This window comes from Ensifer sp. Root423, assembly GCF_001426275.1.
Lineage (GTDB): Bacteria > Pseudomonadota > Alphaproteobacteria > Rhizobiales > Rhizobiaceae > Ensifer > Ensifer adhaerens.
In genome coordinates this window covers 1-55,661 of record NZ_LMEG01000002.1, presented here as the reverse complement: position 1 = coordinate 55,661, position 55,661 = coordinate 1, and the positions used below count along the sequence as shown (strand labels likewise).

Annotated in this window: 58 protein-coding genes and 4 pseudogenes; 26 read left to right on the top strand and 36 right to left on the bottom strand. The window is 58.7% G+C overall.

Going from position 1 to position 55,661, the window contains the following annotated elements:
• Nucleotides 1–515: 515 nt before the first annotated feature.
• The 4 genes from ASD01_RS04210 (at nt 516) to ASD01_RS04195 (ending at nt 6,873) form a co-directional block, all read left to right on the top strand.
• Nucleotides 516–1,196, top strand: a complete 681-nt coding sequence (locus ASD01_RS04210; RefSeq protein ID WP_060643579.1) for a chemotaxis protein CheB — start codon at nt 516–518, stop codon at nt 1,194–1,196.
• A complete protein-coding gene (locus tag ASD01_RS04205) occupies nt 1,175–4,861 on the top strand; it encodes a PAS domain-containing protein (protein ID WP_060643578.1) in 3,687 nt (1,228 codons plus the stop codon). Before ASD01_RS04210 ends, ASD01_RS04205 begins: the two co-directional genes overlap by 22 nt.
• A gap of 722 nt (nt 4,862–5,583) precedes the next feature.
• Nucleotides 5,584–6,180 carry a cysteine hydrolase family protein gene (locus ASD01_RS04200; protein WP_034800483.1) on the top strand — a complete coding sequence of 199 codons (597 nt, stop codon included), beginning with the start codon at nt 5,584–5,586 and terminating at the stop codon, nt 6,178–6,180.
• A 75-nt stretch (nt 6,181–6,255) separates the two neighbouring features.
• Complete coding sequence (locus tag ASD01_RS04195) at nt 6,256–6,873, top strand: flavodoxin family protein (protein ID WP_034800481.1); 618 nt, start codon at nt 6,256–6,258, stop codon at nt 6,871–6,873.
• 926 nt (nt 6,874–7,799) lie between these two features.
• Here the strand turns inward: ASD01_RS04195 and ASD01_RS04185 are convergent.
• The 3 genes from ASD01_RS04185 to ASD01_RS04175 all read right to left on the bottom strand — a co-directional run bounded on the left by ASD01_RS04185 (nt 7,800) and on the right by ASD01_RS04175 (nt 9,414).
• Nucleotides 7,800–8,327 carry a DUF4142 domain-containing protein gene (locus ASD01_RS04185; RefSeq protein ID WP_034800479.1) on the bottom strand — a complete coding sequence of 176 codons (528 nt, stop codon included), beginning with the start codon at nt 8,325–8,327 and terminating at the stop codon, nt 7,800–7,802.
• A 135-nt stretch (nt 8,328–8,462) separates the two neighbouring features.
• Nucleotides 8,463–8,852, bottom strand: a complete 390-nt coding sequence (locus ASD01_RS04180; protein WP_060529266.1) for a hypothetical protein — start codon at nt 8,850–8,852, stop codon at nt 8,463–8,465.
• A 367-nt stretch (nt 8,853–9,219) separates the two neighbouring features.
• Nucleotides 9,220–9,414 carry a hypothetical protein gene (locus tag ASD01_RS04175; RefSeq protein WP_029742771.1) on the bottom strand — a complete coding sequence of 65 codons (195 nt, stop codon included), beginning with the start codon at nt 9,412–9,414 and terminating at the stop codon, nt 9,220–9,222.
• A gap of 386 nt (nt 9,415–9,800) precedes the next feature.
• Here ASD01_RS04175 and ASD01_RS36455 point away from each other — a divergent pair.
• Nucleotides 9,801–9,989: pseudogene (locus ASD01_RS36455) on the top strand (hypothetical protein); the annotation flags it as partial.
• 225 nt (nt 9,990–10,214) lie between these two features.
• Here ASD01_RS36455 and ASD01_RS37355 read toward each other — a convergent pair.
• From ASD01_RS37355 to ASD01_RS04155, 4 genes are all read right to left on the bottom strand, one after another.
• Complete coding sequence (locus ASD01_RS37355) at nt 10,215–10,421, bottom strand: DUF6766 family protein (RefSeq protein ID WP_320410589.1); 207 nt, start codon at nt 10,419–10,421, stop codon at nt 10,215–10,217.
• Nucleotides 10,422–10,672: 251 nt separating this feature from the next.
• Entirely contained in the window at nt 10,673–10,927 is a 255-nt protein-coding gene (locus tag ASD01_RS04170; protein WP_060643576.1) for a hypothetical protein, read from the bottom strand.
• Between the two features lie 777 nt (nt 10,928–11,704).
• Nucleotides 11,705–12,088 carry a hypothetical protein gene (locus ASD01_RS37350; protein WP_318267903.1) on the bottom strand — a complete coding sequence of 128 codons (384 nt, stop codon included), beginning with the start codon at nt 12,086–12,088 and terminating at the stop codon, nt 11,705–11,707.
• Nucleotides 12,089–12,357: 269 nt separating this feature from the next.
• Nucleotides 12,358–12,540: a hypothetical protein gene (locus ASD01_RS04155; RefSeq protein ID WP_034800470.1), complete on the bottom strand. Its 183-nt coding sequence runs from the start codon at nt 12,538–12,540 to the stop codon at nt 12,358–12,360.
• Nucleotides 12,541–13,727: 1,187 nt separating this feature from the next.
• Here ASD01_RS04155 and ASD01_RS35340 point away from each other — a divergent pair.
• Nucleotides 13,728–14,234: pseudogene (locus tag ASD01_RS35340) on the top strand (ATP-binding cassette domain-containing protein); the annotation flags it as partial.
• A gap of 113 nt (nt 14,235–14,347) precedes the next feature.
• On the opposite strand, the gene ASD01_RS04150 reads toward ASD01_RS35340, so the two are convergent.
• The gene (locus tag ASD01_RS04150) at nt 14,348–14,551 is read right to left on the bottom strand and encodes a CsbD family protein (RefSeq protein ID WP_029742764.1); all 204 of its coding nucleotides are present in this window, start codon (nt 14,549–14,551) and stop codon (nt 14,348–14,350) included.
• 905 nt (nt 14,552–15,456) lie between these two features.
• On the opposite strand from ASD01_RS04150, the gene ASD01_RS34390 reads away from it, so the two are divergent.
• Together ASD01_RS34390 and ASD01_RS04145 are read left to right on the top strand one after the other, a co-directional pair.
• Nucleotides 15,457–15,759, top strand: coding sequence for a DUF982 domain-containing protein (locus tag ASD01_RS34390; protein ID WP_156553151.1), 303 nt, complete (start codon nt 15,457–15,459; stop codon nt 15,757–15,759).
• 256 nt (nt 15,760–16,015) lie between these two features.
• A complete protein-coding gene (locus tag ASD01_RS04145) occupies nt 16,016–16,936 on the top strand; it encodes an adenylate/guanylate cyclase domain-containing protein (RefSeq protein WP_034800519.1) in 921 nt (306 codons plus the stop codon).
• Between the two features lie 231 nt (nt 16,937–17,167).
• Here ASD01_RS04145 and ASD01_RS04140 read toward each other — a convergent pair whose 3' ends face one another.
• Nucleotides 17,168–17,704 (bottom strand): YidB family protein, encoded by a 537-nt coding sequence (locus tag ASD01_RS04140; RefSeq protein ID WP_051659551.1) that lies wholly within the window; start codon nt 17,702–17,704, stop codon nt 17,168–17,170.
• Between the two features lie 826 nt (nt 17,705–18,530).
• Between ASD01_RS04140 and ASD01_RS37345 the strand changes: the two are divergent.
• Nucleotides 18,531–18,740: pseudogene (locus ASD01_RS37345) on the top strand (ACT domain-containing protein); the annotation flags it as partial.
• 53 nt (nt 18,741–18,793) lie between these two features.
• Here the strand turns inward: ASD01_RS37345 and ASD01_RS36450 are convergent.
• Nucleotides 18,794–18,910, bottom strand: a pseudogene (locus ASD01_RS36450) (C factor); the annotation flags it as partial.
• A gap of 238 nt (nt 18,911–19,148) precedes the next feature.
• Between ASD01_RS36450 and ASD01_RS04125 the strand changes: the two are divergent.
• Nucleotides 19,149–19,802 (top strand): hypothetical protein, encoded by a 654-nt coding sequence (locus ASD01_RS04125; protein WP_034800457.1) that lies wholly within the window; start codon nt 19,149–19,151, stop codon nt 19,800–19,802.
• Nucleotides 19,803–20,049: 247 nt separating this feature from the next.
• On the opposite strand, the gene ASD01_RS04120 is transcribed toward ASD01_RS04125, so the two are convergent.
• Nucleotides 20,050–20,406, bottom strand: coding sequence for a type II toxin-antitoxin system HicB family antitoxin (locus ASD01_RS04120; RefSeq protein WP_034800455.1), 357 nt, complete (start codon nt 20,404–20,406; stop codon nt 20,050–20,052).
• Nucleotides 20,403–20,657, bottom strand: coding sequence for a type II toxin-antitoxin system HicA family toxin (locus tag ASD01_RS04115; RefSeq protein ID WP_034800515.1), 255 nt, complete (start codon nt 20,655–20,657; stop codon nt 20,403–20,405). The genes ASD01_RS04120 and ASD01_RS04115 overlap by 4 nt, the downstream gene beginning before the upstream one ends.
• Nucleotides 20,658–21,091: 434 nt before the next feature.
• On the opposite strand from ASD01_RS04115, the gene ASD01_RS36445 reads away from it, so the two are divergent.
• Nucleotides 21,092–21,466, top strand: coding sequence for a response regulator (locus ASD01_RS36445; RefSeq protein ID WP_244495184.1), 375 nt, complete (start codon nt 21,092–21,094; stop codon nt 21,464–21,466).
• 541 nt (nt 21,467–22,007) lie between these two features.
• Nucleotides 22,008–22,775: a hypothetical protein gene (locus ASD01_RS04105; RefSeq protein ID WP_134888037.1), complete on the top strand. Its 768-nt coding sequence runs from the start codon at nt 22,008–22,010 to the stop codon at nt 22,773–22,775.
• A gap of 247 nt (nt 22,776–23,022) precedes the next feature.
• Here ASD01_RS04105 and ASD01_RS04100 read toward each other — a convergent pair whose 3' ends face one another.
• The 3 genes from ASD01_RS04100 to ASD01_RS04090 all read right to left on the bottom strand — a co-directional run bounded on the left by ASD01_RS04100 (nt 23,023) and on the right by ASD01_RS04090 (nt 26,640).
• Nucleotides 23,023–24,117, bottom strand: a complete 1,095-nt coding sequence (locus tag ASD01_RS04100) for an extracellular catalytic domain type 1 short-chain-length polyhydroxyalkanoate depolymerase (RefSeq protein WP_034800451.1) — start codon at nt 24,115–24,117, stop codon at nt 23,023–23,025.
• Between the two features lie 449 nt (nt 24,118–24,566).
• Complete coding sequence (locus tag ASD01_RS04095) at nt 24,567–25,346, bottom strand: COG3904 family protein (RefSeq protein WP_029742847.1); 780 nt, start codon at nt 25,344–25,346, stop codon at nt 24,567–24,569.
• Nucleotides 25,333–26,640 (bottom strand): hypothetical protein, encoded by a 1,308-nt coding sequence (locus ASD01_RS04090; protein ID WP_034800449.1) that lies wholly within the window; start codon nt 26,638–26,640, stop codon nt 25,333–25,335. The genes ASD01_RS04095 and ASD01_RS04090 overlap by 14 nt, the downstream gene beginning before the upstream one ends.
• A 232-nt stretch (nt 26,641–26,872) precedes the next feature.
• On the opposite strand from ASD01_RS04090, the gene ASD01_RS04085 reads away from it, so the two are divergent.
• Nucleotides 26,873–27,100 (top strand): hypothetical protein, encoded by a 228-nt coding sequence (locus tag ASD01_RS04085; protein ID WP_034800447.1) that lies wholly within the window; start codon nt 26,873–26,875, stop codon nt 27,098–27,100.
• Between the two features lie 594 nt (nt 27,101–27,694).
• On the opposite strand, the gene ASD01_RS04075 is transcribed toward ASD01_RS04085, so the two are convergent.
• Nucleotides 27,695–28,165: an NUDIX hydrolase gene (locus tag ASD01_RS04075; RefSeq protein ID WP_034800443.1), complete on the bottom strand. Its 471-nt coding sequence runs from the start codon at nt 28,163–28,165 to the stop codon at nt 27,695–27,697.
• Nucleotides 28,166–28,312: 147 nt separating this feature from the next.
• Here ASD01_RS04075 and ASD01_RS04070 point away from each other — a divergent pair, with 147 nt between their 5' ends.
• The gene (locus tag ASD01_RS04070; RefSeq protein ID WP_034800441.1) at nt 28,313–29,206 is read left to right on the top strand and encodes an SDR family oxidoreductase; all 894 of its coding nucleotides are present in this window, start codon (nt 28,313–28,315) and stop codon (nt 29,204–29,206) included.
• Nucleotides 29,207–29,695: 489 nt separating this feature from the next.
• Nucleotides 29,696–30,253 (top strand): DUF4334 domain-containing protein, encoded by a 558-nt coding sequence (locus tag ASD01_RS04065; RefSeq protein WP_060529260.1) that lies wholly within the window; start codon nt 29,696–29,698, stop codon nt 30,251–30,253.
• A gap of 46 nt (nt 30,254–30,299) precedes the next feature.
• Here the strand turns inward: ASD01_RS04065 and ku (ASD01_RS04060) are convergent, their stop codons facing one another.
• The 5 genes from ku (ASD01_RS04060) to ASD01_RS04040 all read right to left on the bottom strand — a co-directional run bounded on the left by ku (ASD01_RS04060) (nt 30,300) and on the right by ASD01_RS04040 (nt 33,940).
• On the bottom strand, nt 30,300–31,112 hold the full coding sequence (gene ku / locus ASD01_RS04060; protein ID WP_034804412.1) for a non-homologous end joining protein Ku: 813 nt from the start codon (nt 31,110–31,112) through the stop codon (nt 30,300–30,302).
• A gap of 14 nt (nt 31,113–31,126) precedes the next feature.
• The gene (gene ku, locus ASD01_RS04055) at nt 31,127–32,020 is read right to left on the bottom strand and encodes a non-homologous end joining protein Ku (protein ID WP_034804414.1); all 894 of its coding nucleotides are present in this window, start codon (nt 32,018–32,020) and stop codon (nt 31,127–31,129) included.
• Nucleotides 32,021–32,245: 225 nt separating this feature from the next.
• Nucleotides 32,246–32,851, bottom strand: coding sequence for a general stress protein (locus ASD01_RS04050; RefSeq protein ID WP_029742952.1), 606 nt, complete (start codon nt 32,849–32,851; stop codon nt 32,246–32,248).
• Nucleotides 32,852–32,873: 22 nt separating this feature from the next.
• A complete protein-coding gene (locus ASD01_RS04045; RefSeq protein WP_029742951.1) occupies nt 32,874–33,194 on the bottom strand; it encodes a PepSY domain-containing protein in 321 nt (106 codons plus the stop codon).
• A gap of 368 nt (nt 33,195–33,562) precedes the next feature.
• Nucleotides 33,563–33,940 carry a hypothetical protein gene (locus ASD01_RS04040; RefSeq protein ID WP_060643638.1) on the bottom strand — a complete coding sequence of 126 codons (378 nt, stop codon included), beginning with the start codon at nt 33,938–33,940 and terminating at the stop codon, nt 33,563–33,565.
• 670 nt (nt 33,941–34,610) lie between these two features.
• Here ASD01_RS04040 and ASD01_RS35335 point away from each other — a divergent pair.
• From ASD01_RS35335 to ASD01_RS03995, 9 genes are all read left to right on the top strand, one after another.
• Entirely contained in the window at nt 34,611–35,153 is a 543-nt protein-coding gene (locus tag ASD01_RS35335) for a nutrient deprivation-induced protein (RefSeq protein WP_143106284.1), read from the top strand.
• Entirely contained in the window at nt 35,146–35,565 is a 420-nt protein-coding gene (locus ASD01_RS04030) for a phage holin family protein (RefSeq protein ID WP_034800315.1), read from the top strand. Before ASD01_RS35335 ends, ASD01_RS04030 begins: the two co-directional genes overlap by 8 nt.
• A complete protein-coding gene (locus tag ASD01_RS04025; RefSeq protein WP_034800319.1) occupies nt 35,562–36,497 on the top strand; it encodes a DUF3618 domain-containing protein in 936 nt (311 codons plus the stop codon). Before ASD01_RS04030 ends, ASD01_RS04025 begins: the two co-directional genes overlap by 4 nt.
• Nucleotides 36,498–37,089: 592 nt before the next feature.
• Nucleotides 37,090–37,962, top strand: a complete 873-nt coding sequence (gene coxB, locus ASD01_RS04020) for a cytochrome c oxidase subunit II (RefSeq protein WP_244495183.1) — start codon at nt 37,090–37,092, stop codon at nt 37,960–37,962.
• Complete coding sequence (ctaD, locus tag ASD01_RS04015) at nt 37,959–40,475, top strand: cytochrome c oxidase subunit I (protein WP_060643574.1); 2,517 nt, start codon at nt 37,959–37,961, stop codon at nt 40,473–40,475. The genes coxB and ctaD overlap by 4 nt, the downstream gene beginning before the upstream one ends.
• Nucleotides 40,475–40,855 (top strand): hypothetical protein, encoded by a 381-nt coding sequence (locus ASD01_RS04010; protein ID WP_034800322.1) that lies wholly within the window; start codon nt 40,475–40,477, stop codon nt 40,853–40,855. The genes ctaD and ASD01_RS04010 overlap by 1 nt, the downstream gene beginning before the upstream one ends.
• Nucleotides 40,852–41,481, top strand: a complete 630-nt coding sequence (locus tag ASD01_RS04005; RefSeq protein ID WP_060643573.1) for a cytochrome c oxidase assembly protein — start codon at nt 40,852–40,854, stop codon at nt 41,479–41,481. The genes ASD01_RS04010 and ASD01_RS04005 overlap by 4 nt, the downstream gene beginning before the upstream one ends.
• Entirely contained in the window at nt 41,481–42,548 is a 1,068-nt protein-coding gene (locus ASD01_RS04000; RefSeq protein WP_063891187.1) for a c-type cytochrome, read from the top strand. The genes ASD01_RS04005 and ASD01_RS04000 overlap by 1 nt, the downstream gene beginning before the upstream one ends.
• A gap of 48 nt (nt 42,549–42,596) precedes the next feature.
• Nucleotides 42,597–43,961, top strand: coding sequence for a PQQ-dependent sugar dehydrogenase (locus ASD01_RS03995; RefSeq protein ID WP_060643636.1), 1,365 nt, complete (start codon nt 42,597–42,599; stop codon nt 43,959–43,961).
• A gap of 768 nt (nt 43,962–44,729) precedes the next feature.
• Here the strand turns inward: ASD01_RS03995 and ASD01_RS03990 are convergent.
• The 4 genes from ASD01_RS03990 to ASD01_RS35330 all read right to left on the bottom strand — a co-directional run bounded on the left by ASD01_RS03990 (nt 44,730) and on the right by ASD01_RS35330 (nt 48,641).
• Nucleotides 44,730–45,707, bottom strand: a complete 978-nt coding sequence (locus ASD01_RS03990) for a quinone oxidoreductase family protein (protein ID WP_060643572.1) — start codon at nt 45,705–45,707, stop codon at nt 44,730–44,732.
• A 54-nt stretch (nt 45,708–45,761) separates the two neighbouring features.
• On the bottom strand, nt 45,762–46,328 hold the full coding sequence (locus tag ASD01_RS03985; RefSeq protein ID WP_034800425.1) for a TetR/AcrR family transcriptional regulator: 567 nt from the start codon (nt 46,326–46,328) through the stop codon (nt 45,762–45,764).
• Nucleotides 46,329–47,124: 796 nt separating this feature from the next.
• Nucleotides 47,125–47,613: a GNAT family N-acetyltransferase gene (locus tag ASD01_RS03980; RefSeq protein ID WP_034800331.1), complete on the bottom strand. Its 489-nt coding sequence runs from the start codon at nt 47,611–47,613 to the stop codon at nt 47,125–47,127.
• Between the two features lie 857 nt (nt 47,614–48,470).
• Entirely contained in the window at nt 48,471–48,641 is a 171-nt protein-coding gene (locus ASD01_RS35330; protein WP_156400723.1) for a hypothetical protein, read from the bottom strand.
• Between the two features lie 53 nt (nt 48,642–48,694).
• On the opposite strand from ASD01_RS35330, the gene ASD01_RS03975 reads away from it, so the two are divergent.
• Nucleotides 48,695–49,132: a PAS domain-containing protein gene (locus ASD01_RS03975; RefSeq protein WP_320410588.1), complete on the top strand. Its 438-nt coding sequence runs from the start codon at nt 48,695–48,697 to the stop codon at nt 49,130–49,132.
• 178 nt (nt 49,133–49,310) lie between these two features.
• Entirely contained in the window at nt 49,311–50,201 is an 891-nt protein-coding gene (locus tag ASD01_RS35325) for a hypothetical protein (protein WP_034800348.1), read from the top strand.
• A gap of 2 nt (nt 50,202–50,203) precedes the next feature.
• Here ASD01_RS35325 and ASD01_RS37340 read toward each other — a convergent pair whose 3' ends face one another.
• From ASD01_RS37340 to ASD01_RS37185, 11 genes are all read right to left on the bottom strand, one after another.
• Complete coding sequence (locus tag ASD01_RS37340; RefSeq protein ID WP_348272340.1) at nt 50,204–50,431, bottom strand: hypothetical protein; 228 nt, start codon at nt 50,429–50,431, stop codon at nt 50,204–50,206.
• Between the two features lie 50 nt (nt 50,432–50,481).
• Nucleotides 50,482–50,826 (bottom strand): hypothetical protein, encoded by a 345-nt coding sequence (locus tag ASD01_RS03965; protein ID WP_060643569.1) that lies wholly within the window; start codon nt 50,824–50,826, stop codon nt 50,482–50,484.
• A gap of 156 nt (nt 50,827–50,982) precedes the next feature.
• A complete protein-coding gene (locus ASD01_RS03960; RefSeq protein ID WP_034800350.1) occupies nt 50,983–51,216 on the bottom strand; it encodes a DUF982 domain-containing protein in 234 nt (77 codons plus the stop codon).
• 78 nt (nt 51,217–51,294) lie between these two features.
• Nucleotides 51,295–51,486 carry a hypothetical protein gene (locus ASD01_RS34380; protein WP_034800353.1) on the bottom strand — a complete coding sequence of 64 codons (192 nt, stop codon included), beginning with the start codon at nt 51,484–51,486 and terminating at the stop codon, nt 51,295–51,297.
• 86 nt (nt 51,487–51,572) lie between these two features.
• Nucleotides 51,573–51,821 (bottom strand): DUF982 domain-containing protein, encoded by a 249-nt coding sequence (locus ASD01_RS03955; protein ID WP_034800356.1) that lies wholly within the window; start codon nt 51,819–51,821, stop codon nt 51,573–51,575.
• A gap of 1,253 nt (nt 51,822–53,074) precedes the next feature.
• On the bottom strand, nt 53,075–53,296 hold the full coding sequence (locus ASD01_RS03945) for an acyl carrier protein (protein WP_060643567.1): 222 nt from the start codon (nt 53,294–53,296) through the stop codon (nt 53,075–53,077).
• A 74-nt stretch (nt 53,297–53,370) separates the two neighbouring features.
• The gene (locus tag ASD01_RS03940; protein ID WP_034800360.1) at nt 53,371–53,556 is read right to left on the bottom strand and encodes a DUF3606 domain-containing protein; all 186 of its coding nucleotides are present in this window, start codon (nt 53,554–53,556) and stop codon (nt 53,371–53,373) included.
• Nucleotides 53,557–53,952: 396 nt separating this feature from the next.
• Nucleotides 53,953–54,078, bottom strand: coding sequence for a hypothetical protein (locus ASD01_RS37195; protein WP_255381443.1), 126 nt, complete (start codon nt 54,076–54,078; stop codon nt 53,953–53,955).
• Nucleotides 54,079–54,591: 513 nt separating this feature from the next.
• On the bottom strand, nt 54,592–54,723 hold the full coding sequence (locus tag ASD01_RS37190; protein WP_255381441.1) for a hypothetical protein: 132 nt from the start codon (nt 54,721–54,723) through the stop codon (nt 54,592–54,594).
• Between the two features lie 67 nt (nt 54,724–54,790).
• Nucleotides 54,791–54,976, bottom strand: a complete 186-nt coding sequence (locus ASD01_RS36435; protein WP_082566399.1) for a hypothetical protein — start codon at nt 54,974–54,976, stop codon at nt 54,791–54,793.
• A gap of 391 nt (nt 54,977–55,367) precedes the next feature.
• Nucleotides 55,368–55,493: a hypothetical protein gene (locus tag ASD01_RS37185; RefSeq protein WP_257785212.1), complete on the bottom strand. Its 126-nt coding sequence runs from the start codon at nt 55,491–55,493 to the stop codon at nt 55,368–55,370.
• Between the last annotated feature and the right edge of the window lie 168 nt (nt 55,494–55,661).

The window sequence follows — 55,661 nt, the reverse complement described above, 5'->3', positions numbered from 1 at the left end:
TCTCGTGCTGAACATCTCGCACGGCTTCTGGTGTCCGAGTTCCGAGTATCCATTTCGAACGAAAGCTCTCTCTTGGCCGCTGTGCTACCAGCCTACGTCAGGCGGGAGAACGCGCCATCTGGATTAAACAGCGGAGGGTGAGTTGATATGTCGTCTTCAACGACGCAGGACGACAACAACGAGCTGCCGCCCTTCTGTCGGAAACGTTATCCGTTTCGGCGATTTCGACTTTGCGACACGAGCCGATCGAGCGCGTGCAGCCGACTTTACGCGCCCGCATGTTGCGCGCAACATATTCGCCGCAAGGAAGGTCAATGCTCACGTAAATCTTGCGGCCAAGACGTTTTTGCCGTCCATCAGTTGATGGCCTCGGCGGTTGCCCAGAGGGATATATTCATGAAGCGGCGCCACTTGGCGCACGTTCTCAGCTCTTCACGCGCAATGGCGCATCATTGAAAGGGTGTCCCGTGCCAAGACAATCATTTGTACAGAGCGGTCCTAAAGAACCTGCGGCGGTGCGGACGCTTGCAAGAAAGACGGCCTCTTCTGTTGCTGCCGCCGACATTCCGGTCGTCGGCATCGGCGCGTCAGCTGGCGGCATCGAGGCACTGAGCAGCTTTTTTGACGCCATGCAGGTTAACAGCGGCTGTGCCTTCGTCGTAGTGCTGCATCTCGATCCGAAGCGCAAAAGCGAGATGGCGCGCATTCTTGGCTCTCACACTAGAATGCCAGTCGTGCAGGTCGAAGGCGCACTATCGCTCGCGCCCGACAGCGTCTACGTCATTGCCCCCGATACGGATCTCAAGCTGGAATCCCAGCGGCTGAGAGTATCAAGGCCAGCGGAGCCTCGCGGGAAGCGGCATCCGATCGACGTGCTGTTTGCGTCGATCGCGGCGGAACGCCATGAGCGCTCAGTTGCAATCGTGCTTTCGGGGACCGGAAGCGACGGCACGGAAGGCCTGAAGCAGATCCGGGCGGAAGGCGGGATGAGCCTGGTGCAATCGCCCGAGACTGCCAGATTCGATGCTATGCCGCGAAGTGCGATCGCTGCTGGGCTTGCCGACCATGTGCTGGCTGCCGAGGCGATGCCAGCAATCCTGGTTGCGTATCTCAAGCATGGCTATGTTTCCAGCATGGCTATGTTTCCGATCCCGCCGGGGTCGAGCCCGGTCACGTGGCGGGCGAAGCGGCGATAGAACAGATCCTGGACGTCGTGCGCGCTCGAAACGGGCACGATTTCGGCAGCTACAAGCGCAACACCCTGAGGCGGCGCATTCATCGTCGCATGGGGCTGAGAAACATCAACACACCCTTGGACTATGTCAAAGATCTCCGGACCGACGCCGGCGAGGCGGCCGCCTTGGCGGCCGACCTGATGATCAGCGTGACCGGGTTCTTCCGAGATCCGGAAGCATGGAGGGCGCTCGCCAGCCTCGCAATCGCGCCACTCGTTGCAGAACGCGACAGCGGCAGTGAGATCCGCATCTGGGTTCCTGCCTGTGCCACGGGAGAAGAGGCCTATACCAACGCCAGGCTAATAACCGAGCAGGCGGAGGCCGCCGGAAAGCGGTTCGATCTGAAAGTCTTTGCCACCGACGCGCTGGAGGGGAATCTGCACAAGGCGCGTGACGGCATTTATCCCGCATCCGCGCTCGCAGATTTTCCGCCAGAACGTATCTGCCGTTTCTTCGAAAAGCTTGATGGTTGCTTCCAGGTCAGAAAGGAGCTCCGCGACTCGGTCGTGTTCGCAGCACACAACGTGCTTCGCGATCCGCCGTTCTCTCGGCTCGACCTCATTTCCTGTCGTAATTTCCTGATCTATCTGGAGCCGGAGGCACAGCAGCGCGTCATCGCGCAATACCATTTCGCGCTTCGTCCGGGCGGACATCTGTTCCTCGGCAATGCCGAGACGATCGGACGGCATGATGAGCTCTTCGACACCATCTCGAAGAAGTGGCGCATTTATGCCCGCACCGGACCAACCCGCCACGATCTCATCGACTATCGGCCTCTGCGCGGATCGGTTGGCGCGGGAACTGCGGGCGGGCCGCTCGCCACGCCAGCGGAATCGGCGAGGCTGGCTGAGACTGCGCGCCGGGCCCTGCTGGAGCGCTACGCGCCTGCGTCGGTGTTGATCGATCAGAAAGGTCGTGCTCTATATTTCCATGGGTCGACCGGCGACTATCTGGAGCAGCCTTCGGGAGAGCCCACCAGAGATCTGCTCGCCATGACGCGGGAGGGATTGGGCCTCAAGCTACGCGGTGCGCTGCGAGAAGCCACGAAGGGCGACAGGACCGCCACGGTTCATGCGCGGGTGCGACAGAACGGAGCGTCGCGGCGGGTCGCCATGACCGTGATGCCGCTGCCGGCTTCGCCACAGGGCGGCAAACTGATACTGGTGAGCTTTACGGCGGATGAAGCGTCTGCCGCGTCAGGCGATCCAGCCGGCCACGACGTGCTCGAAACGACGTCCGGCGAGCGGGCACTTCAGGAAGAACTGATCTCGATGCGCGCCGAGTTGCGCAACACCATCGAGCACCTCGAGACCGCCAACGAGGAGCTGAAGGCTTCAAATGAGGAAGCGATCTCGATGAACGAGGAACTTCAGTCCACCAACGAAGAGCTCGAAACCTCCAAGGAAGAGCTACAGTCCTTCAATGAGGAGCTGAACACCGTCAACAGCCAGCTTCAGCACAAGATCTCCGAGTTGGAGCGCTCCACCAATGATCTGAACAACCTTCTGGCCGGCTCGGAAACGGCAACGCTGTTTCTCGATGAGAAGTTAGCAATCACTTGGTTCGCGCCGGCGATGAAGGAGCTTTTCAACCTCGTGACTTCCGACATCGGTCGACCAATCGCCCACTTTGCGCGCAAGTTCTCCGACGAGAACCTGCTCGATGATACGCAGACAGTGCTCAGCAAACTCACGACCATCGAGGCCGAAATTCGCGCGGACACCGGGCGCTGGTACCTCCGTCGTATCCTGCCTTACCGCACGCGAGACAACCGCATCGCCGGCATCGTGATCACTTTCAGCGATATCACTGAACGAAGGGCGGCCGCCGAGGCCGTTGACGACGCGCGCCTCTACGCCGAGGCGATCGTCAGGACGGTGCGGCAACCCCTGATCGTTCTCGACGCCGAGCTGCGGGTGGTCTCGGCCAATCCCGCCTTCTACGATCTGTTCAAGGTTTTGCGGAAAGACACCGAGGGCAGGCTGCTCTACGCGCTTGGCAACGGGCAGTGGGACGTTCCCGCCCTTCGGATGTTGCTTGAAGAGGTGCTGTCGAAGGACCAGGAACTTTCCGACTACGAGGTCGAACACGAATTTCGCGAGATCGGCCGGCGCAGCATGATACTCAATGCCCGCAAGCTCTCCGAAGGCGACGGCCGAGACGGACTGATCCTGCTCGCCATCGAGGATGTCACCGAACGCAGAGAGGCCGATAGCATTGTTCGCACCAGTGAACAGCGCCTGAGGGATCTTGTCGGGTCGCTGCCGGGCGCAGTTTACACCACTGACGCGGAAGGCCGGATCACGTCCTACAATCCGGCTGCCGCTGAATTGTGGGGACGCAGTCCGGATCTGGGCACGGCGTGGTGCGGCTCCTGGCGTTTGTATCGACCGGATGGCACGGCCCTGCCGCACGAGGAATGCCCAATGGCAATTGCCCTGAGGGAGAAAAGATCGATACACGCTGCCGAAGCCGCGGCTGAGCGACCCGACGGCGTGCGCGTACCCTTCCTGGCCTATCCGACCCCTTTGCGCGACGCCTCCGGCGAGGTCACCGGGGCGGTGAACATGCTGGTGGACATCTCCGAACGCAAGCAGGCCGAGGCGGTGGCGCAACGCCTGGCCGCCATCGTCGCCTCGTCAGACGACGCGATCATCAGCAAGTCGCTGGAGGGCGTCGTCAAAAGCTGGAACATCGGCGCAGAGCGGCTGTTCGGCTACGAGGCCGATGAGATTGTCGGCCAATCGATAATGACCCTGGTTCCGCCGGACCGCCACGATGAGGAGCGGGATATCCTGGAGCGTGTCCGAAGGGGCGAGCACATTCAGCACTACGAGACGTTGCGCCAGCGCAAGGACGGAAGCGAGATCTGGGTTTCATTGACGATCTCACCGCTCAGGAATGCCGTGGGCGTTGTCATCGGCGCTTCGACCATCGCACGAGACATGACTGAACGGCGGCGCGCCGATCAGCATCGCATAACCCTGATGGGGGAGCTCAACCATCGCGTCAAGAACACGATGGCGGTCATTCAGTCGATTGCGGCGCAGACCCTTGGTCACGCCGCGACGCTGGAAGAGGCGCGAGAGGCCTTCGGGTCGCGGCTGCTCAATCTTTCCAAAGCCCACGATGTATTGACGCGAGAGAGCTGGCAGAGCGCAGATCTGCGCGAAATCGTCGTCGATACGGTAGGGCCGCACGCCGGGGGAGAAAACCGCTTTCGGATCGAAGGGCCGCGGGTCCGCTTGTCGCCGAGCGCAGCCTTGGCAGTCGCCATGGCACTGCATGAGCTTTGCACAAACGCTGCGAAGTACGGCGCGCTGACTTCGGAAACCGGGCACGTCTTGATCGCCTGGGAACTGCAAGGCCGTGGCACCGAAAGGCGGTTTGTTCTGCGTTGGCAAGAAAGCGGGGGCCCTCCCGTGATCGAGCCAACGCGAAAGGGTTTTGGCTCACTCCTGATTGAACGGGCACTGGCTTCGGAACTGCGAGGAGAGGTTCGTGTTGGCTACGAGATCACCGGCCTTGAGTGCACGATGGTCGCACCAATTCCCGCCGGTGAAGACTTCCTGGGAGGGCGAAGTGGCCAGAGCGGAGGGGCGGCGGATTCTGATCGTCGAGGATGAAGTTCTCATTCTCTAAACCTTGAGGACCTTCTCACTGAAATGGGACATGAGGTCGTGGCTTGCCGCAGCTAATGCCGCGACGCATCTAGCAGCTCAAAGGAACTCGATTTTGCCCTTCTCCACATAAACTTAGGTAGAGATACGTCGTTTCCGGCCGCCGCCATCTTGCCCGCAAGATATTCGGCTTCGCTGCCGCGTCCGGAATAACGGGCTTTTTAGCGTGACACGGCGACTTGGCTGAAATCCGCTCATGCACAAGCAGGAGCAACGACCGCTTCGCCGAAATGTCCATATCTTCCCGACCTTAGCCGGCAATAGGCCGCATGCAGGTGAGGAATGTTATTTCATAAAACCGGGGTACTGCACCTCTTCGCGATTTACGCCTTCCGAATCCAACCGAATCGGAGTGGGCTGCGCGACGTCGCCCATGTACCATGTGCGACAAGCCAGTCGCGCAACTAGCTCGTGACGAGTGACGCTGTCTGCAAACATTGAGCCCGAGCATGCGCCGTCCGGCCAGTTCTCCAAGTCGGGGAGCGCGATGAAGCGGTGCCTGCCCGCGAACAGGCCGAGCAGCTCCGTTCTTCCGTCAGGAGAGAACGCGCAGCCTGCAAGAAGGTTCTGTGTGCCTTTGGTGATTGGCCTGTGGCAGAAAACTCCGGGCGTCCGGGAACCAGTCACGCCGTTCGCGGGTTCGGTTGATCTTGAAGGAGGCACCGGGCATGAAAGCAGTCGGCAAGTGGCGGCATATCTGCGTCGATGCCCAGCGGATGTTTTTGGAGCAGACGCCCTGGCACGTGCCGTGGATGAAAAACGTACTACCGCAACTTGTCGAAATATCGGAACGCCATGCGAGCAACACAATCTTCACCCGATTTATACCACCCCTAAATCCACGCGACGCGGCGGGAAGTTGGAGGGACTACTATCAAAAATGGTGGATGATGACCGGCGAGCACCTGCCTAAAGAAATGCTCGAGCTGCCGCCCTCGTTTCAAAACCTTGTGCCGCCAGCCCGCGTCTTCGACAAAACGACCTATTCGCCCTGGGTTGATGGCCGGTTGTTTTCGCACCTTCGACAAGAAGGCGTGGAAACCCTCGTCGTTACTGGCGGCGAGACGGATATCTGCGTCCTGGCGACCATCCTCGGCGCGATCGATCTCGGGTTTGGCGTCACCGTGCTTTGCGATGCGGTCTATAGCGGCGCCGACGAAACGCACGATGCCGCCATGGATCTGCTCAGCGATCGGTATTCAGTCCAGCTCGAACTCGTGAAGACCGAAGATTTCTTAGCGGCGACGCCTCGCCGTGAAGCGTAACGCAGTCCGGAGCGTCAACGACATCTGGTCGTTTGAACAACCCGGTTACCCGTCCCGAGTGAGAAGGATCCGTCGATGCCTCTGAAAGCGCTTGCCTTAAACTGCACCTTAAAATCCTCCGCAGCCACCGAGGCGTCGTCCACCGATAAACTCCTAAGTCTTATTGCGGCGGAATTCGAGAAGCATCGCGTCGACACTGAGACGATCCGCTTGGCCGATCGCAACGTAAAACCAGGCGTGACTTCCGATGAAGGCGAGGGGGATGATTGGCCCGATATACGCAAGAAGATCCTCGATGCTAACATCCTGCTCATCGGCACGCCCATCTGGCTCGGGCAGCCATCGAGTGTGTGCAAGCGTGCCCTGGAGAGGATGGACGCATTCCTTGATGAAACCGACGAAAAAGGGCGCATGGTTTCTTACGGCAAGATTGCCGTCGTTGCTGTCGTCGGCAACGAAGACGGCGCCCATCACGTTTCCGCCGAAGTTTTTCAGGCACTCAACGACGTCGGCTTCACCATTCCGGCAAATGCGGTCGCTTACTGGGTTGGCGAAGCGATGGGCTCTACCAACTTCGTCGATCTGAGAAAGACCCCTGAGCCGGTAAAAACGATGATTGCAATGCTTGCCCGCAATGCATCCCATGTTGCCACCCTGCTGAAGAACTCTGCATATCCGGGTGACGAGAACTAAGGCCCTCCTACAACCGCCAAAGCAAGCCCCCTCGGTACCGGTTGAAGGATCGGGGTTGCAGAGACTCAAGCGCTCCTTCTCAATTTCCCCTGCTACAGGGATTGCGCGCCGCGTCAAAGCGGTCCAACCCTGCTCGGAGTAAGAGCCCGCGACCGCGCGGATCCGCAACAGATAGGCTGGGGTAAACGGTCACGAGGATCATGAAGGCGGCAGCGACGTCTATCGGGCGCCCGCGATCGCGCATGATCTTGACCGACCCCCCGAGCAATGCCTGCGCGGCGGTCGCGCCAAGTGCGACGACCGCATCCGAGCGGACGAGGGCAGCTCGGCGCCGAACCACCAGCAGCAACGTTGGAGTTCGCCTGCATTCGGTCGTGCATGTAGCCTTCGTTTGCCCCGTTGTTCATGCTTGAAATCCTTGACGGCGTTGGTCAGGTAGCAGTCTTGGCGGGATACCGGCCAAGACGCTGAGGACCCGACCGGCCGGAGCGACGAAAGGGTGGCCGGCGAGGTCTTATCCCCGGCTGTTCCCCGACGAGCACGAGGTCCGCGTCGGGCGGCGCTTCACCAAACACGATTTGGGTTGCGTGCTTGGGGCCGCAGCAGCGGCAGTCCCTGGCCTCCTTTAAGACCGCGCGGAGCGACGAGCCAGGGACATGGTCGCCGAAAGCGAAACCGCCCGATCGGCGATCGGTAGCTGGCGCGGTGCGGTTGATGCTTAAGGTCGCCATAACACGAGAAATCCGTCTGAGCCCGGGGGCAACCGGGCGGACGGGATTTGGTTCCACGGCTGCAGGGGCGCGCACCAAACTTGGATGGTTCAAAGCGCAATCTTGTGCCCGGCTACCCGGAGGCTCGCACTGCGATCCTCGTCACATCGAGTTTCATCTCGGATAGTCCCGGCCGTGCCCTCGAACGCCATTGCGCTATTTGATAAGGTTCTCCGCCATTTCCAGATGGTGCTCCAGGGCCGGAAGCATTTTTGCAGCCCAAGCCTTCAACTCCGCGTTTTCTCCGCCTTCGCTGTAGCGCTTGAACAGGTCCACCGCATCTTCATGCGCTTCCTGCTGATCGGAACGGTACTGTTTCCCAAAGTCTTCGCCCTTGAGATCGTTCAGCTTGGCGAGCATCTCCTTTTGAGCGGTCGTCATGGTCTTCGGCAGGGTCGCTTTGACCTTGCCACTGGAGACGAGGCCACTGAGGTCAGCAGTCGTCTTTTCGTGGTCTTGGACCATTTTCTGAGCGAAGACCTTCGTTGCGGCATCGCCCTTTTCCAAAGCAAGCCTGCTGGACTGAACTTCGAACAGATCGCTTGTCGCCGCTTCCTGGACGAAATCCTGTGTTTTAGGTGCAGCGCCGATCAGCGAGTTTATGCCGGATTTTTCCATTGCGGACTGGGCGAGGGCCGAACCGGCCAGAGTGAGCACGAGTGAAGCAAGAACGAGCTGTTTCATGATAGGTCTCCTGTCGGCAGGTCCAACTGCCAAGTGGAAAGAGTTAAGCCGTATGCGGGATCCGGGGTGCAGCCGAGCGCCCGCTGGCAACGCGCTGGCGATCGAGCAAACAAGACGTGCGCGCGGGCCGCGTGTCTAGCTTTCGTTCTTCGAGGGATCGGAGCGTCCGGTCGGAATAGAGCTGGTGGTTGCGGCAACCGGGTCGCTTGCGGGAAACGAACTCTCGAGACCTTCGTCGAGCTGTTCTTCCAGAGTGCCGGTATCCTTTGCGCTGCGCGCGCTTCTCAAAGACTCCACCGCCGGCGATCCCGTTTCATCGCCACCGGCGATTTCGCGGTCATCCCCCTCTTCGAACGCGGCTACTTGCACCATCATAGCTTTGGCCTTGGTCACGGCCGCATCGACGCCAAGGTCTCCGCCAGTGCTTTGTAGGCGAACGGAAATCACATCTCCGCCTTCTGCAACCCATTCGACGGTCATCACGCCTCCGGGATCTGTGAGCACCTGTTGTGCGATGATGTTCATTGTTCATGTCTCCTGTCTCGTTGGTACACGCCAACGCAAAACACGGTGCGGCGACCGGTGGTTCCGAAGATTGTCAACGCTTTCATGCAAAAAGGACCGCCCGCCGAGTATGGCGGACGGTCATCATGCTAAACCAGGATGAGCCAGCCCGTCCGGTTAGCGAGTGGACAAATCGGCACTCGGGACCTCGCCTGGAACCGGGCAGACAGTCCGCATTTCGTCCTCAGTCTCCAGACGGACTTCCGCGTTTCGGTCATCTGATCCCGGGAAGGGTTCGAGGCACTGTAACCTGCCGACTTCCCGAAACCTCTGGGTTCGGTCGACGTCATCGAGTCGTGCACGTCCTTGGCCGCCTTTCCACGGAACCTCAGCTCTTGCGGTCGGTGCCGCGACCGCCGCCCGTGGTGCCAGCGCCACTCTTAGCCCCGCCCGAACCGGCACTCTTGCCAGCCCCGGTTTCGCGACCGCCGGATTGTCGCTGCTTGTCGTCGTTCTTATGGCTTTGTTCGCCAGCCTTGCGATGCTGTTCGCTGCTGCCGCCCTGGCTGCGTTGATTTGCCATTGTCTTTCTCCTCGGTTGGTGCCCGCCGTAGAGTCGGCGGGCACCAACCCAAGCGTGGGGGATCGATATGGTTCCCCGCCAAGCAAAAAATCGCACCCCCGACCTTGGGTTTCGAACCCGCATACGTGCAGCGCGCCGTTGCCCGTGCGGATGCACCCCGATAGGAACTTCAACGCGCATCGCCGGTTCGGCCTTTCAAAAAGGAGGCAGACATGTCGAGTAACAAACCGAACGATGGCGCGCCGGGCACCGCTGACCAGTCACCGCGATGGGGAGGGCCCGAGAAAACGAGGCCGGATGATCCCGAAAAGGATCGGGATGCGGCCGGCGAAAACAATCGGGAACCCGCGAGAAATCGCCCTTCTGACGCGACCAAGACCAGGGACGACGCGAAGGGCCAGTTTGCGGAGCCCCAAGGCAACCGCAAGAGCACGGGAGTATCGAGTGCCAAGCCGACCGTGATCACCGGGTCTGAGGATATGTCGGGTCACCGCAGTCCGCCAGGAGGTAGGGAACCTCCGAAAGACTGGGACGTGGGTTTCGATCAGGCCGCACCGGACCGATCGAAAGAATAGTTCGCTCGGCGAGTGGGCGCCGGTTGGGGCGGTCGTGGAAACGACCGTCGCACCCGCGAGATTCTCCAAGACGAACATCCCGGCGGATCAAGCAACGAAGCTCAAGAACATGCGTCAACTGCCGCAACAACCACGAGAATGTCCCTAACGCGTTGGTTGAGTTGGGAAATCAGAACCCGCTCCCGCGCCTCTCAGCGAGCAGCGTCGATGTCCTCTCCGGCCACGCTATAGGGTGCCTGCCCTCCGGTCGCGGGCCAGTTGAAGTGCGCGGGCTCGCCGCTGTCGAATACGCCCTGGTAGCCATCTCCAAGGTGTCCTTATGCCCCATTGCGGGGGGCAGAAAGAGGAACCACGGACCCTAGGGAAGATCGAGAGAGTAACGAGAACGGCGGTCGATAGAAATGCACTTTGCCAGTTCTGAAGGACGCGAATCAGAACTGAGAGCTGGCGAGGTGATCGGTCACTGAAACAGAGGATCCCCGTGGCTCGAGGCTTCCGCGTTCTCCGCCTGACTGCTTCGTGTTGTTATAGCATCGTGATTGGCGCTAAGGAGGGCTATCGCCTTTCAAGTGGCGCGAGAGAAATTGATTCCGACCGTAACATCGTTCCTCAAGCGGCGATGGCATTCGGTGTGAGCTTCGCTGAGCAGGCGTATCATGTTTGGGAATGCAATTTGCGTCTGACTACCAGCTCTCCTCGTGAAGCCGGTCAAGCACGACGACGACCTCAGCCTGTAAATCCAGGCAAAGCTGCTGAAAATCATGGATTCGCTCCTCCCGTCGGGGCGTCTCTCGCTGAAGAGCATCGAGTGTATTTGCCGCCAACGCATATTTTTCGAAGAGGTCGTACAAACCATGATCTTTGACTGAACGCAATCGTTCGCGATGAGCGGGCAGAGCCATTGCCAAGCGCGCCCGTCCGAGGTGAACTAAACTCATGTAGCCTCCAGATTACTCATGTGAGGGGCCGCGAACATCGGGATATTTCACCCAGCCCACGACGAGACAAGAACTCCGATTGTCGCGTATCCCGCTTTGTGAACCAGAGAGCGCACTCCAGGAGGCAAGCCTCGTCGGTATGGCCGACACGGAACTCGTCAATCAGGAATCTTGCCAGTTGATTGCCTCGCTTGGAAAGTTTGGGAAATCCCGCTAAAAAGCAGGTCCTCTCAAATACTCGATGCAGCATTTCTACGTCTTTAGGACCGAGAGCGCAGTTGAGATCATCCGAGTGAAAGTACATTTGGGACCTCCCATGAAGGGCGGCGAAGCGTTCGTGGTATTCGCGTCCAGAAAACGTCGGCAGGGCTTGCCTGGTTCCACCGGGGAAATACCCAATTCGGGCTATTCGGGCACGTGATGAAGGGGATTGGTCGAGGGCGGGCAGTTGAGGACATATGAAATTATGGCGCCAGGGCTAGGGCGACCAGCCAACCTCCAAGGCGATCAAGACCCAGAGGCGTGCGTGCCTAAACCGTTCCCATATGGCCCTCTCCCAATCGTAGCTCAGGAAGCGAAACTTTTCATGTCGGCGGGAGCATGCACTTCCATTCGGGTGAATTGTCGCCCCGCCCTCCATCTGTAGCTTTTGAAGCGTGCTCCATCCGTTCAGACGAGCCGCTTGCACCAGCGTGCTTTGGCCTCTGCCGATCCCGGCAGAGGCCTTTATTCTACCCGTAGCCTCGGCACTGTGTCTGCCCGCGGGAGTTTGCGAAACTAGTGACGGGTGATTTCGGACGCAAGCTCTAGGAACCGGCCAATCGACCAAAGGTAGGCGACGATCTCCCACCTCAGGGCGTCGCGATTGCCGTACTTCTCTACTATTCGGTCAAGCTTTTCCTTAGTTGCAGTCTGCTCCTCAATTTCGCTAATCACGTAGCTGTCATGCCCCACGGCGCAGATGTCGCAGCCTGCCTCGATGACGTCGTCGACGAAGGCCGGGATTTCACCGGGGTCCATCTGACGTCGATTGTTTTCAGTCGAGCCGCTCCTCCATTGAGGCCGTGAAGCCCTACTGCGACCCACTTCGCTATCAGGCGCAAAACTGTCTCCGCCCTTGTCGGGGATACTGGGACAACGCTTGCGCTTGGCCATGCTCATGGAAATAGTAGCTCATCGGTTAGCGTGAGTAGGCGACGACTCTGCCTTGTCGGCGTAGATCTGTTGGCGTTCGGCAATCTGCTCTTTACGGGCCGGGTATTCCCGCAGAAGCTCGCGTTGAGGAGACGATCGCGTAAGCCTCGAAGAGATCGAGTAGGCAGCGCTCTCTGGCTTGGCGTCGCTGAGGGCGATATCGTGGCAGAGCATTTCAAGGCGGGTTCGCCCTAAGTGCATCAGTCTCATGGCTGTTTTCCTGTTTCAGTCGAAAACTACTGCGGGGATGCCAAAGGTGTCGGAAGGACGATGGCGACGGATTGTTGAGGTTCGTGCGATAGCGCGCTGTTCACGACGAGGTATCCGCCGATGACGAGCATCGCCAAGAGCATCACGCCGATAAGAAACCCTGTCGAGAATTTTTTCGGTGGCCCGCCGTAGCGGTATTGTTCGTACATAGTCCATTCCTCCGGTCGGCAACGACACCAGAGCGAACCGAAGGGACGGGCAGGCTGCCCTGGTGTCGTTGTCGGCCTATGCCGAATAGTTCGCCATAGGCTGAGGTGAGAAATAGCGTATCAGGGTCAGTTCTCCACGGGATTAGGACCATTGCGCCGGGGTTATGGGACTGAAGTCCCATGGTGGAACCGTTGGCGCTTTCCTAAGTTCTAACGTGTTGCTCGACCGCCGCTTGGTGATCGAAAGCGCCTCTAGGCCCCACCTTCAACCTCAACTCCGCAGATGGGGCCTATCGAGCGCGGTTTGCCTGTAGAAGCGTCAGATGTTTTACCTCACGGCCCCAGCGATGGGGCTGTCTTTTTCAATGAACGCACGCAGAAGCGACTAAATAGGAAAAGGCCCCTTCCGTCGACAGAGCCAACAGGCTGTGTTTGCAACGGGGTCCACTCCCACGGCGCGCGCCGATCCTGCTCAATGCATTCGCCGCTAAATCGGGCGCCTTCGTCCACCCACGACGATAATCCTCATCGGCAACCTCCAACCAGCTGCGCGGGCCCCGTCGTGGAAATGGCCGCGGCGACTAGGGATCATAAAAGAAATGGCCCCGTCGGGACGAGGCCAGAGGCACTTATCGAGAGAGAGTACTTCACTTCCGGGCGGATTGTGAAGGTGTCACCTGATCGGGGGCTCAGGGTCTCACGAAGCCAGAAACGTCGAGACTTCGTATCGGTTCCATTACACCGTAAGAAATGACCAGGCGGCGCGCTGGCGCGTGGGCGTGGGGCTCGTCCGTCGGGCACCTAGTGGGCCAAAGCCATCGCAGGTCCGGGAATCCCCTGTCGATCAATTCATAAAGAAGTGGCCCCGTCGGGCGCGACGAGGCGAGGGGCTACTTCGGGGGACACTTGGCATCAAGACAAGCGAAAAAACGCACGGGGCTGAACAGGTTCCTGTCGGCAGGGAGCGAACACAAAAAATGGCCCCGAAAGTCGATAACGGGGCCAAGCGAGCGTGTACCTGGCAGGTTTCGCACGCCTTCGCGTCGGAACCCGGTCGATGATCCGGCGTCGGGGATCATCGGCAAATCACAAACGGCCATCGATCCGAAAAGTTCCCTATGCGTCCGCACCGCGTCGGCGTGCTCCAGCCACATGGCACTCTCGAACAGTGCACCCTCGTCGCGTACATCCACGATCGAACTGGATACACGACTATTTTTGTCACGCACGACCCGGGGGAGGCGCTTGAGCTAGCCGACCGTATTGTCGTGCTGAACAACGGCTCAATCGAGCAGACGGGGCACGCCGGACGAGATCTACGATCACCCGTCTCAGTTCGTTTATGGGTTCATTGGCCAGTCGAACTGCCTAAGCGTCAGCGTGTCCGGCCGCGAGATCTGGCTTGAGGGCCGATCTACGGGGCTACCGACAACTGAGCACGATGGTCAGGCGGCCCTCTACTTTCGGCCCACGATATACAACTCGTCATGGGCTCCGAACACGGTCTTGTGGGGTCAATCACCGGAAGCCGGCGCGTGGCAGGCACTCGGCATCTTGAGGTGAGGTTGGAGAAATCCGCTTCAGTTGTGGAGCTCGAACTGCCGCCCGATCGAGTACTCTTTCCCCGCGAGAGTCGCATCGCCTTCAAGCCAACGGATGCTCTTTCGCGGCGAACACCGCGCGAATTTATCTGAGGCAAGTTTTCCCGACCGGTAGTTGGAGGTCAGTTTAGCGGCCCGACGCGCCGTAGCCGCCGGGCCGCTTAGGGAACAACAGATGCTCCGCCTGGGGCGGGGCGCTCTGAAGATTACCAGGTTTGCCGGCCGAACCAGTCATCCACGTCTTGTCGTGCCCGATCTTTTTCGAGGCCATACCGTTCCTGAATCTTGCCTTCGAGCTGATCGCGTTTGCCAGCAATTTGGTCCAAGTCGTCGTCGGTCAATTTGCCCCACTGTTCCTTGATCTGTCCCTTGAATTGCTTCCAGTTACCTTCAACACGGTCCCAATCCATGTCATTTCCTCCTGTGAATTGTGGATAGCAGCTAAACGCCTTGGCTACGCATTTGTTCAAATCTGCCTGCGGCGATGGTTCCGGGGACAACGGTGCGACGACTCCACAGGCGATCCAGCCGATCCCGCCACGGGAAGAGTTTGCCCGTCGACGATCCCGCGCCCGTAGCTTTATGGCCTCAGCGGAGAGCAAAGCAGTGCTAAAGATACGCGGCGCCAGCTGGACGCCGGCGAAATCCCGGCATTCGTCACTCGGGGGATAGAAGCAGGCTGCGACATCAGCGCGGTGGGCCACCTGAGCTATGGGATTGGCGAGGCCGAGGAGCAGGGTTACACGACGAAGCTCGACCAGATGGGAGAGACCGCGACCCGATTAGACTGCAGATCGTCGGGCTAATCTCTGGTCGATCGCGCGAAACGTGGAGGTTCCCTCCGAAGCAGTAAGTCAGTGATGTTACCGGCGGAGCCTCGCTCCATTGTCTGCCGGCCGACGATTCCAGCGAAACCGGTACCGACACCATGTCTAGACGCCGATCCCGACCTGTTCCTCTTCCCGGTGCTTGAGCTTCTGCGAACAGTCTGCGATGTTGGTTTCGGTTTTGTGCGCCAAGGATCCCTCATGATGTTGGAATGCCTTACCGAGGTCGGGGTGACAACGTCCTGACGCGTTGGAAGACGCCGCGTGAAAGTGCGGGGGCCTGTCGCTTCACGACCCCATCAACAATTTCCGACAGGCGCCCATGGCAAGAAACTCATTCGTAAGGGGCCTTGCGGGGGCACCCATCGACAACGAGAAGAAGGCAGACCGGCGATAAGAGGGGGTCGGATCCGTGCCCAACCTCGCTGCTCGAACTGGGAACACATTCCTGTTTTTCCGGTTTGAAGGTGTTCGAGAAGGAGAACGCCATGGCAGAGGATCGGTGGGAACGCGAGGAACGCTACGGACGCGATCTAGAGAAAGCAAAACAACCGGCGCCCTGGAACGAAAGCGTTGTGATAAGCCTGCCCAATGCGGATCACGAGGGGTTGGTTGGATCAGCCAGTGAAGCGGTAGCGGTTTTGCGAAACACTTGGTCCGGATCCAGATCCGGTCCGGCATATCAGGCTGCATTGACCACCTGTCTCGAAGCCATGAATGGTCACTTGCCTGGTTACATGGCCCGATTGGCCTTTGAAGAAGCTGCCCGTGAAGCAGGAGTCCTGCGCTGAGGCTTGTAGGACGTCAACTTTGAAGCCTTTCACCCTCTGGCCGATGCCTTGGTGCGAGGGGAAGCGGAGTGGAACGTACCGTGTTCGAACCCTCGCGGCACTCCACCTCGAGGCAGATTTCGCTCGAGCAAAATTCGGCCTTTGGGTGATACGCCCGCGGATGAGATCAAACATTTACGGAAGGAACAAAGCCGCGTGCTCATCGGTTGATGATCGACTGCACATCGAAACGAACGCGTTGGATCGGATCGTTCACATGGAGGCGCCACCACTTGAAAGAAAGCTTGCAGCGATCCTGGCTGCCGATATCGAAGGTTACTCGCGGTTGATGAATGCCGACGAAGAGCAGACCCTGGCGACCTTGACATCGCATCGTACTATCATCGACGGCCTTATTGAAAGTGCTCATGGAGAGATCTTCGGGACCGCGGGGGACAGCGTGTTGGCGGAATTCCCATCGATTGTGCATGCCTTCAACTGTGCGATCGCCATCCAGCAGGCCATGTGGCGTGCCAACCGGCCGCTTGCCGACAAACACAAGATGTACTTCCGCATCGGGATCAACGTCGGCGATGTTCTGGTGAAAGACGGCGATATCTTCGGGGATGGGGTCAACATCGCCGCTCGGCTTGAAGGCCTGGCCGATGCCGGCGGCATCTGTGTAACGCGAGGAGTACGAGATCATCTGCGCGATCGCGTCGACACCACCTTTGAGGATTTGGGTGAGCATCAGGTCAAGAACATTTCGCGCCCGCTCCGGGTGTTCCGTGTTCTGTTTGACCCGCAGTCCGAACCAAGCCCCAGTGCAGAGCTAACGTCCGTCCAACACCCGGAGCGATCCTCTTCGGTCGATCAGACCCTGCCGGAAGACCAAGACAAAGATGAAGCGCGCCGGGTTGAGGTGGCTTTTTGGGAGGCGGTTCAGGAGAGCGATGATCCGGCCGAATATCTCCTATATCTGAAGCGATACCCTGCGGGCGAGTTCGCCGAACTCGCAGCCGCGCGCGTTGCTCAAGGTGGGTCTGGGGCGGGCGAGCCAGGAATCGAGGTTTCATTCTGGGAAACGGTGCGGGACACCCGTAACGCCGAGATGATTGAAGCGTATTTATCAAAGTATCCAACGGGTCAGTTCGTCGAACTCGCCAAGATCTTGTTGGCAGACATTCACGCCAAATAAAAACACGCAACGATCCTCGTCACGACCAAATGGCTTGAAAAGCAGATGAGAGCGCCGACAGCGTCCGGAACGGGTGCGATGTTCCGGGTCGATCCAAGTATGCAACGTGATTGTGGAGGTATCGCTAGGGTAGCGCGTCTGATTCCTGTGCAACGCCCGCCTGAGAAACGCTAAAGGCTTGCCTTCCAAATCCGGCGCGGTGAAGCGGCCGCCTTGCGGCGGCCTCTTCTACTATATGATTTGGGTCTTGGGTGGAGGAGTGATCTGCCCTTCGAAAGGGTCGTCCTCTTGAGGCAGGACGCCGTTGGGGGTCAGATCGTCAACCGCCTTTGGCAGATCTCGGCTGAGGCGGCTCAAAATCTCCTCAGGAGAAAGACCCGTCCGCGCGGAAAGATCCTCCAGGACTTCCGGCCCGAGCGCTTCCGATAACTGCCTATCATCAATCTCGCTGTTTGGACCGGTCTGCACCCAGGATTTTGCGGTCTCCCCGTGTCCGTTGTGCTCGAACTGTTTGAGGAGATCGTCGAGACCACCCCTCAACACGCCGCCGGTCGATGAACCGCCGAGCAAGCCTCCGAGGCCACCAGAGCCTCCAGTCAGACCGCCAAGCAGGTCACCCAAACCTCCTCCGGCCTCCTGCTGACCGGTTGGCCCTTGGTCTTGTCGGTTCTGGGTCAGACCTTTCAGAAGCTCCCCGATCTTCTCCCTGTTCTGGTATCCTGCCACCGCAAGGACACTTAGCAGGGCTTTAAGTGCAGTGCTTACCATGTGCTTCTCCTCTTCTGTCATACATGCCCGTTCAGGCATCTACTGATTAACGACGGAGGTCGCGATCGCTGTTAACGCGAGGTCGGTGGCCTGCTCATCGTCGAATTTGTGGCGGATGGATCGCCAATGGCGCGGACCGAGGCTGGGTAATGGCTTTTCCTTTGGGTTAGAAGGAGCATCGGTAGACGCTTAAACTCCACCCGGCATCTCTTGTTCCGTTCAGCTGATGTTCCATGCCCCGATGGCACAGCGTATAAACTTTACTGACGAGCGAAAGTGGACTGGGGACGGCCTCAAAATCGAGGCTCATGATGTTAACGCCAGTCTTCAGTCGAAAGAGGGGAACGATAGTCAGAGCACGGTGTTTTGATCTTACCCGCCGGGCCGGATCTGCTGCCGCGCCAATACCTTAATCTCCAAACGAGAGAAAAGCCATGATTGAACGTCCAAATCAGCCCCCTGGGACGCTTGAGCGCAAGGTCGAACTCGAGCAGACGGTGCACTATGCAATCCAGGTCCTTGTCGAGGAAGCTTGCCTTTTGGGTTGGACCCAGGCTGAATTTCTGACGAGCATATCGGACACTGCGATCGCCAGGCTGAGCCTTCTGGATGAGGACGAAGCAATTTCCCCACCCGCAGAGGGTGACTTATCGCGGACCATTTATCCAACCGATTAGCCGGGTTGCCTGTGTGATCAAAAATGGGCTTGGAGCAGCGAAGCCGGTGTGCGGTGTCGGTCTCAAGATTTGTCCCGGCATCGTTCAGGCGCCGCTTGGCACCAGCCGCATCCTGATCCACAAAGAGGAACACCAATGTCGAGTTTGCCATGCGCGTGCGCTGCGCATCCACCCGCGGCATCGTCGCCGCTATCTCCTCCTTCCTGGCGGAAGAGGAATGCAACATCACCGACAGCGCACAGTTCGACGACGCTGATACCGGTCACTTCTTCATGCGTGTCAGTTTCCGCTCCGAAGGGGGGCGGGCGCTAGAACTGCTGAAGGATGAGTTTAAGCCGATTGCGGACCGTTTTGGCATGGAATTCGAGTTCTTCGACAGCCGATCGATGACGCGGCTGACCGCCGCCGCTTTGCGGCTCATCTCGCCTGAAGCGGTGCGCACGATGTGGTTTAAGGCAGCCTTCGAGGCTTGGTAGGAGATCCAGCCTCTCAGGCGATTGTCGCCGATCGAGCCGACCCGTGCGAGCAGCTCCCCGCTGAGCGGAGAGAGTTCATGATTTTTGCGTTCGTCGCCTAATGTTCCGTTGGGAACTGACCGCCATGGCGATTTGTGTCCTTGTTACCTTTGAGCGATCGCTTGTTCGTTTGTTCTTTACTGCCAAGCCGAATGTCCACGAAGCGCGCATCGCTTTAAGAACCAGACTTATAATTGTGGGATTGGTTCGCAAATGGCGAGCATTGAATGACTAGAGCAACATGGTGAAGTGATGCGGAGTTTTACGCTCGAAAACAACTGTCTCATCAACATCGATGAGAAGAGATCGGCCCACGGCGACATTCGCACGTTGATTGAAGCCGCAAGGCGTGGAGAGGCGGATATCGCCATTTTGGCTTCGAGCGCATATGAACGTCAGCCCGGTGGCGCACATCTAAAACGATTTGCAGACTTTGAAAGCCGAATGAGCGCGCTCGGACTTGGTCACATCAGCCTCTTGCGGCCGATCGGGCGCCACGGTCTTTCATTCCATGGTTTCTCTATTATGAGTGATGAAGCGGCGATTGAGCGCGAGCGACTTATCTTCAGAACCCTTTTTCCGACGACGCCAGCACGATGGTCGGACTACGCGGTGAGCTACGGCTTGGACAAAAAGGATCTGTCCAGCGCCGCTGCTTGGCATTGGCGCAATTGCCTGGGCGCTGCTCAGGCGTTCTGGGCACATGAAAATGGCGGGCGCCATGTGTTCGTGACCACCAACGAAGGCTTTGCGCGCCTTCCGAAGAAACTCGAATTTGCCAACGCCGTAATCATGACCCCGACGCAGGCGGTTCAGGTTTTAGCTGGCGACAATCGCCGCAGCCCGGCAGCCGGCTTGCGCAGACAGAGTCGGCCCGTTGCGAACATGGATTTTCTACTGAGGTAGCAACAACTGCCATGGGCCTGCTTGGACAGGCTTTCTCCGCAAGCGATCATTGCAAAGGCTCTGTGCCACCTAATGGTGTATAGCGACTGAACTGCACCTTCGGATCATCGCCCCGTCGCGAGTTTCGTCCGACCTCGGATGAATTGAGGGTTCCTTACGCCCAAGTTCATTCTAGTGTTGGTGACGAACGTTGACCTCGACCCGGACGAGAGCCCTGCCGGGCCGACCTTGCGGGGAAGCGAATGGCCTATGCCGAAAGGCGGTCCTTGGCGAAGTGCGCCGCGGCTTTTTCTAATGCCTCCTCGGCCCACTGATTGAGACTCTTCCCCGACAGTTCGGCAGCCAGAGCAGCTCGGCGATGCACTTCGGGAGCAACTCGAAACATCATCTTGCCGGAATAGGGTCTTTGAGGCTCTTTGCCGATGCTCTTGCAGGTCTCAAGGTAATCATCGACAGCCTCATGGAACGCCTTCTTCAGTTCAGCAACGCTGTCCCCGTGAAACCCGACTACGTCAGAAATGCCAGCAATCTTACCGAAGAACAGCTCGTCCTCCGCGTCGAATTCTATGCGAGCGTGATAACCGTTGTAAGTCATGGTGTTCATGGTTCTACTCCAATTTGCGTCAGGAATTCGCGAGCATCGCGAACTTGATAACGTTTTGCCTCCTTGTCGGGATGAGGACGATGGAAGCTCGCGATTATGCCGTCCTTTTCGAACTTAACGCGCGAGCCGTTTCCTTCGATGACGTTCGCGCCGGCAGCGACAAGCAGGTTTTCTATAGTGGCCCACTCGATGGTTCCCGAGATCGGATCTTTGAAAACCGCCACGAGAGTCTTTTTCTGCTTGCTGTTCATGCTAGCAAATATAGCGATGCTTGCTAATTCTGCAAGCATTATTTCTCATGCAAATACGATCCGTGTGTTTAGAGCCCTGGGTGCGAATCGCTCGATGGGTCCGATTTCAGTGCACCCGTGATGCTGCGAAAATCCGTGCGCTCGTGACTTTTGGCATAGCCATTTGCAAGTCGCACGCCCGGAAAGATCCAGCTGCGGGTTCGATTCTCTTCAAGGACAGAGGTTCGTTGGTTAACTTTCGGCCCAACGCCGACAATAGCTTTGAGCGGGCCGGCCAATTCCGAATGGCACTTAAGTCGCACTGGTCGACGGGCGGCCACGCACGAATAACGAGCCAGCTGGGAACGGGTACGACAGTCACGCTCTTTCTCCCGGATGGGTCCGGCGCCGACAAAGCAAGCATCGGCTCGGCTCCGTCCCAACACGGGAGTCTGATGGGTGAAGGTGAGGTCGTGCTCGTTGTGGAAGCCGACAGCGCCGTGAGGCTGCTGATCGTCGACGTTCTGAAGGAACTTAGATACAGGACGCTCGAAGCCGAAGACGGAGAACATGCGCTGCCGATAATCGAAAGCGCGCAGCGCATCGATGCCGTGGTTTCCGATGTCGGCTTACCAGGGATCAACGGGCGGCAGTTGGCCGAAGTGGCTCTGGCAAGGAGGCCGGGCCTCCGTGTTCTGTTCTTAACGGGCTATGCAGCAACAGCATTGTCACGCGCGGACTTTCTCGGACCGGGCATGGACATGATGACCAAGCCGTTTTCCATGGACGATCTGGCGCGAATAGTTCGAGAAATGCTTGCAAAAGATTGAGACGCCGGCGCAACTCATGCCGACAGTCAGCGCCGACTAGCCGGCAAGGTGTGCGGCCTCTGACGTGCCGCCGTCGCGACGTAACAACCCTTCTCGCGACGGAAGACCACCGACCGCCTGGGGACGACCCGGTTCGTGCTCGATCAAAGCATGGAAACATGGGAAATCATGATTGCTAGGGGCGTTCGGCAGGCAAACCAAATAAGGGTAAAGAGCGGTTGCTATTCGAATGACAAAGGCGCAGTGTCCAGTCTCCAGTAGCAGATGTCACGGGCGCTGCTGTATGAGGGTTTGATACCCTGGCCCCAATCAAGGGGGCGCCATGTCCTACACCGAACAGACATTTTCGCCTTGCGATCCAGCAAATTCCGGTCGGTCCTAGACATTTGAGGCTGCGAACTGCACAGCGCTATGCGCAGTATGTTCCCTGCCACGACAATCTGGCATTGGTTGGGACGAACCGATGGGCGCAGGTAAGCGCCGGCCGCAATGGCTTCACACTTCTGTGACCACTCAACCGCCCATTTGGAGACATAAGGACATGCTTCAACCGTTCTTCCTAGCGTTGGCTATACAGGCGAGCGTTCTTCTATCCGCAACTCTGCTCTTGATCCCTGGGGCATATGGTCAAGGGTCGGTGCCAGCAAATTCCGAAGCAAAACGCTACGGATCGGGATGGGAGTGCAATCGTGGATTCCGACAAGAGGCCGATTCCTGCGTTGCTGTGACGGCTCCCGACAATGCTTTCCTGACATACGCTTCCTATGGCAACGGCTGGGAATGCGATTACGGGTTTGCCGAAAAGGACGGCCAGTGCCTTGCGGTTCGGCTGCCCGCCAATGCTTTTCTCGACTCTTATTCTGGTGACCGCTGGAAGTGCATGCACGGATATCGTCAGCGCGATACTGAATGCGACCTCATCGAGGTGCCGGACAAGGCGTATCTGACGGATTCGAGCTATGGCGAGGGCTGGATCTGTGAACGGGGGTATCAGGTCATCGCTAGCAAATGCGTCGCACTGATCGTTCCTGACCATGCCTACCTGACCACCAGCGGCAATGAATGGTTGTGCGACCGTGGATTTGAAATGAAAGATCAGGCCTGTGTTGCTGTAAAGGTTCCCGAAAATGCAACCTTTGCGGACAACTCCTATGGCCAGAAATGGAAATGTGACCGCGGATTTGAAGCAAAGGGATCGGTCTGTTCACAGATCAATCTTCCTGAAAACGCACATCTGGATCGTTCCGGAAACGGCTGGGAGTGCAACCGTCCGTATCGGCTCAGTCGCGGGGTATGCGGTATGGAGTGACGGCAGCGCGACATATCTAGATGTGCGCGTCTAGATGTGCGCGCCGTCGCCGCTCGATGTGGCCGCTTTTCAAGAAATCGTCTGGACCCACCGCATAGCGTGAGGGCTGAGAGTACGGCCCATCAGGGTGGGCGACCTTGTAAATTGGATGTTCGCTGCGCCGGCGTCACTCGCCGTTTGAGGCATCTCCACGCGGCGAGTCGACAGATCAAAAGGGCGGGTGGCCACGAAGGAAGTGTGCGCGGTGTTATCTCATCAGACCCGCTGCACGTAGCGCGTCTTCGATCGTCCGCCGAATGCCGTCCGCCGGTCCCTTGGGACTCGGATTATCGTTGCTCCGAGCCTTGGGGATAGCGACGTCAGTGGCGACGCCCCGGTTCACCTGTCTCAAGGATGGCGCCGCAACCCCGAACGATTTGGCAATTTCCTCGGTCGACGAAATGCCGACGTCAAGCATGTAGGGCCCTGCCCGACCGTACCCACTTTTCGCATTGATCGGTGTGCCGTGGCCCATACCCTTGACGCGGTAAAGCTGAAGGCGTTCCTCCCCGTTGGCATTGACCCAGACCCTGCGTTCAAGCCGCGACGTCGGTTGGTCTACCCGGGGCGATCCTCGGGTTTCAACAACGCCCAGCCACTGGTCGACAATCGCATCTGCGTTAGCCGAGTTGACGGTCATGTCCTGCGTTCCCTGCCAGACCGATATCGCCGGCCATGGGCCCGTTGTTTTGGAAGCGGACCGAAGCAGCTTTTGAAGCGTGTTAGTGTCGGGAATGCCTTGCGCGCGCATGCGGTCGAACGCTTGGGGTATCGTGTGTGCCGTGCCATAGGGGAGACCGGCTATGATTGCGCCGCCGGCAAAGACTTCGGGATAGGTCGCCAGCATCACATTGGCCATCGCTCCACCTGCCGAAAGCCCGGTTATGTAAACTCGCGAGGTATCGATGTCATAACGTGCTTCGGCGGTCTCGACCATCTGGCGGATTGAAAGCGCTTCACCATCGCCGCGCGCCATATCGTTCGGCTGGAACCAGTTGAAGCAAAGATTGGCGTTATTGCTGCGGGTCTGCTGCGGGAAGAGGACGACAAAGCCATAGTCGTCGGCCAATCTGCTCCATCCCGAGCCTGTGTCGTATGACGACGCCGTCTGGGTACAGCCGTGCAAGACGACGACGAGCGCCGGTCGTGGAATAACTGTCGATGGGACATGAACTTTTGCCTCAAGCTGGCCAGGGTTCGGTCCAAAGGCCTCGAATTCCGACAAGTGGCTCTCCCGAGAAGGGTCGACCGGATGGGTGCGGAACTGCTTGAGCAAAGCGAGGGTGTTAGACAAGGAGCGCATAACGAAACCTCCAGGCCGTAACGGCCAGGATGGCTATCATAGCGGCCTCATGCAGCACTCGGTAATCATTGCTGCAGTGCACAATATAATGCTGCGACGCAGCGTTTCAATGGAAGGCGCGAGATTTCGCCAGGCGAACGCAAATCCATCAATCGCGCCAGCGGTTGCTTCGACAGCCAAAGCTGCGGCACACGATCCCAGAAACGTTATGAGGCGGCTTCCAGGAAATGGGCGTCAAGAGGCGCGACCCCGCGCTGATCTCTACGCCCGCCTTTAAGATCGGTATTAAGTCCTCCTGTGTCCGATCGCGTTTAATCCCTCGATTGGCCGCCGTTCTTTCGTAACCTGAATGATTGGATATCGCTGCGCCCTCCTGCGCTCCATCATTCCCAACCAAAGAGGCCCGCCATTGTCCATGCCCTAGCGTAGAGCTGATCCTCGGTAGAGACCTAACTTCTCTTCCTGGAACTCGAAGCGGGCGTAGTCGTCAGTCGAAAATCAGCCATTTCCTTCGCCGTCAAATAATAAAGGCGATCCGCAGGCGTTTCCAAAGCGTTGAACCAGAGTTCAGCAGCAATGCCCATCGCCTCGAGATGGCGGGCGACACGTGCGGTGGCGGATTGTGTGGTCGACATGACCTCGTCTGCGGCAGGTATGACGTTGCTGACGTTAAATAGCTGGTGCACTCCAACCACCGCGTCTTTTTCCGCGAGGCGTTCAACGCCACCTGCAAGCACGATTGGACACGAGGATGCGCAGAGTGCTCTCGACACAACTTTCGTCGTCAACGATTTTTCGCGTATCAGCTTGGAAATTGCCAGCGCGTCGTCCACTGAGCCGCCTGGGGAGTTGAGCGCGACGGTTCTTACATACTCGCCGCGAACTTCGATCTCTCTGGCAAAGCGCAAAGACGCGCCTGGATCGAAGGTACCTTCGACAAGCAGGACGCCGCCGGGGCCAAGTTCCAATGTCATCGGCTTGTTCAGCACTTCGGCCGGGCTCGATGGGCTTTGCGCAGCATCGCTCGGATCCCCCTTGGTTCCTGCAGGCGGCAGGAAAGGGATTTGGTAGGCTGGGTCGGGGGTTGACAGCTTGGGGCTGGTTTCCATGTTGCGAACGTCGATAATGAGAAAAATCGCCGTCACCGACAGCAATAGATAGAACACGCCTCGCATCGCGGTGCCATCGTCGAGGCGCTTCAAGGCCTTGATCGGTTCATCGATCCTCATGTGGGCGATCCTTGGGACGTATTCTCGGGTCGAGGTTTGTGATGTTGTTTGCCTCTTCCGTAGTTTTCTGCGCTTCAAGCTCGGCGGCAACCTCCATCAGATCCGAGCCGCTTTCCGCCAGCGCACGCTTCAATTCTATTGCCTGCACGAGTTCGGCTGCCGTGATGCGTTCGGCAAATGGCATCCTCTCTTCCTGTTTTCGGATCGCGCCGTGCACGACTGCAAGAATGAACACGAGTACACCGGGCAGGAGATCGATGGAGATGGCGCCAGCCCATGCTGGAATAAAGTCCGAAGCGTAGCGCAAAACTGCTTCGGCGGACGATAGTGGAACGAACCTTCGCTCCTTTACCGGTGCGCGCGCAAGGATCTCGTCAGCGGCGTCGGACAGAACCTTCGACTGGGCCGCTACTGAAGCGCGCACTGTCGCCATTACCCTGTCCTGGCGGTCAACTAGGTCGGCATCGCCACCGTCGGCGACAGGTGCAATAAAGCCGAGTGAAAGATCATCGGCCGCGCGACGGATCGAAGGGGCAATTGAAGTCTGTCCGAGCGAGGCTATGACCCCGGTGAGCGCGACGACTTCGGAGGAGAACTGATCGGCACGCGGTTCAATGGCGCCGGGCGCCGATACCAGCGTACGCATGGTCTCAAGCCGCTTTTGTCCTTGTTCGAACAACGTCGTTACCTGTTCGCGCGAGGCGTTGATGCCGTTCTCTAGATCTTTCATCTGCGCTGACATCTGCGACAGCAACTGAACGACGCTTCCTGAACCGGTCGTACCGGTCAGAGCGCCCGATTGCCGTTCCGACAGCGCCAGCTGAGCAAAGCGCTCGGAGGCGCGCTGGATATCGGGCAGAAGACTCTGGGCAGCAAGTGCGTTCTGGTGCGCCTGGTCGAGGTCGGCGGTATAGTCTTCGACCGTCTCGGCCAGGTGCTGCTCAAGTGCCGCAGAACCTGCTAGTGCAGCAGCATTTAGCCAGCTTGACATGGCCATGATCATGACCGCGCCGATGGCCATCACACCGAGCATGGCGGCGCGGCCCGTATGGGTCGTGATATGCGGAAAGAAGCGCGCCATATAGGACCAGAAAGCGTAGATGCCGACCGAGACGGAGGCCGAGTAGATAATCGCTGCGAAGAAGATCGCCGTTGGCGAACCGTCCAGGATGCTGCGCACGCCGAGATAAGTGTACACGCCGGAGGCAAGGGCTAGGACGGCAATGGCAAACCGCGTCATCGTTTCGACGGCAGCGACCCCGTCGTACAATCGCTGGGATGCGCCGGTCGCCATGGGCCAGTCTCCGTAGAAGGAAAGTATTCCTTAAAAGAGGATCAAGAAGCGGGCGGAATAAAGGCCGGTTTAACACCGCGTCCCGGACAGCCGTTCCACTTGATTGGGATGAACCAAAGCGCGCCGGTCGCGGATAAAGTTCAACGGCACCAAGCAGAAGCGCACGCACGTAAATCGCCTAGGAACTATCGCGTCCTCCGGCAGTTGGTGGTGTGCGAGAAGGAGAGCGCCGATGACCCCAGATATTCGAAACTCCACGTTCTATGTGTTGACCCAGGACGATCCCTCCGCGCCAACAGACGCGGTTCCGGTTGGCTTCGAAGAGGCCTATGAGGAGGCTCAAAGGCGCACCGAAAGCGGTTTGGCGGTTCATGTCCTTTATACTGAAGACGCAACTCAAATGCAGCTGACGCGGTTTACTGAGGCCGGAATCAGAACGAGCTTGGCTTCGCAAGGGTAAGGGGAACAGTCGGTTCTCGGCGATCGACAGGATTCACGTTCTGCCTGAGAAGTGATGAGGCCAGCAGTTTACCTTTCACCCGGTGTGATCGCCGCTGTTGTCCTCGTTATTGCCTGGGCTTACCGGACGCTTTTTGCTTTAAGCGACACGTTGATGGTGTTCGTCCTGGAGAACTCTCAAGATCGCGACAGCATAGCTATGCAGGCCTAACTTCATGAGCATTCAGACCTCCAAGGCGAAACGAGTATGTCGGTATCGAGAAGCTGGACAAACACGCGCTGCGAGCGCTGATCACGGTGTTGGAAAGACAAGCCGGGCGGTCTGGCGAAGAGGGAGATCGAGCGCCATCGCGCGGCCTCGGGCGTCGACTTGAGGTCCGAGCGATAAGCGGTCGCAGGCCGCGTCAAGCCGACCGCTATGGAGATGGAGAACATCCGGATTTTTCCGCCCTCTCCTTTGGCCCACGCAATGGCAGTCGAGCTCGCTACCCACCCCTCCCGCGACGGTCGGTCCGCCAGCGCTCGCCAAGATATCGACAGACGACGATACAACCTTCAAAAATGTACGAGAATGGAATCGTCGCAGTTTGCGTCTTCAAGGCAAAGTCGCACTGCCGAAGCGTAAAATCTGGTCGCGTAGGGATCTCTCAGCGACGCGACGGGCGGCCTCTCGATATTCGAACCAGACAAGTTTGCGCTCGCCCTTCTCCGGAAAGTTCCCGCGCAGGCCAGCAACTTTCATCGCAAAAACGCGGACCGTGCAAGAAACTTTCAGCCCACTGTCTAACTTCTTCCTGTAGAGGTAGTGGCCAATTGGAGCCCTCTCACAGCTCCCTTTTACACCGGCCTCTTCGAACGCCTCCCTTGCCGCGACCTCATGAGCACGTTTTCCTTTCATGGGCCACCCCTTTGGGATGACCCAGCGACCGGTATCCCGGCTGGTGATGAGAAGTATTTCGAGCGGATGCCCTGTGCGGACACGGTAGCACAAGGCCGCATACTGCAACCTCGGCGGACGACGAAGCATCAACTGCACGTCGGCAAGGACCCTGTGCAGCAATTGCATGGAACGTTTTCTCCCTCGGCGCGAAAAGAGGTTGAAGAGGACGTCAAATGAACAGTGGAGCCTGTCGTTTGGTTCCTCCGAATTGCTGGACGGGAACCCGAAACCAATCGACGAGTTTACCGATAATCGCCACATGAGGATTTACCAATGACCGATCGTCTGATGATGCAAGACCCCCGAACACAGTACCCCTCGCCGCCGTTTGACCCTCAACCACAATCCATGCCCGGTATTGTTGGTAGGATGCATCCAAAGCCCGATCACGGCGAGAAAACCTACAAAGGGGCAGGTCGGCTGAAAGGGCGCAAAGCCCTTATCACCGGAGGCGATTCTGGCATCGGACGAGCCGCTGCGATTGCGTTTGCACGGGAGGGTGCCGACGTCGCCATATCGTTCCTGCCGGAGGAAGAACCGGACGCGAAAGAGGTTATCGAGTTGATCGAGGCCGAGGGCCGCAAGGCGCTCGCCTTGCCGGGTGATGTGAAGGATGAAGACTGGTGCCGCGCGTTGGTGTCGCGGGCACTGTCCGAGCTTGGTGGCATAGATATCCTGGTGATCAACGCGGCCCGACAACAGTTTCGCAAGAACGTCTCGCTTGTAACGTCCGAGGACTTTGACGCCACGCTGAAGACCAACCTCTACGCCTTGCACTGGATTGCTCAGGCCGCCGAGCCGCACTTGCCCCCAGGCGCGTCCGTCATCACAACCGCGTCCATCCAGGCATATCAGCCATCGCCAATTCTCCTCGACTACGCCACGACCAAAGCTGGGATCGTCGCCTACACCAAGGCACTCGCAAAACAACTCATCGAGAAGGGTGTCCGGGCCAACGTCGTGGCACCGGGTCCGTTCTGGACGGTCTTGCAGCCAAGCGGCGGCCAGCCTGACGAGAAAGTGAAGAACTTCGGGAAGGACAGCGATTTCGGTCGGCCCGGCCAGCCGGTTGAGCTGGCCCCAATTTACGTCTTCCTCGCCTCGCAGGAGGCAAGTTTCGTCAATGGTGAAGTTTACGGTGCGACCGGCGGAAAAGGCGTTGATTGATGCCGTATGATTTCGGCGCGGCCGTTGCCCTACCAAAATCAGGGCCGAACCGCCGAGCGACGTTCGCGGTTAGAACTTCGTCGGCGCTGGGCAGAAGCGCAAGCCGAGCGAAGCAAACCGGAGACAAGGAAGGCACGTCGAGAGGAAAAACTGGGGGAGCAGGATGGAAAGGCCAAGGGCATGGAAAAAGTGCAGGCGCGCTATCCGATACTCCTCGATGGGAGATCGTCCTACGAGCGCGCGTAACCGGGTCTGACGGCGAACTAGCGGATCTCAGAACGGTCCGTAATCTCTATTTCCCTCCATGGGTGCGATGGAATTGTCTGGGCTACCTGGCCGCGGGTTCACTCGATGAACTGGTAAGGACCTGGCCCGAAAAAACGTCGCCGACCTCTGAACTCAAGCGGGGCTGATGGTTTCCGACATTGGAAGATTTGCGGCAGGCGCGTCGCGGGGGCCGATTGAAACGAGAAGCCGGGAGGCGTAGAGGTGAGGAGAGACAATGCGGTAAATGATCAGCAACGGGCGCTGGAACAGTTTCTGCGGCTTCCGCCGCTGGAACCGGGCGAGCTTGCCGGCCTCTGGCAAGGTCGGGGAGTTCCAACTGGTCATCCCTTCGATGGCGTCTTGGAGAACCTCGGCTGGTTCGGCAAACGGTTCAATCCGGATCTGCGGGCCGATGCCCTTCTTTTTCACGTCGGTGGGCGAAAACTGCGAGCCATCGATCCGAAGTGGGTTCCGCTTCCCCTCGCACTTCGCTTTCATGCGTTTGGAAGAACGGCCCTTGCCGCCGTGCTTTTTGCCCGTCTTCAACCGTGCCTTCAGGCAAAGGGTCCCGTCGCCTCGATCAAAACGGTTGTCTTTGAAGGCGTCGCAAGCGCGGCCATGATCTATGACGACCAGCCAATGGTCGACCATTTTCGACGGATCAATGACGACAGCTTGATGGGACTGATGACCATGCGAGATGACGATCGGTTTTATGTCTTTGAACTTGAGAGGGTCATCGATCCCACCGCGCTGGTGCAGAACCTGCCCGTGGGCTGACGAGAGCCAGCCGTGCCGTCGTCAAGGTCTAAGGGTCGCGGATGGTTCATTTCCGGGGACGACGCTCCGCTGCGACCGACTTTTTCAAGGCGTCCATGATGTTGACGACGTTGCTGGGTGGCGATGGTGTGGTTGACGATTTGGACTTGGCCCTGGACGGTTTCTTTATCGCCTTCTTCTTGGCAGCGATGATGTCGACCAGGCGTTCCTGCACGGGGTCCTCCACCATGCTGGGGCTCCAATCCTTCGTCAGCTTCTTTATCAATCGCTGCACAAGCGGCATCATCTCGGGGTCCGCCTTGGCGTCGCTCGCGGTGGTGAAGTACGTTTCTTCGCCACGAACTTCGTCGCCGTAGCGCAATGTCCAGAGCACGATCCCCTTGCCACGCGGCTCGAGCATGACGGCTCGTTCCCGACGCGATATGACCAGTCGTGAAATACCGACCATTTTCTGGGCTTCCATCGCATCTCGGATAACAGAAAAGGCCTCCTGGCCGACCGGTTCGCTCGGAGAAAGGTAGTAAGGCGTATCGAGCCATATCCACTCGAGGCTGTCGCGCGGGGTGAACGTCGAGATATCAATGGTCCTGGTGCTTTCGAGTGCGACGGTCTCAAGCTCCTCGTCCTCGATCACGACGTACTCCTTTTCCCCGCGCTGGTAACCCATGACCTCATCGTCTTCCTTGACCTCTTCCCCGGTTACCGCATCGACGAAGTGACTGACGACACGGTTCTCGGTCTCGCGATTAAGCGTGTGGAAGCGAACCTTTTCGCTATCGGACGTGGCCGGCATCATCTCAACCGGGCACGTCACCAGCGAGAGTTTCAAATAGCCTTTCCAGTACGGGCGGACAGCCATGGCTCAATCTCCCGTCAGCCGGTGCGACGCGACGTTGCCGCCTGTTTCGACTTGGGAGACGAGCTCGACTCCTTTTGCCGACGAGCGCCCTTGTTTGCGTTGGCCGCTTGACGCTTGGACTTCGACTTGCTCGCATTGATGCCTGCGCTCTCGCGGAGCGCCTTGAGCAGATCGCCGGGCTTGGATGCTACGGGCAACTTTTTCTTCGGCAGTGCACGCCCCTCGATTTTGGCTTTGACCAGCTCGGCAAGAGCCGCCTCGTACCGATCGTCAAAGTCGCCGGGGTCAAAACTGCCTTTCTTTGTGCGGATAATGTGCTCTGCAAGTTCCAGCATCTCGCCCTCTATCTTGAGGTCGGGAAGCTCCTGGAACGCCTCTTTCGAAGATCGCACTTCATAGTCAAAGTTGAGGGTTGCCGCCACCAGCCCCTTGCCGTGTGCGCGGACAAGTACGGTTCGTAGCCGGCGAAAAAGCACGGTCTTGGCGATCGCGGCGACCTTGGCCTTAGCCATCCCATCACGGAGCAGTCCGAAAGCCTCCCCGCCCATCTTGTCGGGTGCAAGATAGTAGGGTTTGTCGAAATAGGTTGTGTCGATCTGCGAGCAGGGAATGAAGGCCTCGATCTTCAGGGTCTTGTCGCTTTCCGGAACCACCGCTGCGACTTCTTCAGGTTCCAGGACGACGTATCGTCCACCCTCGATTTCATAGCCTTTTACCTGATCGTCGGCCTGAACGGGCTCTCCCGACTCGCTGTCAACGAACTCGCGCTTTACCCGGTTGCCTGTTTTTCGATTGAGCCTATGGAAGCTGATGCGTTCGGACGAGGACGCGGCGGTGTAAAGTGCCACTGGACAGGTGACCTCTCCGAACTTGATGTAGCCTTTCCAGTTCGCTCGCGGGGCAACCATGGCTCCATTCCTTTCGACACCCGGGAGGACGCAACCTGTCGGTATGCAAATCGTTCCACGGTCAATTTCGTCAAACTCTACGAAACGTCTAAGCGCTTTTGTCAGGTGCCGTTGTTGCGCCTGAGTTGGGCGCCGGGACGAGAGAGCCTGCCAATCATCAGGAACGTGCGAAGGCCAGTTTACGGTTCAGGTGATCTGAACGCATCATGGCCGCCTTGGTTCAAACTAGCGCATGCTCTCGAGACGTTGACGTTCCTTCTCGACTTCGTCGGCGGTGTAGGGATCGAGCGTCTCGTCAAAGCGTGTCCAGCCCTGTTCCGTGTAGGCGGCGCGGCGTTGGACAGGATCCACCCAGGTACCTCGGCGCAGGATCGCTTCGGCATCCGCCTGGAGCGCGTCGTCGACCCGTGCCGTGACGACCGTGCCACCGCGCCGTACGCCTTCCGCATAGACATGGGCATGTTCCTCCGGAACGCCCGAATCCGTCATCGCTCCGATAATCCCGCCGGCGGCACCACCTGCTACCGCGCCGGCGGCAGCACCAGCCGCGGTCGCGGCAAGCCAACCGGCTGCGACCACCGGCCCGACACCGGGAATGGCCATGAGCCCGAGACCAGTCAACAGGCCGCCAATGCCACCGACCGCAGCGCCGACACCGGCGCCCGTTCCAGCGCCTTCAGCCGCGTTGCTTTCGTCTGCAGTGCCGTACCAATCGCCAACATTGTTGGAAACGATGCTGATGTCGTCCGACGGAACGCCGCGATCTTCAAGGGCTGACACTGCTGCTTGGGCGTCCGAATAGTCGTCAAAAAGTCCACTAACGGTTTTCATGGGAATTTCCTCTTTGCTGGAGTTAGTTGGCAACAATGTTGCCCTGATAGTCGAGCGCGACCTGCATGGATTTGCCGTCCTTCGAGGCCGTTGCACGCCAGACGCCCTTGTCGTCGAGCTTTAGACCGGTCACATCGGTGTAGCCGGCGTCAGTAAGGCGATCCTTGGCCTGTTCTTCCGTGAAACTGTTGGCGCCGGCGACGGGCGCTGTTGGATTGGTGGTGTCTGGTGTTGCCACGGCAGGCGTATCACCATCTGCCGTAGCCGGAGGTGTGGCGGTCTGCGCGAGCGCGCCCAAACTCGATGCGCCGAGGAAGACCGCGGCGAGCAGTACGTTCTTCATGATGTTCGGTTCCTTTTTCTCAGCCCGTTAACGGCAATGTTCAAACTCGGCGAAACGCTTTTGGTTCCTAAGCATTTGGTCTTTTCCACTCCCGACCGGAGCACTCGAACCATGAGCGGAGGCTAGTCCGCAATTCTTTGCGCTTACGCAAGTTGCATTTGCCGAAGTCGGGTGGGAGCCGCTTTTAGCATCAAGAAGTCAACGCCGGACGTTCTCTGCTTTGTAGGAAATGTGATTGCTGCGGATAGTCGACGTGCCATCGTGAGCCGAGCCTCACTGGCACGCCCGATGTCTGGCGCCGCAAATCTCGTTTAGCGTTGGCCCTCGAACGCCGTCCGCCGAGACCCATCGGTTAGAAGGTGCCATGCTTATTTTCTGGCGCTTTTGCCTCTTTGCATAAGAAGCTGCATTTCTTCAAATCGGCGTCGGCGTTCGCCATCTTCCTGGTCGGAAGAGTAGCAAGTCCGGGAGACGCAGAAGCGTAGGAGTTTTGTGATCGGATTTGGCTGATCGAATTCGCAGTCGAACGTATCTGACATTTCGGCCTTCTTCGTATCCGATCTCTCAGAATATTTGAAGCGGACGCCAGGGGGCTTAAGCTCAGGGAACGATTGCACGACCCCGACATTCAGCGTGTCGGTCATGAAAAAATTCCTTGCGACCGACGTGCAGGCCGATTCAAGTTTGGCACTTTGGGCAAAGGCTGGGCCAGCGATAAGAACTGCGGTGACAGGAAGCCATTTCATTTTCCTCTCCATTCGCACCTGGTCCACACGAAAAGGTTGTTGCGTGAACCCGAAAAGACCGGGAAAAGTTCCAATCCATGAGCAAAATGCGGACAACCGATAGAAACCCACGCCTGGTCCAAGAAAATCTCCTGCCACCACGACCTCATCGAGGTTTCAAGGAGCGAATGGAGGGACGCCGAGCTTAGAGGTGGGCCGCCAGTCGATGTCGTCATGCTGGACAAGAACCTTCAGGGGATAGCGGGCTTCCGGTAGCAGACGCCTGCAAGGAGAAATCGATAGCGTTTCTTATCTTGAAGTTCGGGAGCGCCCAAACTGCCCCAATTCTCTCCAAGCCGTTTTCGAGCTAGGCCTCATCGAGGGGGTTGAGGCCCTTCTTGAGCAAAGCAAGAGGAACGGCATCTTCCTCAACATGATCGGTCAGTAGAGTCCTAAGCTCGCAGCACCGCAGTTGGCGGACGCCGCGGTGCTGTGCAGGGGCTGAGGGAATCCCTGCGCAGGGCGGGGTTGTTCCACGAGATCGATCGCAGTCGCCCAGCGTCTTCATTGGGCAGCGCCTTCGGATCGAACAAACGCCAAGCCGAGTGGCCGTATGAGGCAGGGAACAAGATAGCGATCCGCTGGTTGGAGCGCAACGAAGGGCCCGCGTCAGATAACCAGGAGGTTTGTGATGATCGAAAACCCGGAGAACCGTAGACAACAACAGCAACCTATTTCGCCCTCACAAGAAGGCGGCCCTTATTCTGGGGGGGGCGAGAGCGATGCAGGTCGGCCCCGCGTCGACCAGAACGTCGCGAGTGACGATCTTTCGGGCCAGGCAAAAGCGGCAGCAGCCAAAGTCGTGGATGACGAAAAGGGGGCATTGGCGCGCCAATTGCGTGGTCTTGCTGGCGCCATGGAGAAGGTGGGATCTGAACTTCGCGATTCCGATCAACCGGGGCTTGGCCGCTACACCCAGGACCTTGGAAATTCGATCGGACGGCTGGCCCGCGAATGCGAAGACCGGGATCTCGGTGAAATCGCGTCGATTGCAGAAAACTATGGGCGGAAGCAGCCCCTTGCCTTTCTTGGCATGGCAGCGATTGCGGGACTGGCAGCGAGCCGATTTCTGATCGCTTCGGCAAAGCGAACGGCCACCAAGACATCGAACTCCTCGTCATCCCCCCGCGCAGGCGACGATTGGTCATTTGAAAAGGACTTCCGCGATGCATAACCCCCGTGACGACCGCTCTTTACCCGACCTGATGACGGGACTGGTGACCGATATAGCCGGACTGTTTCGCAAGGAGATCGACCTCGCCAAGGCCGAGGCAAGCGAGAATATTGACCGGGCGATCGGCAGCATCGAGACGCTCATGGTTGGCCTTATCTTTGCTATTGCCGCGATCGGCGTGCTTCTGAGCGCTGTGGTCGAGGGTCTGGGCGCCTTTTTGATGCAGCAGGGAATGCAAGAGGCAAATGCCCATGCGCTCTCAGCGGTCGCGGTTGGTCTTGTCGTCGGCGTCCTCGCGTGGGTTATGATTTCGCGCAGCCTTGCCAGGCTCGGAAACCGCAGCATTCGGTTTGAAAAAACGACGGCGTCGCTCCAGCGCGACCTGGACGTGGCCAAGGAGACAGTGAAATGAACGTCGACATGCATTCGTCCGCCGACCTTCAACGGGAGATCGAGACGGACCGTCAAAGGATTGAAGAAAAACTGCATGCCATTCAAGAGCGAATGTCGCCTGGCGAATTAATGGATGAATTCATCGCCTATGCCAGAAGGAGTGGAGGTGCCGACTTCCTCAACAATCTGGGTGGGGCAATGAAGGCGAACCCGATCCCGGTCGCATTGACAGGGATCGGTCTTGCATGGCTCCTTGCCGATCCCGCCTCGCGAGCGCCTCAAGCGTCGGGCGTTGAGAAGGGAGTGGATGATTACCCGCTTGCGAGAGTAAAGGGCAACTTGCGACGGGTCGGACCGATCGAGGCAAATTTTGGCGAGCGCTACAGCCATTTTGAGGATGAGGACGGCAGTCGTTTTCGCGCGAAGACCGATGCGGCCGGCCGAAGGGCCGGTCACTTCGTCGATCCAAGTGGAACCGTCTATCGCGGTTTCGCCGATACGTCGGGCCAGGCGATTGCGGAAATCCGGGATGAGGCAGGCAGTTTGTTCGATGAAACAACCGGCTGGGCATCAGCGACATGGCGCGAGGTGAAGGGGGCGGCCAGCGGTGTCTCCGGTGCCGTTTCAGATGCCGCCCGGTCAGCAGCCGACAGCATTCGGAGCGCCCATGAGAGTGCTCAGGATCACGGGGCGCAGCTGAATGCCGCCATGCTCAAGACATTTCGAGATCAGCCTCTGGTTGGCGGAGCGCTGGCCTTTGCGATCGGTGCGGCCATCGGAGCGGCACTCCCCGCAACGGACTTTGAGGATGAGACCGCTGGCGAGGTTTCGGATCGCGTTCGCGGCCAGCTTCAAGCAACGGCTGGTGCAGCTGCCGAGGGCGCGATCGAGGGTGCCAAGAGCGCCTTGGGAGAGGCCAACAAGCCTGAAAACGAAAACCCTTCTGGCTGACGGCCGGAAATTGTCACTGACCGCAACCTTGCGGACGCCTGCTGTTTGCTAGGGGCAGAGGCGATCCCCGCGCGCGCTGAGGATTTGCGATCTTGGCGTTCAGGAGAATGCCGAGCGCGTCGCGAAGTCTCCCCTGCTTTTGGGAGTGGCGGCAGCCGTTCTTCGGTTCCTGCGGCAATGCGGCGCGCCTCGCTCAATCGGGCGGAACGCCGTCATGCGATGGGCAAATTCGATAACGCGCACGAATTTGTCCGCTCTTGTGCCGAGCGCACAATCGCAGATTGCATCCTTGCCGCTCAGGCCGTAAGCGGCAACGAGCAACGGAACCTCCCTGTCGAGAGCGGTGCGTAGCTCACCGTTCAACACCTACCAATCCCGAGAAGTTAAAATCGGCGCGGGAACGCTTTCTGGAACTTTGCGGGGAGGCTCGGGTTAAGCGATCAACTCTTCTGGAAAGGACAGTAAAACGCCACGCCTCCGATCTCAAAGACGAAAATTGCTCCAAAGGCTGCCCTCAATCGCGGTTGCTCTGCCTGGCTGCCAGGGCACTCAATCCGCGTTGAGCCCTGCGGGTTCGGAAGCAGAGGCGACGTTGACCCTGTTTGTCGTCATGTCCTTCGGCGCAGCCGCGATCTGGTTCGCGGTGGTCGCCTTCGTCTGCTTTGCCGTGCGCAGTCAAAGACGAGTTTTCGCAGAGCCTGCCGCAAGCCGGCTCGTCCTGTGGGGCGGCGGCGTGTTCCCAACTGTGACGCTCTTTGCCCTTTTGACATATGCATTCTGGTTAATGCCGACGCTTAGACCTTCGCCGACTTTTCGCGATGCTACGGATTTTCGGGTCGAAGTCACCGGCAGGCAATATTGGTGGCAGGTGGTCTATGTCCATCGCGGCCTCACAATCGCAGCGGCAAACGAGATCCGCTTGCCGGTCGGTCGGCGAATAGAATTTTTACTGAAGAGCGATGACGTAATCCATTCCTTCTGGATACCCTCTCTCGGGGGCAAGATGGATATGATCCCGGGTCGCGAAAACCGCCTTTCGCTGATGGCGCAAAGAACGGGGGTATTTCGCGGCGCGTGCGCCGAATTTTGCGGGACGTCTCACGCATTCATGGCGCTCACCGCAGTGACCATGGAACCCGACGCGTTCGACGCATGGCTTGCCAGCCAGGCGAAAGCCTCGATAAACGTCGCGGGAGAGGGGCGTGCTCTCTTCTTGCGCCATGGCTGTGGCTCCTGTCATCGCGTTGCGGGCACGGAGGCCGCAGGCGCGGCTGGACCCGATCTTTCTCACCTAGGGTCTCGGGAGATGCTGGGAGCCGGGATCGTCGCCAACACCGAGGACAACATTGCTGGCTTCATCGCGAACCCGGGTGCGATCAAGCCGGGTGCGGCCATGCCCGCTTTCTCCATGCTGGCGCCGCAAGATATCCGTGCAATCGCCGCCTGGCTGAAAGGACTGAGATGACCGAGCCGGGCGCCCGCGCGAGTGAAGAGGAGCGCGCAGCGCAGAGCGAGCGGCTGCGCAAAGTCTGGGAGAATCCGCACGGCTGGCGCTACTGGACGAGCGTCAACAACACGCAGGTCGGGCTGTGGTATGCGTCCACCGCCTTCATCTTTCTGCTCTTTGCCGGCGCGCTGGCATTGATTATGCGGGCGCAATTGGCCATGCCCGACAATGATCTGGTTTCGGCGGACTTCTACAATCAGCTATTCACGCTGCACGGGACCGTCATGATGTTCCTGTTTGCCGTGCCAATCTTCGAGGCAGTGGCGATTTTTCTGTTGCCGCCGATGATCGGGGCTCGAGAGTTGCCGTTTCCGCGACTGGGCGCGTTCGGGTTCTGGAGCTTTTTTCTCGGTGGCATCTTTGTGTGCGGCTCGATTTTCTTTGATGCAGCGCCTTCTTCCGGTTGGTTTATGTATCCGCCGTTGGCAACCGACGAAAAACTTTCCGGCATTGGCGCCGACATCTGGCTGCTAGGCCTCTCTTTCATCGAGGTGGCTTCGATTGCAGCGGCGGTGGAGCTCATCGTCGGGATCATGAAATGTCGCGCACCCGGCATGCGCATCAATCTGATGCCGCTCTTCGCCTGGTATCTGCTGATTGTCGCCGGCATGATCCTCTTTGCATTTCCGCCGCTGATTGCCGGCGATATCCTCTTTGAAATGCAGCGCATGTTCGACTGGCCCTTCTTCGATCCGGCACGCGGCGGCGATCCGCTGCTGTGGCAGCACCTTTTCTGGATCTTCGGCCATCCGGAGGTCTACATCATCTTCCTGCCGGCGATTGCCTTGATGGCGATGATCGTTCCGACCTTTTCGGGGCGTCCGATCGTGGGTTACTCCTGGATCGTGCTTGCCGCGGTCGGCACCGGCTTCCTGTCATTCGGCTTGTGGGTACACCACATGTTCGCGACAGGACTGCCCCAGATATCGCTTGCCTTCTTTTCGGCCGCTTCCGAGGCAGTGGCGATCCCAACGGCGGTTCAAGTCTTCGTCTTCATTGCCACCATGCTTGCTGGCCGCGTCATCCTTTCTACTCCAATGCTGTTCGGGGCAGGCGGCATCGCCATTTTCGTCATCGGCGGGCTAACCGGCGTCATGGTGGCAATTGCGCCCTTCGACTGGCAAGCGCACGACACTTACTTCGTGGTTGCCCACCTCCACTATGTCCTGATTGGAGGGATGCTGTTCCCGGTCGTTGCGGGGATCTACTACTATTACCCCCTTATCGATGCAAAACGCCTGTCCAATACGCTCGGACGCATTGCCTTCTGGCTGATGTTTGTCGGTTTCAACGTCACCTTCTTTCCAATGCATCTGACCGGCCTTTTCGGCATGCCGCGTCGGGTTTTTACCTATCCGGCCGACCTTGGGTGGAACCTCTTGAACCTTGTGTCGTCTGTCGGCGCCATCGTGTTTGCCTTCGGCGTTTTGATCGTGGTGTGGGATGTCCTGCGCCCTAAGCACCGGGAGCCTCGCGCCGAACAAAACCCATGGAATGCCGGTACGCTTGAATGGGTCAGCGAGCCTGAGGAAAACTGGGGTGTGCGCTCCGTTCCCTTCGTTTCGAGCCGCTATCCACTTTGGGATCAACCGACGCTTGCCCGCGAGATCAGCGAGGGGCGATGGTATCTTCCCGACGCCAAGGAAGGGCGTCGCGAAGGTCTGGTCACCTCCGTGCTCGATGCACGGCCGGAACAGGTCTTGCGCGTTGGCGGCACCTCAAAGGTCACCATCCTCTCGGCTTTCTCGCTCGGTGCCGTGTTCATCGCTTTGACGTTTAAGTGGTGGATCGCAGGGGCAATCGCCGCCTTCACCTGTTTCTGTGCGATCCTCTATTGGCTCTGGACGGGGACCGGGGAAATTCCCGAGAAGCCGCAGAAGGACGTCGGCGTTGGGCTCGCCTTGCCGCTTTACGCATCCGGTCCGTCCTCAGTCGGCTGGTGGGCCATGTTCATCACGATGGTGGGCGACAGCACCGCCTTTGCGAGCCTGATCTTCGGCTATTTTTTCTATTGGACGATACACGAAGACTTCACGGCGGGATCAGCTGGTCCCGGAATGATGTGGCCACTGGTTTCGGCAGCGCTCTTTGTCTTTGCGTGGCTCGCCACCTTAGCTGCAAGACATTTCAACGCCCTCGCGCGTACGGCGTTCGCGCGTGCCGCTTTGATCGTGGCGCTCGCCCTGACGGTCGTCGCATCCGCGGCTGGCATCGCGGGCCCCTGGTTGCACGCCATGAACCCGACCGCCCATGTTTACCCGGCCATCGTCTGGGTGCTGGTTTGCTGGACAGTCGTTCACGCTTGTGTCGGCGCTGTCATGCTAGCCTATTGTCTTGCGCGAAGCCTTGCCGGGCGCCTTACGAAAACCCACGACATGGACCTGCGCAACGTGGCCCTCTACTGGCATTTCCTGGCAATTACGGCGCTCATCACCTTCTTCGTGATCGGTCTTTTCCCGGAGGCACTTTAATGCGTCTGCTGCCAAGGGAAATCGAAACGTTCTGGACGCTGTTCACGGGGCCGGCCATCTGGGCCGGGCACTTCCTGATATGCTACGCCAGCGCGGCGATTTTCTGTGCCAAACCAGCGTTGTTCGCGATGGAGTTCAAATCCTTGCGCCTAGGCATCGCCGTCATCACGGTTTTAGCGCTCGCAGCCATTGGGCTTTCGGCGTTCCTTGCGTGGCGCCAGTGGGGCTTCGGCGCGCACGATCCTCCGCATGACGATCCGACGCGCCACGATCGCCTTCTGTTTCAGGGATTTGCAACCTTGCTGCTTGCCGGCTTGAGTTTCGTCGCCGTCCTGATGACGGCACTGCCGACGATCTTTGTTTCGGAGTGCTTGCGATGAGGGTGCTCTGGCTTGCGAATGGTTGCCTCCTTTTGGCCGTTATCTGGCTTGGCCCGCTTTTGAGTGCGTGGCGCGGCTCGGTTACCGCCCACATGCTCGCGCACATGGGGGTCGTAGCAGTCGCAGCACCTCTGATCGCTATAGGTGTTGCTCCCCGTCTCGCCAGCTGTCGCCGGCCCGTGCTCACCGGGTTGCCGATCGTCGCCTCGCTCGTCGAACTCCTGGTGGTCTGGGGTTGGCATGCACCGGCTGCACGTCGGTTGGCGGAGAGTTCGCTTTGGGGCACCGCCCTTGAGCAGGCCTGCTTTCTAGCCGCCGGGTTGTTCCTATGGTCCACGTGTCTTGCGGCCGGGAGCACGAACAGGTCTTCAAGCAATGCGGCAGGCGCCTTCGGTTTGCTGCTGACGACCGTTCATATGACGCTCCTCGGCGCCCTCTTGGCGCTCAGCCCACGCACGCTCTATCAATTTGGCGATGTCACCTGTTTCGGCACGACCTTGACGGCGGCTCATGATCAGCAACTCGGCGCCGTTGTCATGCTGATGGTTGGCGCCGCAGCCTATCTCGCAGGTGGGGTCGCCTTGCTTTCCGGTCTGCTTGCAGAGCCAAACCGGAGGGTCGCCTGATGCATGTTCGATGGAAGCACCTGGCCGTCGGGCTCGCCATCCTGCCGATCGTCGTCCTTTTTGCCACCTGGATCGGCTTCTTCAACGTCGGTGCGTCTTCCGGCCATTGGAGGATAACCGAGTGGTTTTTGCATTTTGCCATGCGTTCGGCCGTTCGCACCTATGCGCTCGCCGTTGATGCCCCGGAGAGGCTACCTGATAACGGCATCCCACCGGCAGCCGGTCACTTTGCCCGTGGCTGTGCTACCTGCCACGGTGCGCCGGGCGAACCGCGGTCCCCAGCAGCACTTGCGATGTTGCCGCGACCGCCGGATCTTTCCGCTGTAGTCGAGCAATGGGAGGACGCAGAACTGTTTCGCATCGTGAAGCACGGGGTTCGCTTCACCGGCATGCCGGCGTGGCCGACCCAGGCGCGCGACGACGAAATCTGGAGCATGGTTGCGTTCCTGCGAAAGCTTCCGGCTATGGATGCGGCCACCTATCGTTTGCTCGCCTATCGCGAGAGGCCACAGCCACCCATGCATGCGTTCCGATTCGAAGATGCATTGGCAGAATGTACCCGCTGCCATGGGACCGATGGGATGGGCTTTAGCCCGCTCACGCCTGTTCTTGCAGGACAGAAGGAGGCCTATCTGCTCGAAAGCCTCAACGCCTATCTCGAGGGACGTAGACCAAGCGGCATGATGCAACTTCCCGTGCAGTCGGTGGATCCGGGGCATCTTCGCGCTCTTGCCAGCCATTTCGCAGCTTTGAAGCGCAATGCGGTGGTGCAACCACTAAAAGACGATCGGGTGGGGCAGGGCGAGCAGATTGCGCAGCACGGCCGTCCCGCCCAAAAAGTTCCGGCATGCTTGGGCTGCCACCAAAATTCGCAACGTAACCCGTCCTACCCAAGGCTTGACGGTCAGCCCGAGGCATTTCTCGCGGCACAACTGAAGCTCTTTCGCGAAGGCTCGCGATCGGGAACTCCGTTCAGCCATTTGATGGAGAGTGCGGCAGAATACCTGTCTGACGCAGATATCGAGAATGTTTCGGCATATTTTTCGAGTTTGCCTCCTGAGGATTGAAACACCTTCGTGCCGAAATCGTTTGGCTCGGTCATTGAGGAGCCGGTCATGAAAAAGCTGCTGATCACCGTTCTTGTTGTCGCTGCGCTTGTGGTTGCCGCGGGTGGGGGCTTAGTTGCGCTGTCCCGGCATGAAGCCACGGTGCCGATCGAGCAGACCTATGGACCGGATCCGGTTCTCGTTGAACCGAAAGCGGAGTGGTTGCCTTCCGTGAACGTCGCCGAGGCCGCGCCCTGGCCCAATGGGCAAATGCCCGTCGCGGCGCAAGGGCTTGAAGTCAAGGAATACGCCGGCGATCTGGAGCATCCACGCTGGCTCCATGTGCTGCCCAATGGCGATGTTCTGGTGGCCGAAAGCAATGCGCCGCCGAAGCCCGACGAGGGCTTTTCGATCCGGGCCTTCTTCATGGGCCTCTTCCAGGCTAGAGCCGGTGCCGAGACGAAGAGCGCCAACCGCATATCGCTTCTGCGTGATTCAGATGGTGACGGCGTGGCGGAAACCAAGACACCGTTCATCACTGGGCTCTACTCCCCCTTTGGAATGTCATTGCTCGACAGCACACTCTATGTCGCCAATGCCGACGCCATCGTGGCCTTTCCCTATCAGGAAGGTGCAACGCAAATCACCGGGGCGCCTGACAAGATCGTCCACCTGCCTTCAGGTCGCAACCATCACTGGACAAAGGATGTCATCGCCAGCCGCGACGGAACAAAGCTCTATGCAACCGTGGGCTCCAATTCCAACGTAGCCGAGAATGGCATGGATGAGGAGAAAGGACGAGCCGCGGTCCACGAGATCGACCTCGCCAGCCGACAGACGCGGCTGTTCGCATCCGGTCTTCGCAACCCCAATGGGTTGTCCTGGCAGCCTGATTCAGGCCAGCTCTGGGTCGTCGTCAATGAGCGCGATGAGATCGGCCCTGACCTCGTGCCCGACTATATGACGTCCGTACAAGATGGTGCCTTCTACGGCTGGCCCTATAGCTGGTATGGCCAACATGTTGATGATCGCGTCGAACCCCAGAACCAGGAGCTTGTGGCCGTCGCTATCAAGCCTGACTACGCGCTCGGGCCTCACACGGCGTCACTCGGCCTGACTTTCAACACCGGCGATCTGTTCGGGCCGGAGATGAAAAGCGGTGCCTTTGTCGGTCAACACGGCTCATGGAACCGCATCCCGCGCAGCGGCTACAAGGTCATTTTCGTGCCTTTTGCCGCCGGCCGGCCGTCCGGCCCGCCGCGCGATATCCTCACGGGTTTCCTAAGCGCCGAAGGTAAGGCTTTGGGTCGGCCGGTGGGCGTTGCGATTGCTCGCGACGGCGCGTTGCTGGTCGCCGATGATGTCGGAAACAAGGTGTGGCGCGTAGCACCCCACGCCAAATTGAGTGTCGGGATCACCGCAGCGTTCGGCTGACCTTGCCCCTGGGCTGGAGGAATGCGGCGTTGCACGGTGGTCACCGCTTTTCCAGTGCACCATGGCACGATAGCCGTAAATGTCACCGTCACGCTCCTGTCACGCGACAAGGCGGCCAGGGCGCGATAAGTTGCGCGCTCATGTCAAGCCTCGAATTGTCGCCTGCCGCGCGCTCGGTTTCATCAGCGCAGCGGCGTCACGTACGGAGTGGGATCTCATGCGCCGCTATCTATTAATATCCATACAGCAGGCGTCGTTAGCCGCGACGAAGTCGGTCGAAAGTATTCATCGGATGGGGCTGCCGTCGCTTACGGTCAACGGGTCGTAGATGAGCTGACCAAGGATGAGGAATATTACGACGCCATAATAGATGTGGTCACGGCATCTGGACGGTTGGTTGCGCGACTTATATCGCGCAACGCTCCGCCCATGCGTCCCGTGAGCCAGCCGACGCGCCAAGTTTCATTGCATTGAGCATTATCTTCAGTGAGAATCTCTCCCGATCGCTAAGGGACAGGATGGAGTTTTCGCAGCATCTCCGGGGAGATCATCGATATTGCTCGTTCACTGGTGTGTCAAAGATGTGAGCTGTGCGCGGCGGCGGTACCTAACCTGGCGACCCCGCCCGAGGAGCGATGCTCGCAGTCCGCCTGGTTCCCGTCGCGACCTGTTGGATGTAACTCTCAGGATATCGCGGCCAATTTACAAACAAGCGACACGGAAGAATGGTTGTCGGGGCTGTCGACTGCTCATCCAAACGTGGGTTGTTCACGACCCTCCTGGAATCAGGAGCAGCTTGCCAGTTGTCTTGCGGCTGGCCATGTCCTTATGTGCCTGGGCGGCATCCTTGAGAGGGTAGCTTCCCCCTGCAGTGACCTTCAACGACCCGTCCGCGATCCAATCGAAAAGCCGGCCGGCGCGCTCGCGAAAGAGTTCGGGTGAGTGGATATGGTCGAAGAAGACGCCATAGCCGATCTTGACGCTTTTCGGCAGGCTCATGATGTCGAGCGGGCCCGGCCCACCCAGCACCGGGCCATACCAACAGAGCGTTCCTGACCGCCGCAGTACTTCGAGAGACGCTTTGAATGTCTTGGGACCGGAGCCATCATAGACCACGTCCACTCCCCGACCACCGGTGAAGTGGAGCACCTCGTTGACAAACTCTCCTTCTGTATCGACGATCACGTGCTCGGCGCCGGCATTTTGCGCGATGGCGACCTTGTCTTTCGATGACACGCGCCCGATGACGCGCCCGCCTCGGAGCTTTATGATCTGCGTCAGGAGCAGTCCTACGCCGCCCGCTGCAGCATGAACGAGCGCGATGTCCCCAGGTTGGACGGCATAGAAATCGGTGGCAAAGTGGCTGGCGGTCAGGCCCTGCATCATGATTGATGCGGCCGTTCGGTCATCAATGAAGTCGGGGACCTTGACGAGCGACGTTGCCGGGATCGACAGCCGCTCGGAGTAGCTTCCGGGGGCATAGACCCAGGCGACGTGATCGCCCACGGCAAGATCCGTAACGCCGTCGCCAACACTGAGCACGCGGCCGGCGCCCTCGACGCCAAGCACTTTCGGGTTCGGGGTTTCCGTCCACGCCATGCCCTGCCGAACGCCGATATCCATGAAATTCACACCTGCCACGCGGACCTCAACGATAACGTGTCCGGGCGTTGCCACAGGCTCTGGGCGCTCGACGAATTCCATAACGTCGCTATCGCCCACGCCGTTCATGACCACAGCTTTCATAGTCAGTTCCTTTCTTGACTGATTGTTCCAGAATTGTGCAAATTTTTTGGGGTGCTACCGGATTGCACGGATTGCCAGTTCTCCGAGGGATTCCAATTCCGAGCGAGGGCTACCTCCACGGGCCGCGATACGAATGCCAGCGATGCTGGTAATGAGGAAAGAGGCAACAGCCTCTGCCGACAGCGATTTTTCGACATCGTTTTCGGTTTGGGCTTGCTTGATGCATTCCACTGCCGCTTTCCTCAAGCGATTGTCGGCAGCATGATGGAGCGCGTTAAGTTCCGGCCGGCTCTGGCCAAATTCACAAATCGAATTGACGCCGAGGCAGGCGCAATCGGCGCGCTCCACCACTCGTTCTATCATTGCGGCGATCCCGTCGACGGCCCGTCGCTGGCTGCGCAACATCGTCACGTGGGCTTCAGTTTCTTCGAATGCATAACGTTCCACTGCTAATCGGTAGAGCGCCCATTTGTCTCCAAAGGTGTCGTAGAGGCTTTGTCGTCCGATCTTCATCGCGCGCACCAGCATCTCAGTCGATGTGCCCTCGAAGCCGTGTTCGCGAAACACGTCGATTGCGGCACCCACCGCCTTGTCTTTGTCGAATTCCTTTTTTCGCGCCATCGCCGTGAAATAGCTATTCTGGAACGATCTGTCAAGAAATGACATTGTGATCTGTAGTCTATGCGGCAACGCACAGGCGATCTTGATTTCGAGGAGTCGAGCGCGTCGCGGGACAACGTCATCGATATCGCTCGACGGCGAGGCCCCTAGTAGGTGAGGGGCGGGCCTTTCTCGTTGGCGATCGGCGGAATGCCACGGCCAAGATACCTCGCCTTTGCCCCGCCTTTGGCTATGATCCCTTTGGCTTGGGGGGCAAATTTTCTGAGCGAGGTCTAGGTCACCTCTTATCGCCGTCGCATCGACCAGATCTTGCGTGAAGGGCAGCCTGCCGCCTGGCAGCGCCAGCCCTCACGGACATGCGCCAGAAGATCGACCGTTATGGTCCCCTCGCGCGGCTCGGCGCCGAATTCGTTCATCAACCCGATTGCCGCAAACCAGAGAGCGTTGACTGCCGCGCGCCATGGCGTAGTGCCCGCCGGCGACGCTTCAGCCAGAGAGACTTCAAAATCCTTGGTTGCTGCTGATGGTGATACCGGTCGCGGTCGGCCAGATGTCGACCGAAAGGCTGCCGACGAGCGGACCCAGCTCCAATCAGCCGGCAACGTCTTCTGCCGACTAAAGTTCAATCCTTCACGGTCACCGACGGCGACAGTGTTCGCATCAGCATGGTACGAGCGTTCGGCTTGTCGGCTTCAACACTCCGGAAAAGTTCGAGCCCAGATGTTCGCGCATCGCCGACATGTCCGGTCGCTGGTGGCTGGCCAGGTGAGGTGTCGGCGCCCTGGATGCCGAGAAATTAAGCTTTCACGTCGAGTGTCATCTCGACCATCGTCGGGCGAAAGCCCGCTGCGGCAAAGAGCCGTTGAGCAGCTTCGTTTCTGTGCGCCGTGGAAAGCACGATAAGGTTTGCTCCTCGCTCTTTAAGCGCTGCAACAGCTGCCTCGAGCAGCATCCGGCCGATGCCTTGGCTGCGCTTTTCGGGCTCGACGAAAAGATCGTGAATGACGCCCGCCGGTCCTCGGAGCGCCATGTAGTCATGGCCCTCAACAGATGCATAGGCGTAACCGACGATCATTTCATCTTGCTCAGCGGCGAGGACCACGACCTCGGACTTTTCAAGCTGACTTCCCAACCATCTGGCATAAGATGCCTCCGTGCCGGTTCCCGTCGGGATGAAGCGCTCGGGGTCCCATTGATGATGAAGCGCCATCAGGTCAGCCCCGTACTTTCCGAGTACAGGCACATCTTCATCGCGGGCGGCTTTAATCGTGATGGTTGATAGCATTTTACGGCATGATCCGTCGTTGGTGTTATCCGGCCATCACCTTCGATATGCCCGGCCGAAGAACCTTGCATCGTAAATGAACTTCGTCGTGGCTCAACGGCTCGGAGGCAAACAAAAGGCGCTCTATCTTTGCCGCCAGGCTCTGTTCGCCAAATTTAACGGCGCGGTCGCAGACACGCCGCGCCGCTTGCCTTCGGACTTGGGGAATTGGGCGGTTTAGCGTAGAGAGTTTGCGGGGACAGCGTCCGGTCAATCCGCAATAGCAGCAATGTTTCCAAGTTATTCTATTGCCGCTTTCCGCGACCGCTCGCTGCTTTCGTCGAGATCGATAGCGTCGCCGAGCGGGGTAGCCGCGATTGATTTGATTTGTTGCGCGAGAGCCGAAAGCTTGCTCGCTATATCCTGCAGCTCCGACGCTGAGTTTGAGCCCGGGCGGATGCCGTTTACGCCACGTTTGTCCACGTTCTCGTCCCTCGCGATTGAACTTGGGTGTCCAGTATATTTTCAAGATTGAATATAAGGCCACCAAGTTCCGCGCGCTCTTACCTTGGCGCACAACCGGCCATTTGGATCTGAGTGCCGGTCCAAGCTGGGCCTCACCTGCAGTTGGATTGCGAAACAATGCTGCTTATCGGCTACACTCGCGCGCCGTTCGTTACAAAAAATGCTGCGCGCGCGAAAGAATCTGACGTGGCGGGTAGCGGTGCGGGTAGTCGTGTCTGTTAGTGCGTGCTAATGAGAATTCAACGATCTGACACGAACACCGCTACGAGCGTCGCAGACCTCGTGATCCAATTTAAAACGGCCCAGTGCCAACTGGATGAGACGGTTTACGGGTATGACATGAGCGCTTCCGCTCACTCGAAGAGACGATTAAGCAGTTGTTTCAATCGATCGAACGACGAGTGCCGCGCGACGCAGCCGAATTCGGGACGATCGCGACATTCTATCTCGATCTGCTCGAGGACTGTGATGGCGGCTTCAACAAACGGCTTCATGATGGCTTGCGCCAGCTGTTCGATCGGCACACCCCGCGTGGGCGCCCGAAGGGAATTGGGTTTGCGACGAGTGGCCAACGGCAATTGATGGCAGGGGGTTAGGCGGAGCAATAAAGGAGGGCGGAGAGCGCACGATTATTGTCGAACTCACAGATGCGGATGCGACGGACTCCGGTATCTTCACCTGGGATATCGTTCGCGACCTTGTCTATGGAGATTCGGCCCTGGCTGCGCTCTTCGGTCTCGCCGCGAGCGAGACGAGCCAGGGACTGCCGCTGAGACTTTATCTCGACCGGGTCCATCCGGAGGATCGACCAGGGTTGGCAAAGACAATTACGGAAAAGATCGTGAGCGGACGAGCCCAGCAGTCGTTCTACCGCGTCAGGACGCGGGCTGGCTGGTATGTCTCGGTCGTTGCTTTTGGTCGGTGTTTCCAGGATCGCGATGGAACACCGGTCCTCTATTCCGGCATCGTTGTCCTGGAAAGCGCAACATCGACCAACGACAACCGGCGGCATTAGCGCCGGAGCAGGATTTTCCCGGCGATGTTGGTGGGCCTGGCCGGACCTTCGCCGGATCGTTGCCGGTTGACCGGTGGACCTCGAGCTCCGATCTAAGGCTCCTGACGCTGTACAACCTGGCGCAACAACTGGTCTGCGGAATTCCTGCTCTAAGCGGAAGAAACGAGAGAGCCAAACAGTGAGACTGATCATCCGCCCGAACGACCGGTATCCGCATCTCGGATTGGACCGTCGTCCTTTGGCGATTGCCTGCGGCGAAGGTTGGCTGGGCATCCTGCACGCATTCTTCACCGAGGCCGACAAAGTGATGGCTGTAGGAGGCTCGTTCACGGTGCTCGAGGTGATGGAGGAGAAGGGCGTTCTGCACATGCATTATGCCATCGCACAGATCGCACCTGATGCTCGCCGCGCGATCGACGATGCCTGCCGCCTAGCCGCCGCGCGATCCTTTCACATCTGCGAGGTCTGCGGACGCCGTGGGCGTCTGCACACCTTCGGCGACCTCCGTAAGGTCGTCTGCAGCGAGCACGCTGACGGCGAACTCGGCAAGGGCGTACCATTCGAAGACCCTCTCAATGCTCTCGATCCCTATTTCCCTGACGTGGATCCGTTCATAGCAGCTCGGCCGACCGTTACGGAGTTCGATGCTGCTCCGATCATTGAAGGGTGGCTTATCGAGGAGGACAGCGAAGGCGGCCGGCGCCCGTGGCTATACGGCTGGTTCTTCAGCGAGCCTGTGACCCGCGACGGGGAGCATGGGCACACGTCTCCCATCGTCCAAATGGACGATATGGTGCCCCCACGATGGGTTCGAACAGACACTCGGCTTTACCGCCTCGGCATGTGTTACCCGCCGGCCGAGCGCGAGATCCGTTACTGGGCGCAGAAGCTGTCTCGACGCCCTGTGCCCTACGGCGAGCGTCCCGGTGGCAGCGATGACATGGAGGCGATGCTGGCCTTCCTCCGTTCCAGCGGCCGCCTGCGATCAACGAAGATTGACCGCCTGGAACAAGCCTACCGCGAAGAGCAGGGACACGTAAACGAAGTTGGAAAAGTTCGCGCGACGTAAGGCTATGCTGATCGTGGTGCATCGGCTCCAATGCCGGAGTTCCGCTGATTTGGGGCCCCGCTTTCCTGCTCGTCGGGGTGTTGCGGTTTTCGTGCGCAGCGGGTCATTCCAAGTATGGGCGCCGGTGCGCTGACGCGCGCGGTTGCCCCATTGTACCTTATGTAACCCTTGTCCATCAGCGCTTCGGCGTAGCAGCCGTCGCATGCCGGACTGACCTTGGTGCAGCTCATCCATGGTTTCGAAGTGTGGGTAATACGGGAGATCGCGGAATTCTCGGCCATCATTCGGCGCTACCTGCGTTTCGGTGCGCGTTGCCGCGCTCAACCCCGATCAGGTCGTCGAAGAAGTCGAGCATCCCCTGGAGGTGCGGACGAATTCTTGGACTGCTTATGCTGCAATTCCTCAGTTCGCTTGACACCTCTTTGAAATCGCCGATGGAAAAGCCGTCGATCGGCCGGATGCACGCCGCCAAGGGCGGACCCAGAAGCAATGGACGGAATGCCGTCTCAAAGCTTGGTGGAACAACGAAACCGACGTCGTTCGCTACTCGGAGATGAAGGAAGCCAACGCCGCTGAGAAAGCCGCGACCTCCGCGAAGAGATCTCGAAGCCCAGATCTTCCGCATCAAAAATCCATGAACAGGGCCACAACGACGTGCAGACTATAAACTCGCAGTGATCACCCGTCTTCGTGATGGGTGCCATCGGTCACTCGCTGCCCTTGAAGAGCCCGCGGCGGCAGCATGAGTTAATTTCTCACCTCAGGCTGGGCGACACCAACGTTATCGGAGAATGCCGGCTTCTTTCGCAGCAGCTTCAAAGGCGGCCCTGGCTTCCGCGCCAGGAATCGTTCCCTCGGCAGCATCCAGGCAAGCTTTCCGGGCCGCTGCGTAACTCGCGCTCTTCGTCTCTGGCCAGGACTTCATAAGGAATGCGACCGCCTCTCGGGCATTCCTGATGACGTGAAAATGATTATCAAACGTTACTTCAACGTTCGCGTCCCAGATGTTTATCATCGCGGCCTCCGTAGGGTTGGCCTTTCCGAAACGTATATTAGGGAATTCTGTTCCAACGGAGAGATCCGACCGGGAAGCTTAGCAAGCATAACCGCTCATCTTCGCCGGTATTTCCTCACCTGGCACAGGGGTGACGTCTGGCGCCTCTTCCGGGACGTCGTCCGGTCCGGGCTCCTCAATGGGGCGATCCGGATTGTCTGGCATGGGATCGGGTGTCTCGCCGGGCGGGACCTCCACGGGCTTTCTCGGCTCTTTGGGGTCGTCGGTCATATCGGTCTCCCTTCTTGCAGGCCTAATGGAGCCGCATAAGTTTTGTTCCGCGAACCGGGAGGTGCGGCAGCATAAGACGAATGGATTCAGCGCAGCCTTGTGACCTTTGCCTCGGCGATCGCTTCAATGAACGCGGCGCGAGCTTGCTCCCACGGATACGTGCCCATCGCCGCGTCGGTGCATTTGTAAAGCGCGTCCGAGTACGCGACGCCAAAGTCTATGGGCCAGTTCTCGCTCAGGAGCTTAGCCGCTCGACCCGGGGTCCATACGATTTGCACCCCGTCGAGCTCCGGAAGCTGGATGATCACGCATTTGCTCCAACTCTGGATTTCCACCGGCCTCTCCTTATCTTGCGGTCGCGCCTACATTTTCGGCGGAATAATTGCGCCGGGCACAGGGCTAATAGGAGGTACGTCGGGACCGACGTCGGGCTCCGGCTCCTGGATCGGGGGCTCCGGCAGATCTGGTGGAGCATCCGGCGGCAGGTCCGGCGGGAATTCGGGATCTGGAACGGTCGGGATTGGGGACTTGGGCATGGAGGCCTCCTCTTTGGTGGTGCAACCGCGACCGAGCGGTGTTTGTTCCAAGAGCTCGGGCCGGGGCGCCCCGGCGAGGTGGCGGCGTGACCGAGCACCTGTCCGCGAAACAGTACCAGGCCGCCATCGCGATGCCGAAGCGTGGGAACAAGTACCAGGCGCAGCGCACCGCCTCTCGACGACATCCGGCGTCGACGAGGCCGGCAAATGCATCGCCCAACTGATGGAGGCCGGCATGATGACCCCGCATCGATCCAGTCCGAAGATCCGACCGAGGAATATCGGATCGCTCTCACGGGCATGCTGATCCACGGTCTGCGCACCGTGTTCGTCGGCCTGAAGCGTGGCGAATACAAACTGCAGAACAGTTCCGTCCTGCCGATCTCATCAGAAATGCCGGCTATGGCCAACCTCGAATGCCGAAGCCTCCGCGAAGAGCGGATGCGCCTAGGAATCAAGGCTGGCCGCGAAAACGCTGCGCTCGGTGGCCCGTGCAGGTCCCGCTACGGGCTTAAGGACGTGCGCATCACGCAGGAGAAGAGGCGAGTTCGCCGCCCAGGGCTTCGTCGTCGTCGCCGAATGCCAATCGCACGACGAGTTCGCCAACGGCTGCAAGGCGAAGCAGGTCCTACCGGAGGCGCAAGCCTCTGCTGCATAAGCATCCCCCCGCCCAGACACCAACCAATCACGTCATCGCCGTCCGCGTCCACCAGCTGCGCACGCTCGCCTACCTGACGCCCACCGACTATGTCCGGCTTCGGAGCCTCGAACTGCGGATTCTGTCAAAGGTCATGCTCGGCCCGTCGCACTTCATATTGCTCGCGAAGGCTGTCCTCTATCTCTTAACGGACCCCCCGGCGAGAGGAGGACATTGCGACAGTTCGAAGACGTTCTCGCGGCTCTCGAATTCGCCTCGTAGGTCACCCAAGAACGCGGACTGTGTTTCGTCCCTACCGCCCCAATGTCAGGTGGAAGTGCCAACTACAAGTTAATTTACAGTTTGGCAGTGGCCGTCGAGGCGAATGTATAATGTCGCGTTTTACTCGGCTTTCTTATTGGCCATACAAGCGTTTGGATCCCCAAACGAAATCGATAACATCCCCAACTGTCACGAGTTGCTCCATTGACTCCTCGGCGATGAATATCCCAAACTCCTCTTCGATCAACATCGATAACTGGGATATTTTCAGCGGGTCAGTTCCAAGATCGTCCACGATTGCAGCGGAGTCGGCAAGGTCCGCGGCTTTGACGCCGAGTATTTCGATGAAAATCATCTTGACGCGGGCGGAGATACCGGCTCGTGTGGTAGCCCTACGTCGCTCCCGTTTTTGTGTTCCCGACGCCGAGTTTAGCCCTTCTTTCGTTTCTCGGCTAATGCGTTCGCCTTCTCTCGCGAGTTTCCTGCTTCTTTGATGATCTTGCGGGCCCGGTCATCGGTGAGGCCGTGCTTCCGCTTGAAGTAATTGAGTTCGTAAGCCTGTCCGGCGGCAACTCGTCCGCGATCGCGACCAACGTTCTTCTTGTCGTCTGCCATAGGGTTCCTCCCGGGTTGCGACTGTTCACAACCGTGGAAGCCGCAGGAATGTTCCGCGACAAACTGAAATCCCATAATCTAGTGGGGTTAGTTGTTCCGCTTTGCCACATAAGTTGTTCCCGGATCGTTCTGGTGCGTATTAGTGGCCGAACCAAGCAAATGTTCTACGTGAAAGATATCAACCACCGAGCTACCAACAGGCCGACGCGGTGGTGGCAGCTGAGGGATCCGGCAACAAATCGATGGAGGCTGGCTAGCGGCGAAACCGAATAGGATTCGCGTTACTGTCGCTCGTCTTTATCGCCGCGTCAGTTCTACTTTTTTGGCCTTGACGACGAACCAGTGCGTAAGGCGCGGTGTCCGTTAACGCAGCCCGCTCGAATGTCGGCGTTGGCGTTACTTCTTATTGGTGTCCTTCACCTGAGATCCGAACGTCGGCGCAGCGGGTTTCGCGGCAGCCTTGTCCTTGTCCTTCTTGGGCTTTCTGGCTTCCTTGTTGCTTCGTACTTGACCCTTGGCCATTGGCGCGTCTCCTGTTGACGAAAAAAGCTAGCCGCTAACGGCGGGAGATAGCAACCGAATTCGGTCATCTTGAATGCATTCCCACTCTCCAAGGTTGGATCAATACCAGTCCTGAAAAGCGCGCGGTACGAGAAGTTCGCGCAGGCACTCGCCAAAGGCAAGACAGCAGATGACGCATATGCGGCTCGATCAGAGGGACACTCGCTGGATCTTAGCGAGGACTTCACCGCCTCACGCCTGCGTCTATCACTGCTAATATTTCAGAAATCCGGCCGCCGCTGGTAACCGATTGGGCAACGTGGCGCGGCGCCTGTTAGTCTTCAGCTAGTTGCTCCGCAGTCGCGACGACCTCGGAGTGCCGAACGTCCCGTCGACATACTTGAAAAAAGTATGCTCATGATCCAGGCGACGATTGCGATGACGACCATCTTCATGAGGCACTTCCGGTTCGTCACGATCTACAGCAACACCCCGGACGCCCCATTATTCCGTCGCAGAGCAATCGGGGGGTCCCTAATTGGTGGGGACCATCGCCGGCGGCTCCGGTGGTGCCGTCTCGACCCCCGGTTCGAACATTAGGATGCTCAATACCAGGGCAACGAGAATGCAGATGAGCACCAGGAAGGCGACGCCGGCTTTATCCATGCCCCAGTTCAGCCCTCGAATGTGGGCATAAGGAGGCAGACAAGCGCGACGACCCAAGGACCGCGGTTTATGTGGTAGGGGCGGCAAGCAAGAGAACAATCGCGATAGCGATCAGCAGCGGCCCCATCCATCGAAAGTGCCTCGTGAGTTGAGCGAGCCATGGTACCTGAGTGTTGGTCTGAACGTAGCCAAACCCTGCTGCCGTCATCCAGAGGCCGGCGCAAAGCATGATGATCTGATCAACATAGGCCAACACTTCCAATTCCTTTGCCTACAGCCGGAGAGGTGGATGACGCGGGTAGCCAAATCGGGATACGGGGGAAATCGCAGCGGCCTTCAGTTTACCGAATGATGAACCATTCCATGGGATCGGCGCCTCGCTTGTAGCTCAGCCCCGCTTTCTCCAAGCTCTGCTTTAGGTCAACCGGACACAAACAGAGGTCCATTCGGCGCCAGTCCTCGCCGGGAGGCCATTTGGAAAACGGGTTGTGATCCTGCCACACAAGGTTTCGGCGCCGCTGAAGTCAACGAGTTCGCCAGGAGGTTGGATCATCGCCTACGGCCCGATTTGAGCACGAATCCTGGAATCGCGGCGTCATTGATGTCCAGATTAACGCAGCCCGCGCGACCGTCGGCGTTACTTCTTATTGGTGTCCTTTCACCTGAGATCCTAACGTCGGCGCAGCGGGTTTCGCGGCAGCCTTGTCCTTGTCCTTGTCCTTCTTGGGCTTTCTGGCTTCCTTATTGCTTCGTACCTGACCTTTGGCCATTTGCGCGTCTCCTTTGACGAAAGAGCTAGCCGCCAACGGCGAGGGAATAGCAAGCGAATTCGGTCATCTTGAATAGCCCCGAGTTTCGTAGACACCCTCGGGTTAGATTTTCTGCTGCTTCTCGAACTCGACGGGTGACAGCATCCCGTTCCTGACGTGTTTGCGTTT

Coding starts and splice junctions, on each gene's coding strand:
- ASD01_RS04125 (WP_034800457.1), top strand. CDS start 19,149: ATGCGGAGTTTTACGCTCGAAAACAACTGTCTCATCAACATCGATGAG.
- ASD01_RS04105 (WP_134888037.1), top strand. CDS start 22,008: ATGCTTCAACCGTTCTTCCTAGCGTTGGCTATACAGGCGAGCGTTCTT.
- ASD01_RS37185 (WP_257785212.1), bottom strand. CDS start 55,493: ATGGCCAAAGGTCAGGTACGAAGCAATAAGGAAGCCAGAAAGCCCAAG.
- ASD01_RS03940 (WP_034800360.1), bottom strand. CDS start 53,556: ATGGCAGACGACAAGAAGAACGTTGGTCGCGATCGCGGACGAGTTGCC.
- ASD01_RS04200 (WP_034800483.1), top strand. CDS start 5,584: ATGAAAGCAGTCGGCAAGTGGCGGCATATCTGCGTCGATGCCCAGCGG.
- ASD01_RS04095 (WP_029742847.1), bottom strand. CDS start 25,346: ATGAGGATCGATGAACCGATCAAGGCCTTGAAGCGCCTCGACGATGGC.
- ASD01_RS37340 (WP_348272340.1), bottom strand. CDS start 50,431: ATGAGCTGCACCAAGGTCAGTCCGGCATGCGACGGCTGCTACGCCGAA.
- ASD01_RS04150 (WP_029742764.1), bottom strand. CDS start 14,551: ATGGATTGGGACCGTGTTGAAGGTAACTGGAAGCAATTCAAGGGACAG.
- ASD01_RS04175 (WP_029742771.1), bottom strand. CDS start 9,414: ATGGCAAATCAACGCAGCCAGGGCGGCAGCAGCGAACAGCATCGCAAG.
- ASD01_RS04185 (WP_034800479.1), bottom strand. CDS start 8,327: ATGAAACAGCTCGTTCTTGCTTCACTCGTGCTCACTCTGGCCGGTTCG.
- ASD01_RS35335 (WP_143106284.1), top strand. CDS start 34,611: ATGATCGAAAACCCGGAGAACCGTAGACAACAACAGCAACCTATTTCG.
- ASD01_RS04040 (WP_060643638.1), bottom strand. CDS start 33,940: ATGAAATGGCTTCCTGTCACCGCAGTTCTTATCGCTGGCCCAGCCTTT.
- ASD01_RS03945 (WP_060643567.1), bottom strand. CDS start 53,296: ATGATTTTCATCGAAATACTCGGCGTCAAAGCCGCGGACCTTGCCGAC.
- ASD01_RS04180 (WP_060529266.1), bottom strand. CDS start 8,852: ATGAACATCATCGCACAACAGGTGCTCACAGATCCCGGAGGCGTGATG.
- ASD01_RS36445 (WP_244495184.1), top strand. CDS start 21,092: ATGGGTGAAGGTGAGGTCGTGCTCGTTGTGGAAGCCGACAGCGCCGTG.
- ASD01_RS04075 (WP_034800443.1), bottom strand. CDS start 28,165: ATGCAATTGCTGCACAGGGTCCTTGCCGACGTGCAGTTGATGCTTCGT.
- ASD01_RS34380 (WP_034800353.1), bottom strand. CDS start 51,486: ATGACCGACGACCCCAAAGAGCCGAGAAAGCCCGTGGAGGTCCCGCCC.
- ASD01_RS04120 (WP_034800455.1), bottom strand. CDS start 20,406: ATGAACACCATGACTTACAACGGTTATCACGCTCGCATAGAATTCGAC.
- ASD01_RS04010 (WP_034800322.1), top strand. CDS start 40,475: ATGCGTCTGCTGCCAAGGGAAATCGAAACGTTCTGGACGCTGTTCACG.
- ASD01_RS04000 (WP_063891187.1), top strand. CDS start 41,481: ATGCATGTTCGATGGAAGCACCTGGCCGTCGGGCTCGCCATCCTGCCG.
- ASD01_RS34390 (WP_156553151.1), top strand. CDS start 15,457: ATGGCAGAGGATCGGTGGGAACGCGAGGAACGCTACGGACGCGATCTA.
- ASD01_RS37350 (WP_318267903.1), bottom strand. CDS start 12,088: ATGAGCATGGCCAAGCGCAAGCGTTGTCCCAGTATCCCCGACAAGGGC.
- ku (WP_034804414.1), bottom strand. CDS start 32,020: ATGGTTGCCCCGCGAGCGAACTGGAAAGGCTACATCAAGTTCGGAGAG.
- ASD01_RS04025 (WP_034800319.1), top strand. CDS start 35,562: ATGAACGTCGACATGCATTCGTCCGCCGACCTTCAACGGGAGATCGAG.
- ASD01_RS37190 (WP_255381441.1), bottom strand. CDS start 54,723: ATGGATAAAGCCGGCGTCGCCTTCCTGGTGCTCATCTGCATTCTCGTT.
- ctaD (WP_060643574.1), top strand. CDS start 37,959: ATGACCGAGCCGGGCGCCCGCGCGAGTGAAGAGGAGCGCGCAGCGCAG.
- ASD01_RS04090 (WP_034800449.1), bottom strand. CDS start 26,640: ATGGCGACCGGCGCATCCCAGCGATTGTACGACGGGGTCGCTGCCGTC.
- ASD01_RS03965 (WP_060643569.1), bottom strand. CDS start 50,826: ATGCGGAAGATCTGGGCTTCGAGATCTCTTCGCGGAGGTCGCGGCTTT.
- ku (WP_034804412.1), bottom strand. CDS start 31,112: ATGGCTGTCCGCCCGTACTGGAAAGGCTATTTGAAACTCTCGCTGGTG.
- ASD01_RS04155 (WP_034800470.1), bottom strand. CDS start 12,540: ATGTACGAACAATACCGCTACGGCGGGCCACCGAAAAAATTCTCGACA.
- ASD01_RS04195 (WP_034800481.1), top strand. CDS start 6,256: ATGCCTCTGAAAGCGCTTGCCTTAAACTGCACCTTAAAATCCTCCGCA.
- ASD01_RS04170 (WP_060643576.1), bottom strand. CDS start 10,927: ATGAGTTTAGTTCACCTCGGACGGGCGCGCTTGGCAATGGCTCTGCCC.
- ASD01_RS03995 (WP_060643636.1), top strand. CDS start 42,597: ATGAAAAAGCTGCTGATCACCGTTCTTGTTGTCGCTGCGCTTGTGGTT.
- ASD01_RS04005 (WP_060643573.1), top strand. CDS start 40,852: ATGAGGGTGCTCTGGCTTGCGAATGGTTGCCTCCTTTTGGCCGTTATC.
- ASD01_RS04100 (WP_034800451.1), bottom strand. CDS start 24,117: ATGCGCTCCTTGTCTAACACCCTCGCTTTGCTCAAGCAGTTCCGCACC.
- ASD01_RS03990 (WP_060643572.1), bottom strand. CDS start 45,707: ATGAAAGCTGTGGTCATGAACGGCGTGGGCGATAGCGACGTTATGGAA.
- ASD01_RS04085 (WP_034800447.1), top strand. CDS start 26,873: ATGACCCCAGATATTCGAAACTCCACGTTCTATGTGTTGACCCAGGAC.
- ASD01_RS04070 (WP_034800441.1), top strand. CDS start 28,313: ATGACCGATCGTCTGATGATGCAAGACCCCCGAACACAGTACCCCTCG.
- ASD01_RS04050 (WP_029742952.1), bottom strand. CDS start 32,851: ATGAAAACCGTTAGTGGACTTTTTGACGACTATTCGGACGCCCAAGCA.
- ASD01_RS03960 (WP_034800350.1), bottom strand. CDS start 51,216: ATGATAAACATCTGGGACGCGAACGTTGAAGTAACGTTTGATAATCAT.
- ASD01_RS37195 (WP_255381443.1), bottom strand. CDS start 54,078: ATGGCCAAGGGTCAAGTACGAAGCAACAAGGAAGCCAGAAAGCCCAAG.
- ASD01_RS04045 (WP_029742951.1), bottom strand. CDS start 33,194: ATGAAGAACGTACTGCTCGCCGCGGTCTTCCTCGGCGCATCGAGTTTG.
- ASD01_RS04115 (WP_034800515.1), bottom strand. CDS start 20,657: ATGAACAGCAAGCAGAAAAAGACTCTCGTGGCGGTTTTCAAAGATCCG.
- ASD01_RS03980 (WP_034800331.1), bottom strand. CDS start 47,613: ATGCTATCAACCATCACGATTAAAGCCGCCCGCGATGAAGATGTGCCT.
- ASD01_RS04145 (WP_034800519.1), top strand. CDS start 16,016: ATGGAGGCGCCACCACTTGAAAGAAAGCTTGCAGCGATCCTGGCTGCC.
- ASD01_RS03985 (WP_034800425.1), bottom strand. CDS start 46,328: ATGGCGCGAAAAAAGGAATTCGACAAAGACAAGGCGGTGGGTGCCGCA.
- ASD01_RS04030 (WP_034800315.1), top strand. CDS start 35,146: ATGCATAACCCCCGTGACGACCGCTCTTTACCCGACCTGATGACGGGA.
- ASD01_RS04140 (WP_051659551.1), bottom strand. CDS start 17,704: ATGGTAAGCACTGCACTTAAAGCCCTGCTAAGTGTCCTTGCGGTGGCA.